The sequence below is a fragment of the Paenibacillus sp. FSL R7-0204 genome (genome assembly GCF_038002225.1).
GTDB lineage: Bacteria > Bacillota > Bacilli > Paenibacillales > Paenibacillaceae > Paenibacillus_AQ.
Genome location: NZ_JBBOCA010000001.1, coordinates 749,730 through 807,400 on the forward strand (window position 1 = coordinate 749,730; position 57,671 = coordinate 807,400).

52 protein-coding genes and 1 riboswitch (2 of these 53 cut by a window edge) are annotated in these 57,671 nt (G+C 53.5%); of the genes, 50 read left to right on the top strand and 2 right to left on the bottom strand.

Annotated elements, in window-relative coordinates; all coding sequences use genetic code 11:
- Nucleotides 1–638: the 5' portion of a TetR/AcrR family transcriptional regulator gene (locus MKX42_RS03425; RefSeq protein ID WP_340751262.1), read on the bottom strand. Its footprint begins 277 nt before the window's first position; only the first 638 of its 915 coding nucleotides appear in the window; it begins with the start codon at nucleotides 636–638; the stop codon falls past the left edge of the window.
- Between the two features lie 183 nt (nucleotides 639–821).
- Here MKX42_RS03425 and cls point away from each other — a divergent pair, with 183 nt between their 5' ends.
- The gene (gene cls / locus MKX42_RS03430) at nucleotides 822–2,330 is read left to right on the top strand and encodes a cardiolipin synthase (RefSeq protein ID WP_340751264.1); all 1,509 of its coding nucleotides are present in this window, start codon (nucleotides 822–824) and stop codon (nucleotides 2,328–2,330) included.
- A gap of 148 nt (nucleotides 2,331–2,478) precedes the next feature.
- Here cls and MKX42_RS03435 read toward each other — a convergent pair whose 3' ends face one another.
- Nucleotides 2,479–4,020, bottom strand: a complete 1,542-nt coding sequence (locus MKX42_RS03435; RefSeq protein ID WP_340751266.1) for a phospholipase D family protein — start codon at nucleotides 4,018–4,020, stop codon at nucleotides 2,479–2,481.
- A gap of 275 nt (nucleotides 4,021–4,295) precedes the next feature.
- Between MKX42_RS03435 and MKX42_RS03440 the strand changes: the two genes are divergently transcribed.
- From MKX42_RS03440 to MKX42_RS03680, 49 genes are all read left to right on the top strand, one after another.
- Nucleotides 4,296–5,225: a MerR family transcriptional regulator gene (locus tag MKX42_RS03440; RefSeq protein WP_340751268.1), complete on the top strand. Its 930-nt coding sequence runs from the start codon at nucleotides 4,296–4,298 to the stop codon at nucleotides 5,223–5,225.
- Between the two features lie 213 nt (nucleotides 5,226–5,438).
- Nucleotides 5,439–6,995, top strand: a complete 1,557-nt coding sequence (locus tag MKX42_RS03445) for a phytoene desaturase family protein (RefSeq protein ID WP_340751270.1) — start codon at nucleotides 5,439–5,441, stop codon at nucleotides 6,993–6,995.
- Nucleotides 6,992–8,512, top strand: coding sequence for a phytoene desaturase family protein (locus MKX42_RS03450; protein ID WP_340751272.1), 1,521 nt, complete (start codon nucleotides 6,992–6,994; stop codon nucleotides 8,510–8,512). Before MKX42_RS03445 ends, MKX42_RS03450 begins: the two co-directional genes overlap by 4 nt.
- Nucleotides 8,505–9,362 carry a phytoene/squalene synthase family protein gene (locus tag MKX42_RS03455; protein ID WP_340751274.1) on the top strand — a complete coding sequence of 286 codons (858 nt, stop codon included), beginning with the start codon at nucleotides 8,505–8,507 and terminating at the stop codon, nucleotides 9,360–9,362. The genes MKX42_RS03450 and MKX42_RS03455 overlap by 8 nt, the downstream gene beginning before the upstream one ends.
- A 2-nt stretch (nucleotides 9,363–9,364) precedes the next feature.
- Nucleotides 9,365–10,150, top strand: coding sequence for a carotenoid biosynthesis protein (locus MKX42_RS03460; protein WP_340751277.1), 786 nt, complete (start codon nucleotides 9,365–9,367; stop codon nucleotides 10,148–10,150).
- Entirely contained in the window at nucleotides 10,119–10,859 is a 741-nt protein-coding gene (locus MKX42_RS03465; RefSeq protein WP_340751279.1) for a lysophospholipid acyltransferase family protein, read from the top strand. The genes MKX42_RS03460 and MKX42_RS03465 overlap by 32 nt, the downstream gene beginning before the upstream one ends.
- Nucleotides 10,856–12,013 carry a glycosyltransferase gene (locus MKX42_RS03470; RefSeq protein ID WP_340751280.1) on the top strand — a complete coding sequence of 386 codons (1,158 nt, stop codon included), beginning with the start codon at nucleotides 10,856–10,858 and terminating at the stop codon, nucleotides 12,011–12,013. The genes MKX42_RS03465 and MKX42_RS03470 overlap by 4 nt, the downstream gene beginning before the upstream one ends.
- Entirely contained in the window at nucleotides 12,010–13,485 is a 1,476-nt protein-coding gene (locus tag MKX42_RS03475) for a phytoene desaturase family protein (protein WP_340751283.1), read from the top strand. The genes MKX42_RS03470 and MKX42_RS03475 overlap by 4 nt, the downstream gene beginning before the upstream one ends.
- Nucleotides 13,486–13,789: 304 nt before the next feature.
- On the top strand, nucleotides 13,790–14,935 hold the full coding sequence (fni, locus tag MKX42_RS03480; RefSeq protein WP_340751285.1) for a type 2 isopentenyl-diphosphate Delta-isomerase: 1,146 nt from the start codon (nucleotides 13,790–13,792) through the stop codon (nucleotides 14,933–14,935).
- A gap of 44 nt (nucleotides 14,936–14,979) precedes the next feature.
- Nucleotides 14,980–15,453 carry a GNAT family N-acetyltransferase gene (locus MKX42_RS03485; protein WP_340751287.1) on the top strand — a complete coding sequence of 158 codons (474 nt, stop codon included), beginning with the start codon at nucleotides 14,980–14,982 and terminating at the stop codon, nucleotides 15,451–15,453.
- Nucleotides 15,454–15,874: 421 nt separating this feature from the next.
- The gene (ychF, locus tag MKX42_RS03490) at nucleotides 15,875–16,975 is read left to right on the top strand and encodes a redox-regulated ATPase YchF (protein ID WP_340751289.1); all 1,101 of its coding nucleotides are present in this window, start codon (nucleotides 15,875–15,877) and stop codon (nucleotides 16,973–16,975) included.
- Between the two features lie 231 nt (nucleotides 16,976–17,206).
- Complete coding sequence (prfA, locus tag MKX42_RS03495) at nucleotides 17,207–18,274, top strand: peptide chain release factor 1 (protein ID WP_340751291.1); 1,068 nt, start codon at nucleotides 17,207–17,209, stop codon at nucleotides 18,272–18,274.
- A 4-nt stretch (nucleotides 18,275–18,278) separates the two neighbouring features.
- Nucleotides 18,279–19,196 (top strand): peptide chain release factor N(5)-glutamine methyltransferase, encoded by a 918-nt coding sequence (gene prmC / locus MKX42_RS03500; RefSeq protein ID WP_445669294.1) that lies wholly within the window; start codon nucleotides 18,279–18,281, stop codon nucleotides 19,194–19,196.
- A 350-nt stretch (nucleotides 19,197–19,546) separates the two neighbouring features.
- Complete coding sequence (locus MKX42_RS03505) at nucleotides 19,547–20,740, top strand: FtsW/RodA/SpoVE family cell cycle protein (RefSeq protein ID WP_340751293.1); 1,194 nt, start codon at nucleotides 19,547–19,549, stop codon at nucleotides 20,738–20,740.
- A gap of 235 nt (nucleotides 20,741–20,975) precedes the next feature.
- Nucleotides 20,976–22,172 carry an FtsW/RodA/SpoVE family cell cycle protein gene (locus MKX42_RS03510; RefSeq protein WP_340751295.1) on the top strand — a complete coding sequence of 399 codons (1,197 nt, stop codon included), beginning with the start codon at nucleotides 20,976–20,978 and terminating at the stop codon, nucleotides 22,170–22,172.
- A 139-nt stretch (nucleotides 22,173–22,311) separates the two neighbouring features.
- Nucleotides 22,312–23,070 carry a stage II sporulation protein R gene (gene spoIIR, locus MKX42_RS03515; protein ID WP_445669358.1) on the top strand — a complete coding sequence of 253 codons (759 nt, stop codon included), beginning with the start codon at nucleotides 22,312–22,314 and terminating at the stop codon, nucleotides 23,068–23,070.
- Nucleotides 23,071–23,534: 464 nt separating this feature from the next.
- Complete coding sequence (locus MKX42_RS03520) at nucleotides 23,535–24,635, top strand: L-threonylcarbamoyladenylate synthase (protein ID WP_445669295.1); 1,101 nt, start codon at nucleotides 23,535–23,537, stop codon at nucleotides 24,633–24,635.
- Nucleotides 24,636–24,964: 329 nt separating this feature from the next.
- A complete protein-coding gene (locus MKX42_RS03525) occupies nucleotides 24,965–25,561 on the top strand; it encodes a manganese efflux pump MntP (protein ID WP_340751301.1) in 597 nt (198 codons plus the stop codon).
- Nucleotides 25,562–25,635: 74 nt separating this feature from the next.
- Nucleotides 25,636–26,223, top strand: a complete 588-nt coding sequence (locus MKX42_RS03530; RefSeq protein WP_340751303.1) for a low molecular weight protein arginine phosphatase — start codon at nucleotides 25,636–25,638, stop codon at nucleotides 26,221–26,223.
- A 49-nt stretch (nucleotides 26,224–26,272) separates the two neighbouring features.
- Nucleotides 26,273–26,356: riboswitch (ZMP/ZTP riboswitch) on the top strand.
- 137 nt (nucleotides 26,357–26,493) lie between these two features.
- The gene (locus MKX42_RS03535) at nucleotides 26,494–27,099 is read left to right on the top strand and encodes a TIGR01440 family protein (RefSeq protein WP_340757607.1); all 606 of its coding nucleotides are present in this window, start codon (nucleotides 26,494–26,496) and stop codon (nucleotides 27,097–27,099) included.
- A 58-nt stretch (nucleotides 27,100–27,157) separates the two neighbouring features.
- Entirely contained in the window at nucleotides 27,158–28,405 is a 1,248-nt protein-coding gene (glyA, locus tag MKX42_RS03540) for a serine hydroxymethyltransferase (RefSeq protein ID WP_340751305.1), read from the top strand.
- 513 nt (nucleotides 28,406–28,918) lie between these two features.
- A complete protein-coding gene (upp, locus tag MKX42_RS03545) occupies nucleotides 28,919–29,548 on the top strand; it encodes a uracil phosphoribosyltransferase (protein WP_036721735.1) in 630 nt (209 codons plus the stop codon).
- Nucleotides 29,549–29,612: 64 nt separating this feature from the next.
- Nucleotides 29,613–30,788: a non-hydrolyzing UDP-N-acetylglucosamine 2-epimerase gene (wecB, locus tag MKX42_RS03550; protein WP_036699220.1), complete on the top strand. Its 1,176-nt coding sequence runs from the start codon at nucleotides 29,613–29,615 to the stop codon at nucleotides 30,786–30,788.
- A gap of 164 nt (nucleotides 30,789–30,952) precedes the next feature.
- A complete protein-coding gene (locus MKX42_RS03555; RefSeq protein WP_051477752.1) occupies nucleotides 30,953–31,186 on the top strand; it encodes an ATPase F0F1 in 234 nt (77 codons plus the stop codon).
- A complete protein-coding gene (locus tag MKX42_RS03560) occupies nucleotides 31,179–31,556 on the top strand; it encodes an ATP synthase subunit I (RefSeq protein WP_036699219.1) in 378 nt (125 codons plus the stop codon). The genes MKX42_RS03555 and MKX42_RS03560 overlap by 8 nt, the downstream gene beginning before the upstream one ends.
- 29 nt (nucleotides 31,557–31,585) lie before the next feature.
- Complete coding sequence (gene atpB, locus MKX42_RS03565) at nucleotides 31,586–32,353, top strand: F0F1 ATP synthase subunit A (protein WP_036699217.1); 768 nt, start codon at nucleotides 31,586–31,588, stop codon at nucleotides 32,351–32,353.
- A 104-nt stretch (nucleotides 32,354–32,457) separates the two neighbouring features.
- Nucleotides 32,458–32,670 carry a F0F1 ATP synthase subunit C gene (atpE, locus tag MKX42_RS03570; RefSeq protein WP_036699216.1) on the top strand — a complete coding sequence of 71 codons (213 nt, stop codon included), beginning with the start codon at nucleotides 32,458–32,460 and terminating at the stop codon, nucleotides 32,668–32,670.
- Nucleotides 32,671–32,767: 97 nt separating this feature from the next.
- Complete coding sequence (gene atpF, locus MKX42_RS03575; protein WP_340751307.1) at nucleotides 32,768–33,256, top strand: F0F1 ATP synthase subunit B; 489 nt, start codon at nucleotides 32,768–32,770, stop codon at nucleotides 33,254–33,256.
- On the top strand, nucleotides 33,253–33,804 hold the full coding sequence (locus tag MKX42_RS03580; protein ID WP_340751309.1) for a F0F1 ATP synthase subunit delta: 552 nt from the start codon (nucleotides 33,253–33,255) through the stop codon (nucleotides 33,802–33,804). The genes atpF and MKX42_RS03580 overlap by 4 nt, the downstream gene beginning before the upstream one ends.
- An 11-nt stretch (nucleotides 33,805–33,815) precedes the next feature.
- Entirely contained in the window at nucleotides 33,816–35,327 is a 1,512-nt protein-coding gene (gene atpA / locus MKX42_RS03585) for a F0F1 ATP synthase subunit alpha (protein WP_036699211.1), read from the top strand.
- A gap of 71 nt (nucleotides 35,328–35,398) precedes the next feature.
- On the top strand, nucleotides 35,399–36,268 hold the full coding sequence (gene atpG / locus MKX42_RS03590; protein ID WP_340751311.1) for an ATP synthase F1 subunit gamma: 870 nt from the start codon (nucleotides 35,399–35,401) through the stop codon (nucleotides 36,266–36,268).
- A 52-nt stretch (nucleotides 36,269–36,320) separates the two neighbouring features.
- On the top strand, nucleotides 36,321–37,718 hold the full coding sequence (gene atpD, locus MKX42_RS03595) for a F0F1 ATP synthase subunit beta (RefSeq protein ID WP_036699208.1): 1,398 nt from the start codon (nucleotides 36,321–36,323) through the stop codon (nucleotides 37,716–37,718).
- A gap of 63 nt (nucleotides 37,719–37,781) precedes the next feature.
- Nucleotides 37,782–38,198, top strand: coding sequence for a F0F1 ATP synthase subunit epsilon (locus tag MKX42_RS03600; RefSeq protein WP_036699230.1), 417 nt, complete (start codon nucleotides 37,782–37,784; stop codon nucleotides 38,196–38,198).
- Nucleotides 38,199–38,489: 291 nt separating this feature from the next.
- Nucleotides 38,490–38,747 (top strand): DUF1146 family protein, encoded by a 258-nt coding sequence (locus MKX42_RS03605; RefSeq protein WP_340751313.1) that lies wholly within the window; start codon nucleotides 38,490–38,492, stop codon nucleotides 38,745–38,747.
- 197 nt (nucleotides 38,748–38,944) lie between these two features.
- On the top strand, nucleotides 38,945–40,321 hold the full coding sequence (gene murA / locus MKX42_RS03610) for a UDP-N-acetylglucosamine 1-carboxyvinyltransferase (RefSeq protein WP_340751315.1): 1,377 nt from the start codon (nucleotides 38,945–38,947) through the stop codon (nucleotides 40,319–40,321).
- Nucleotides 40,322–40,497: 176 nt separating this feature from the next.
- Nucleotides 40,498–41,664: a stage II sporulation protein D gene (spoIID, locus tag MKX42_RS03615; RefSeq protein ID WP_340751317.1), complete on the top strand. Its 1,167-nt coding sequence runs from the start codon at nucleotides 40,498–40,500 to the stop codon at nucleotides 41,662–41,664.
- Nucleotides 41,665–41,725: 61 nt separating this feature from the next.
- On the top strand, nucleotides 41,726–42,463 hold the full coding sequence (locus MKX42_RS03620) for a M23 family metallopeptidase (RefSeq protein WP_339251872.1): 738 nt from the start codon (nucleotides 41,726–41,728) through the stop codon (nucleotides 42,461–42,463).
- 221 nt (nucleotides 42,464–42,684) lie between these two features.
- Complete coding sequence (gene spoIIID / locus MKX42_RS03625; protein WP_019915029.1) at nucleotides 42,685–42,972, top strand: sporulation transcriptional regulator SpoIIID; 288 nt, start codon at nucleotides 42,685–42,687, stop codon at nucleotides 42,970–42,972.
- A gap of 127 nt (nucleotides 42,973–43,099) precedes the next feature.
- Entirely contained in the window at nucleotides 43,100–44,098 is a 999-nt protein-coding gene (gene mreB, locus MKX42_RS03630) for a rod shape-determining protein MreB (protein ID WP_036699265.1), read from the top strand.
- Nucleotides 44,099–44,146: 48 nt separating this feature from the next.
- Nucleotides 44,147–45,025 carry a flagellar hook-basal body protein gene (locus MKX42_RS03635; protein ID WP_340751319.1) on the top strand — a complete coding sequence of 293 codons (879 nt, stop codon included), beginning with the start codon at nucleotides 44,147–44,149 and terminating at the stop codon, nucleotides 45,023–45,025.
- Between the two features lie 73 nt (nucleotides 45,026–45,098).
- Nucleotides 45,099–45,920 (top strand): flagellar hook-basal body protein, encoded by an 822-nt coding sequence (locus MKX42_RS03640; RefSeq protein ID WP_340751321.1) that lies wholly within the window; start codon nucleotides 45,099–45,101, stop codon nucleotides 45,918–45,920.
- A gap of 9 nt (nucleotides 45,921–45,929) precedes the next feature.
- A complete protein-coding gene (locus MKX42_RS03645; RefSeq protein WP_340751324.1) occupies nucleotides 45,930–46,169 on the top strand; it encodes a DNA-directed RNA polymerase subunit beta in 240 nt (79 codons plus the stop codon).
- A 304-nt stretch (nucleotides 46,170–46,473) separates the two neighbouring features.
- Nucleotides 46,474–46,896: a 3-hydroxyacyl-ACP dehydratase FabZ gene (gene fabZ / locus MKX42_RS03650; RefSeq protein WP_036721704.1), complete on the top strand. Its 423-nt coding sequence runs from the start codon at nucleotides 46,474–46,476 to the stop codon at nucleotides 46,894–46,896.
- A 47-nt stretch (nucleotides 46,897–46,943) separates the two neighbouring features.
- On the top strand, nucleotides 46,944–48,662 hold the full coding sequence (locus tag MKX42_RS03655) for a phospho-sugar mutase (protein ID WP_340751325.1): 1,719 nt from the start codon (nucleotides 46,944–46,946) through the stop codon (nucleotides 48,660–48,662).
- A 147-nt stretch (nucleotides 48,663–48,809) separates the two neighbouring features.
- The gene (locus MKX42_RS03660) at nucleotides 48,810–50,849 is read left to right on the top strand and encodes a DUF5693 family protein (RefSeq protein WP_340751327.1); all 2,040 of its coding nucleotides are present in this window, start codon (nucleotides 48,810–48,812) and stop codon (nucleotides 50,847–50,849) included.
- Nucleotides 50,822–51,988: a polysaccharide pyruvyl transferase CsaB gene (gene csaB / locus MKX42_RS03665; protein WP_340751330.1), complete on the top strand. Its 1,167-nt coding sequence runs from the start codon at nucleotides 50,822–50,824 to the stop codon at nucleotides 51,986–51,988. The genes MKX42_RS03660 and csaB overlap by 28 nt, the downstream gene beginning before the upstream one ends.
- Before the next feature lie 7 nt (nucleotides 51,989–51,995).
- Nucleotides 51,996–52,754 (top strand): WecB/TagA/CpsF family glycosyltransferase, encoded by a 759-nt coding sequence (locus MKX42_RS03670; protein ID WP_340751332.1) that lies wholly within the window; start codon nucleotides 51,996–51,998, stop codon nucleotides 52,752–52,754.
- Between the two features lie 113 nt (nucleotides 52,755–52,867).
- A complete protein-coding gene (locus MKX42_RS03675) occupies nucleotides 52,868–53,995 on the top strand; it encodes a glycosyltransferase family 4 protein (protein WP_340751334.1) in 1,128 nt (375 codons plus the stop codon).
- A gap of 188 nt (nucleotides 53,996–54,183) precedes the next feature.
- Nucleotides 54,184–57,671: the 5' portion of an S-layer homology domain-containing protein gene (locus tag MKX42_RS03680; RefSeq protein WP_340751336.1), read on the top strand. 157 nt of this gene lie beyond the right edge of the window; 3,488 of the gene's 3,645 nt are visible here — the first part of the coding sequence; the start codon lies at nucleotides 54,184–54,186; its stop codon lies off the right edge, out of view.

Here is a 57,671-nt window from a genome sequence, read left to right on the forward strand (position 1 = left end):
TCGGCCCATACGGCCAGGACTGCGGAAGAGATCAGAGGGGAGGGCTGCCCAGCAAGCAGGCCGGCGACCATAATGTCCAGCCAGTCCACCAGCCGGTCAGCCAGTTCAGGGATGGAGACAACAGTCTCGCGCCCGAACAGCAGCTTGATGCTGGAGCTGATCATGCCGTGGCTGAGCACGCACAGCTCGCCTGCATAGGGCAGAATCTCAGGCCCGTACATGAGCTCCAGCTTCTGCTGGAACCATCGCAGCAGGGCGGCGTTGTTCTGCTTCACCCAATCGGGAATCTCGGCCACACCCCGGCCGGCTACCTCCTGGAATTGGCGCTGCAGGAATTCGCGCAGCTCGTACACATGACTGAGCAGTATTTCGAGCTGGTTGCGCAGCTTCTCCCGGGGCTCTCTGCCTGCTGCCTGCTCCTCCTGCTGCAGCGGATCATGGATCATCTGGAAGCAGTAGATGTATATACTGCGCTCCAGCTCCTCTTTGGATTTGAAGATCAGATATAGACTTCCTTTGGAGATCCCGCATAATTCGGCAATCTCCTGCATGGAGGTGGAGGAGGAGCCTTTTACAGCGAACAGCTGCATGGCGGTCTTGATGATTTGTTCTTTTTTGGTGATACTTTTAGCGGTCAAGGCTATATAGGCCCCCGTTCTGACTCGATAGTTCTGTATTTGACTGATTGGTCAGGGAAATTATATTATATATCCTGCAGCAACACAAATTTGCAGGTTTCAGTAGGAAGAAACGGATTCTTAATGTAAGATATACATGTGTCATTTTGGTGATAATCGGCGGAATGAGAAGGTAGGGTATCTATGAGAAGAGGTCTGCAGGCCATAGTCATTATAGCGGCTTTTGTGGCTTTCTATTATTTTGGATTTGGGATTTTCGGCAGCACCGCCGGAACCATTATCAGTATTTTTTCCACATTGACGGTCATCTCCATCGGACTCGGTATCTTCATGGAGAACCGCAATCCCTCTACCACCGTATCCTGGATTCTGCTGCTTGCGCTGATTCCGGTGCTGGGGCTGGTGTTCTACTTCCTGTTCGGACAGAATGTGTTCAAACGGCGCAAGTATGACAAAAAAGCCCAGCGCGATCTCATGGCCTATGAACGGATTGAGAATGACGCGCTGCGGATGCACCAGGATTGGTCAGTGTTCAGCCCTGCGCGGCAGAAGCTGCTGGGTCTGTCGCAGAGACTGGGCCGGACGCCGATTTCGTTCAGCTCGGAGACGCGCATCTTGACCAACGGTGAAGAGACCTTCGGTACGCTGCTGCTTGAGCTGCGGCAGGCGCAGCATCATATCCATATGGAATATTATATTTTCCGGGCGGACCATATCGGCACGCGCATTCAGCAGATTCTGATTGAGAAAGCCCGTGCGGGCGTGGCGGTCCGGTTCATGTATGATGCGGTCGGGAGCATCCAGCTCTCCAGAGCCTTCCTTAAGGAGCTTAGCGATGCGGGTGTGCAGGTGGCTGCTTACGGCAACTCCACCTCCTTTTTCTCCAGCCGGGTGAATTACCGCAATCACCGCAAAATCGTGGTCATCGACGGCGATGTCGGCTTCATGGGCGGGCTGAATGTCGGGGACGAGTACTTGAGCCGCAGCAAGACCTACGGGTTCTGGCGGGATACACATATGCTGCTGAGAGGCGAAGCGGTGCGGACGATGCAGATTATTTTTCTGCAGGACTGGATGCACACGACCGGCGAGAAAATCCTGGAACAGGATTACCTCTCCCCCCAGCTTCGCTTCACTACCGGAGACGGGGCGGTGCAGATTATTGCCAGCGGCCCGGATAATGAGCGGCGTGCGCTCAAGAACATTTTCTTCTCCATGATTACTACCGCGGAAAAATCGGTCTGGATCGCCAGTCCCTACTTCATCCCCGATGAGGATATACTGACTGCGCTGCGTGTGGCGGCGATGTCGGGGCTGGATGTCCGCCTGCTGTTCCCGGCCAAGCCGGATAAATGGATTCCGTTCCTGGCGTCCCATTCCTACTTCCCGGCGCTGCTGGAGTCGGGCGTGAAGATCTATGAATATGAGAAGGGCTTCATCCACTCCAAGCTGCTGATTGCAGACGGGGAGATTGCTACGATTGGAACAGCCAATATGGATATGCGCAGCTTCCATCTGAATTTTGAGGTGAACGCGCTGCTGCTGCAGACCGAGAGTGTCTCGCGCATTGTTGCAGACTTCGAGCGTGACTTGCAGTCCACCCGGCAGATTGTCCATGAGACCTTCATGGAGAAAAGACTGCTGGAGCGGCTGCTGGAATCCGCAGCCCGGCTGATGTCTCCGCTGCTGTAAGCGGACAAGCAGAATAAAAAACGGTACCGTCCTTTGGGACACGGTACCGTTTTTTTGTTGTTGTTTAGGAAATTATGATTTTCTTCTGTTGTGGATAAGTGGCGCGCAGGTAATCTCATTCACCCGTAAGGTTGATTTTGTTGTTCCATCAGAAGGTAGTGAATCCAAGCCGGGTCTGTATCCGGTAGAGGAGATACTTAAGCCATGTAGTCTCACTCTGATATTCTCCCAGCGGCAGGCTGTATTCAGCGCCCTCGTTGTTCCATAGCCGGTTGAAGTAGCCCTCCACCTCCGCATACAACGGCTGTTCCCGTGGAACGGACACCCAAAGGTCATTCTCCAGGTTATAGTCGTCCAGATTCCGGGCTGTGAAGTTCGTCGATCCGCCCAAGACAATAGAGTCGCCTGATGCCTTGGCGATGAACAGCAGCTTGCTGTGATACTGCTCCTCGCCTGTGTTGTACCAGCGGATCAGGATATTTCCTTCCGAGCGGCGGTCCAAGTCCATCGCAACCGGGCGGTTCGGGATGCCGATTTTGTCCCGTCCGAAGGCATTCTGGTTAGGATCAAGCAGCAATCTGACCTGGGCACCGCGAGCATCTGCGGCAAGCAGGGCATCAATAATTTTGTCGTCCGCCAGATAGAACATACCCATCCAGATGCCATCTCCGGGTCCCGCAGCAGCAATCCCTTCCAGCGCATATTTGTACACCTTGCCTTCGGTCAGATAGCGGACTCCAAGCGGAGCTTCACCGGCGGCAGGCTGCTTGAACTCAGGGGGCTTGCTTAGCAGGGGGCCGGCTCCCGAGAGATTAGCCGCTGCCTGCTCGCTCCGGAGAATATCCTCCTGAATAGGACCTTGCACCTCCAGGGCGATGTTGGAATGATATGCGCTGGCGTCATGCACATTGCCGGAGGAGATCAGAGCGGTGTTCTCGCTCAGCACGACCTTGCGGTGGTTGGCCTTGACATTCAGCAGCTTCAGATAGGAACGGGCGGTAATGTCCGGTCCTCCGCTGGCCATCAGATTCGGAATCCAGCCGGTGCCGGATTGCCCGAACCACTGGATGAAGGTACGCCAGACCGCCGAATAAGCCGGTGTAGAATCACGCAGATCGTCCACATCCGTAAAGATGACCTTAATCCCGGCCGCGCTCAGCTCATCCAGGAGGGCGTTCGGCGCAGAGCCGTAATTCGTATTCACCTCATCGGTGATGAAGACGATCTCCATGGCGGGATAGGCGGCCTTCTGGGCTAGCAGCTTATCGGTAAGCTGTCTGCTGACAGCGGGGAATTGCTGGTCTGTATGGGTATAGTTATTGAACAGGAACAGATCGATCACCAGGAATTGTCTGGACTCTTCAATAATCTTCAGGATTCTGGGCAGAATCTGTTCCTCCCTTGCCTGCTTCCCGCTGTTGTCCTGATAGGTCAGATCATGCCAGAAGGCGACCGTATTGACCTTATAAGCAGGGCTCTCCGTAGAAAGTCCGGGCGGCAGCGGCTTGTGGGTCTGGTAGAGCATCACTCCGGCCAGCCACAGGAGAAGAAGGATCAGGGAAATCAGGAGCCTCGGGCGTCGGCGCAGGAAGAAGTGCGTCTGGCGCTTGCGGCGGGATGCCGTAATGGCACCTGAAGCCAGCGTGAGCTGTAACTGTTCGGGTGTGACGGGATGGCGGCCTTGATTCATAGTTATCCTCCTGGGTCTGCTGCCGGGTCAGAGCTTTACATGGTGGCCCGGTATAGTAAGTACCTATAACGCCGGCTAAGGAGAAGTGAAGCAGCTGACGGCAAAATCCCTGAATATTCTAGTGTTACAATAAGCGCTGCTTTTCATCCCTACCCTATCTGCAGGCGGCGAAATACATGTTCTGGTGACATAATACAGATGCAATTGTATAATGAGTGTAAATAATTTGTATAAGGTTTGAATCTTCAAAAGTATTCAGTGTAAACAGGAAGCGAGTGAGAACCATCGTGTATTCCATCAAACAGGTCGTCGAAATGCTCGATATTCCCTCTGTCACTCTGCGGGCGTGGGAGAACCGGTATCAGGCTGTCGTCCCGGAACGTACCGAGTCCGGCTATAGACTGTACAACCAACAGAATATTGAGGACCTTCGCTGGTTGAAGGAACAAACCGATAAACCGGGCATCAGTATCTCACATGCTGTGCGGATGCTGAAGCAGCATAAGCAGAAGGACCTGGATGAACGTCTGTCCGTTGCGGGCGGTGACCCCAAGGATGCCTTGGACAAAATGCGGCAGCAGATCTATGCAGCGCTGCTCGACATCCAGGGTGAGCGGGCCGACGCCCTGATCGATTTCGGGTTCTCCCTCTATGGCTATGAGGCGATGGTCCACCAGGTGCTGGTGCCCGTTCTGGTGAAGGTTGGTGATGCCTGGGAGCAAGGGACGGCAACGGTGGCCCAGGAGCATTACATGACGCATATGATAACGAACCGGCTATCCCAGTTCTTTCACGTGTTCCCGGTGTATGCCCATCTGCACAAGGTGCTTGCCTTCTGCCCGGCGGGAGAGCATCACCAGGTCGGCCTGCTGCTGTTCTCGCTGTTCCTGCGCAGGAACGGGGTTGAAGTTATCTATTTGGGGTCCAATACGCCTGAGGACGGTGTGATGGAGCTGCTGGCGAAGCAAGAGCGGATCGGAGCCGTCTGCTTGTCCGTTACGAATGGCACGCTGGTCCCTTATACGGAGGAGCTGCTTGAACGGCTGGGCAGCCTGTACCCGGAGATGCAGCTCATTGCGGGCGGCAAAGCTTATGAGGGAATCGGCCTCAAGGATACCAACGCCACTTATGTGATGACGGAGCCGCCGGAGCAGTGGCAAGCCTGGTTCGATCAGGAATTTGCCGTAATTCGGCATAGGGCGTAGCAAATATAGCGGAGTTTAATAGGCAGTAGATAGCAAAAGAACCGGTCAGAACCCTTGTACAGGGCTGACCGGTTCTTTTGCTATGGACAAGTCTAGCAACCAAATTGCTGGAAGTGCGGCGGATGATATTTACATGGCCCGGCAAAGTATGTATGATAATTGTATCACTATTGTATAGGTTTTGTATAATGTTTGAACGAAGGAGGATGTCGCTTGATCCGAACCACAGATACCGCAAAAGTCGCAGTAATCGGCGCAGGGCCAGGCGGGTTAGCCGCCGCCATGCTGCTTGCCGCCGAAGGATATGAAGTAGATCTCTATGAACAGCAAGCGGCGGTTGGCGGAAGATCAGGAGAATTGAAGCTGGGAGACTACCGTTTCGACCGGGGAGCTACCTTTTTGATGATGCCTCATTTGCTGGAGGAGCTGTTCACTCTGGCAGGGCGTTCTGTGCATGATTATGTTGCGCTTACGCCGCTTGATCCGCTGTACTCCCTGCATTTTGAAGATACCGTATTTACGCCTTCTACGAACCAGGATCAGACGGCCGAGGAGATTGAGCGGCTGTTCCCAGGCAACGGCAGCGGCTACCGCCGGTTCATGGCAGATGAAGCCGACAAGCTGGAGCGGGTGATTCCGCTGCTGCAGCGTCCGTTCCAATCGTTAGGGGATTATGTCAAAAGAGATGTGTTCCACGCGCTGCCCAAGCTGAACGCTACAGACACCGTCTACAACCGGCTGTCCCGTTATTTCGATGACGAGCGGCTGCGGTTCTCGTTCACATTCCAGGCCAAGTATCTGGGGATGTCGCCTTGGGAATGTCCGGGTACCTTCACGATTCTGTCTTACATGGAGCACCGTTACGGCCTGTACCATCCGACCGGCGGAATTAACCGAGTGCTCCAGGCTATGGCTGGGGTCATACAGGAGCATGGCGGGCGGGTCCATACCGCAAGCGGAGTGAAACGCATTATCGTCAAGGACGGGCAGGCCGCGGGCTTGCTGCTGGAGAACGGGGAGAAGGTGGATGCGGATTATATTGTGATTGGTGCAGATTTTGGTTCTGCAATGACACAATTGTTCGAGCCTGGACTTCTGAAGAAATATGCCCCTGCCAAGATTGCCCGCAAAAGATATTCCTGCTCCACCGCCATGCTCTACCTCGGTGTGGATGGAGAGGTGGACCTGGGGCATCATTCGGTTCATTTCGCAGACGATTACCGGCGTAATGTCAGAGAGATCACAGAGCTGGGCGTTCTGTCGGAGGATGCTTCTATCTATATTCATAATCCGTCAGTTATCGATAAGACACTGGCGCCTCCCGGTAAGTCCTCGCTCTATGTGTTGATGCCAGTACCTAATCTGAGTGCGGACATCAACTGGGAGCAAGAGCGTGCGGAGGTAGAGGACTGGATGATGGAGCGGCTGCAGCAGATCCCGCAGCTCGCGGGAATTGCAGGACGAGTGGAAGAGAGCCTGTTCTTCTCCCCGCTCGACTGGAAAAACCAGCAGAATGTATATAACGGGGCCACCTTCAATCTGGCTCATAATCTCGGGCAGATGATGCATCTGCGGCCGCATAATACCTTCGAGGAGGTACGCGGCATCTGGCTGGTCGGCGGGGGAACCCATCCGGGCAGCGGCCTGCCTACAATCTTTGAGTCGGCCAAGATCAGCGCACGGCTGCTGCGGGAGCATGACCAGGCTGTGCGGGGGCGGTTCACGGTACAGGCAGGCGCGCCAGGCGCAGGTGCGGGGGTTCCGCTATGAGCCGCATTGCCATCGTAGGCAGCGGAATCGGCGGTCTGACGGCGGCACTGCTGCTTACCCGCCAGGGCCATGAGGTGGTTATCTATGAACGGGCAGCCCAAGCGGGCGGGCGTGTGGCCTTTGAAGAGCAGGACGGCTACCGGATTGACCGCGGGCCTACCATCGTGCTGCTGCCGGAGATGCTTCTGGGTATTCTGGAAGAAGGCGGCCTTCCGCGATCCAGCTTGGAGCTGCTGCACTGTGATCCGCTCTACCGGGTTCACTTCAGAAGCGGGCGGGTGCTGACCAAATTCGCGGATGCTTCAGCGCAGGCGGAGGAGATTGACCGGCTCTATCCCGGAGAGGGCAAGGGCTTCACCCGGTTCATGAAGGACATGTCGGTGCTGTATCCGCAGGGGCGGACCTCGTTCCTGGAGCGGGGGTATGCAAGCGGGCGGGAATTCTTTAGTCCGGCTAACCTGTCGCTGATGATCCGCCTGCGCGCCTACCGGAATCTGCGCTCTGCTATCGGCCAGTATTTTCGGAATGAGGAGCTTAAGGATGCGTTCTCCCTGCAGAGCCTCTATATTGGAGGAGCGCCCTTCCGCACACCGGGCATCTACACCATGCTTCCTTACGCCGAGCATGCCTTTGGCATCTGGATGCTGAAGGGCGGATACGGGATGCTGCCGCAGATCATGGCCCGGGAGCTGGAAGACCGCGGGGTACAGATTCATACGGGCAACGAGGTGGAGTCCTTGCTTGTTGAAGGAAGCCGCTGCTGCGGAGTTGTTGTTCAGGGACAGTCGATTCCCTATGATGCTGTTCTGTACAATGGAGATTTCCCGAATGTAGAGCAATTGCTGCCTCCAGGTGTGTTCAAGCAGGAACAGGCACCGGTTGTGATGGCGAATCAGGGCAGAGCCGTATCGGCTAAGGCCATAAAACGCGGAACCTGGAAGCCCTCCTCGGGCTGTCTGCTGATCTATGCAGCCACGGATAAGCGCTGGCCGGATTCGCTGGTGCACCAGTTTTTCCTGCCGGACAGTCTGAATAGCAGTCTTCACGAGCTGTTTGACCGGGGACAAATTCCCCAGGATTCATCTTATTATGTATTTAATCCGGTAGCGCTGGACGATAGTGCGGCTCCTCCCGGACAAAGCGTGCTGTATTTCCTTGTTCCCGTCCCGGCGGTGCCGGATAAGAACTGGGAGGAAATAGCCGGAGCACTAGCCGATAAAGTCATGGCGGATGCCGAGAAGCGGGGCTTCCCCGGGCTTGCCGCGAGTGTGATCTGGCGCAGATTGAGAACGCCTGCCGATGCGGAGCAGGAAGGAATGTACGGCGGGGGCAGCTTCGGTATTGCACCGCTGCTGAGCCAGTCGGGGGTATTCCGGCCCCAGCCGAAGCCATATCCGCTTAAGGGATTGTATGCCGCAGGTGCTTCCGTGCATCCGGGCGGCGGTGTGCCAATCGTGATGCAGGGAGCGAAGCTTGCTGTTCAGGAAATGATAAAGGAGATGAGCGTACATGGATGAAAGGATACTGCAGCAATGTGAGGAACTGATGAAGAAAGGGTCCACTTCGTTCCATAAGGCGTTTGATGTTCTGCCAAGTCCCAGGCGTGAAGCGGTGCATGTTATTTATGCCTTCTGCCGGATTATAGACGATAGTGTGGATGAGCCGGAAGGCGCGCCGTACAGCATTCATGAGCTGCGGGAGCATTTCATGAATCTGGAGCAGGCGGACGGGCATTTCATCTGGCCGGCGCTGCGCTGGCTGTTCAGCAGCTTCCCGCAGCTTCAGCTTGAGCCGTTTCTTTTGCAAATGGAGGGACAGCTTAGAGATCTTACCTTCACAGCCTATGACACGATGGAGCAGCTTAAGGATTACTGTTATCTTGTAGCGGGAACGGTAGGGGAGATGCTGCTGCCTGTTCTGCGGGATGATCAGAGTGAAGCAGCACGGACATCGGGAATTGCGCTGGGGATAGGAATGCAACTGGTGAATATCATCCGCGATGTGGGTGAGGATCTCAGAAGAGGACGCAGATACGTGCCGCTTGAGGTGATGGACAGACATGGCTACAGCCAGCAGGAGCTTGAGGACGGAGAGGTCAATCACCGTTTCACCGCTGTTATTCAGGAGTTGCGGACAGAAGCGCTGAACTGGTTCCGGCAAGGACTTACGCATGTGCATACGTATCCTTTGGAGAGCGGTCTTGCCATTGAACTTGCCGCATCCTTCTATGCTGCTATTCTGGATGCTGTGGAGGCAGACGGGTATGATGTTTTCCGCAAAAGATCCTATGTCAGCGATGAAGCCAAGCTTCAGATGTTCCAGCGTACGGTCGTGCGTTATGCCGGTGTAAGAACTGCGGTGGTCTAACGATGGTCCGAACCCTTTTTTGGATCTGGTATATCATCGGTGCGCTGCTCTTAATCGTGTTCGGAATTCCGGATAGTCTGAAGTTCTCTAACGGATTATTTCTCGTATTCTATGGTGCCTACGGGTTGGACTTAGTAATCAAGGGGCAATTCAAACCCTTCATGTCTGACTGGTCAGTCAATTCTTCAGGAGGCCAGATGACCAAGCGATTCTGGTATGCTGCGGCTCTTATCTGGTTAGGCGGAATGGCCGTCGAATGGGTAGGTGTGCATTCCGGCCGGTTGTTTGGGGATTATAATTATTCTACGATTCTCGGGCCTTTATTGTTTGGTGTGCCGGTTACACTGGGCTTCGCCTGGATTGCCGTTGTGTGCAATGCTGTGCTGATCAGCCATGATTTCGGACAGCGCGGCCTCCGGCTCCTGCTGCTGCGGGCGGTGCAGGTTGGCTTCTGGACGGTCCTGATGGATCTGGTGCTTGACCCTGTTGCCCATGCCAGGAACTTCTGGCATTGGGAGGGCGGCGGGGGCTTCTATCAGGTGCCCTGGAGCAATTTTGGCGGCTGGCTGATTGCAGGCGCTGCGTTGTCCATGCTGCTCCCGGCTGTGCCGCTCACCCGCCTGGCTGCCCGCCGGGGCACCCGCCTGTATCAGGCGATATTGATTCTGTTCGGCCTAATCAGCCTGACAGAGGGGCTGCCTGCCTGCGCGGTGATCGCCGGGGCAGGCGCCTTCTTAGCCGAAGGGAGTCTGCGCTATGCTGGAAGCCATTCCATCGGGAAGGTTTGACTGGTTATTCTATCGTTATAATTCCATGTACCTGCTGCGCAGACATTTCCACTTCATCGGACTCAGCGGAGAGCTTCAGCCCGCTGCCGCTGCCGGGCGGGGGATTCTCTACCTCATGAATCACAGCTCGTGGTGGGACGGCCTGCTGGCCTATCACGCCGCAGGGAAGCTGCCGGGGAAGCGTCACTATTTCATGATGGAAGAGGAGCAGCTCCGCAAGTATGCTTTCTTCAGGAAGCTTGGCGCGTATTCCATCAACCCCGGAAGTCCAGGGGATGCGCGGGCTTCCCTGCGCTATACAGCCGGGCTGCTGGAGGCGGGTGAGAGTGTCTGGATGTACCCTGAAGGAGAAATCCTGCCGCTGGAGCACCGGCCGCTGAGTCTGAAGGAAGGGGCTTCCTTGGCGCTGCGGCTCAGTCCGCAGACGGCCGTAGTCCCAGTGACGCTATACCACGGCCTGTTCCGGCATACCAAGCCGGAAGCTACGCTGCTGGCCGGTGCGCCGCTGCTGCTCCCTTGGGCGGAGATGGACCGCTCGGCGATAGCCCGGCTGCTGGAGACTGTTCTTGGCGGACAACTGGAGTCACACCGCTGCAGAGTTCTTAACCATCAAGGCTATATGCCGGATGAATTCCAGCCGCTCCTCAGCCGGGGGAGATCAACCAATGAATGGCTTGACCTGCTGCGGCCGGGCGGAGGGAGAGGATGAATATGTTCTTTCAGGCTGTAACCGGTATTCTGCTGCTCCAGCTTTTGTTCGCAATGTGGAATGCAGCGCAGCTCCCTAAGCTGGGGGCAGCACCGGGAGCAAGAGCGGCGCAGGCACTGTCAGCACTGGCGTCCTCCCGGACCTTGCGCTTGTCGGTGCTGATCCCCGCCCGGAATGAAGCGGATAATATTGGGGATTGCCTCTCCTCCGTACTGGCCTCAAGCACCGGTAGTACCGGGGCGGAGATTATTGTGCTGGATGATTCATCGACTGACGGAACGGGTGCTATTGCCGAAGCGGCTGGCAGCGGCAGAGTAAGCGTTCTGAAAGGAAAAGAGCTGCCGGAGGGCTGGCTGGGCAAGTCCCATGCCTGCGCTCAGCTTGCAGAAGCGGCAAGCGGGGACTGGCTGCTGTTCCTGGACGCAGATGTCCGTCTTCAGCAGGGGGCGCTTCAGGCGGCACTCTCTGCTGCTGAAGCAGCGGGCGGCGGCATGATTACAGGCTTCCCCCGGCAGATGACCGGAACCTGGCTGGAGCGGCTGGTTGTTCCCCTGATGGTCTTCACCATCATCTGCCACCTGCCCATTCCGCTGGTCCGCGGCTCCAGAGATCCGCGCTTTGTTGCGGCTCATGGAGGCTTCATCCTGATTCACCGGGACAGTTACGACAGCTGCGGCGGGCATGAGGCCATCCGCAGCGAGCTGGTGGATGACATGGCGCTGGCCCGCGCTGTGAAACGTTCAGGCGGGACAGTGACGCTCATGGATGTTACGGAGCAGGTGTTCATGCGGATGTACCACAATGCCCGGCAAGTATGGAACGGCTACCGGAAAAATATCTATGCCGGTATCGGCCGCAGTCCGGTGCTGCTGCTGGGTGTGCTTATTGCGTATCTGTCCCTGTATGCGGTGCCCGCCGCCGCCGTTCTGTACTATGGCCTAAGCGGACAGCCAGGCGCGGCGCTCTGGCCTGCTGCTGCGCTGCTTGCAGGTCTGGCCGTGAAACGGACCAGTGATGCTGCCGGACGGCAGCCGTTCTGGTTCTGTCTCTTACTCCCGGCGAGTATACTCTGCCTGTCGCTGATTGCTGTGGCGTCCTGGCGCGGAAGCCGCACGCGCGCAGGCTATGAATGGAAAGGAAGGCGTTATGGATGAAACCGAAGGCAGTAATCATAGGCGCCGGATTTGGGGGGCTGTCCTGTGCGGTCACCCTTGCCGCAGAGGGCTGGGAAGTCACTGTGCTGGAACGCCAGCAGCAGCCCGGCGGCAAGCTGCAGCGTGTGCAGGCGGGGGGCTACACCTTCGACCGCGGCCCAAGTACGATTACGATGCCCCATGTCTTCCGCTCGCTCTATGAGCTTGCGGGAGCCCGCATGGAGGATTATGTCCGGCTCTATGAGCTGGAGCCGCGCACCCGCAATGTCTTTGCAGACGGCAAGGTGGTCGATTTCTCAAGGAATACCGGGCGAATGCGTGAGCAAATAGCCTCCTATAGCCCGGCAGATGCTGCGAAATTCCCGGAGTTTCTGGAGGAAGCTTCGCGGCTGTATCAGCTCAGCGAGAAGCAGTTCTTGAACAGGCTGCTGCTGTCCTGGAGGGATAAGCTCTCCCCTTCCCTTGTGCGGGATCTGGTGCGGGTCCGGCCTTTTCTCAGCCTGCATGACCTGCTGCTCCGCTACTTCAGCCATCCTAATACGCTGGCTATGCTGGGCCGCTATGCCACCTATGTCGGATCATCGCCGTATCGTTCCCCCTCCATCTTCGCCATGCTTGGTCATCTGGAGATTCAGGAAGGCGTTTACGGGGTGAAGGGCGGCACCTATGAATTAATCAGCGGTCTGTCTGCACTCGCCCGGAAGCTGGATGTGCAGCTGATTACTGGCACGGAGGTAACAGGGATTTCCGTAGTCTCCGGTGCGGTAGAAGGTGTGGATACGGCGCAGGGCTTCTACCCGGCCAAGACTGTGATTGCCGGTGGCGATGTCCTGAGCATCAACAAGATGCTGCTGCCTGAAACGGCTCGTCCGGGAATGACGGACCGCAAGATTGAAGCCTACGAACCCTCCCTGTCCGGGCTGGTAACGCTGGCGGGCTTGCAGCGTACGTATGATAAGCTGCTGCATCATACGGTGTTTTTCCCGGAGAACTATGAGCAGGAATTCAAGGATATCTTCGAGCATAAACGTCCGCCGCAGCAGCCGACTGTGTATGTATGCCACTCCGGTTATTCCGAGCCTGAGATGGCGCCTGCGGGCGGCAGTAACCTGTTCATTCTGGCTAATGCACCTTATCTAAGCCCGGCCTGTGATTGGAGTGAGGAGAGGGGGGCGTACGGGGAGCGGGTAATGTCTGTGCTGGAGAGCCACGGTGTGAGCGGGCTGGCTTCAGCAGATGTGCTGGAGCGATACACCCCGCAGGATATCGCCCGCGATACGCTGGCGCATCAGGGGGCCATTTACGGAATATCCTCCAATACGGTGAAGCAGACCTTCTCCCGCCCGGGCAACCGTTCCAGCGATGTTAAGGGACTGTGGTATGTGGGCGGCACCACGCATCCAGGCGGGGGAACCCCTGTGGTGTCCTTGTCCGGCAGACTGGTGGGCGAATATATTGCAAGCCATGTATGAAGAGTGAGCACCCCGCCAGCGTTCAACGGCCGAGCAGGGTTGTGCTATAGTTGTGCTATAATGGAAGGTAATTATGGAGCGGGATATATTGCAAGTGGAGACGGTTTCGCCGCCTTTTAGGGGCGGCACCGGTCTTTGAATAACTCGTAGAGTGACTTTGTTGCTGAATGTATGCTAATAACCGAATACAATCGGCTGGTACAACGGCGCATGGGCCGAATGTATGTGAAAAACAGCATACATTCTCCGTAGGGTGATGTTGTTATAGTAAGAGAATAGTGCAGCAGAAACGGAGGAAGACAGCATGAATGATATGCCGCGAAACGGTGTGCCGCAGAGCGCTGTGGAGCCGTCAGTAACAGAGCCCCCGCCAGGGCAGGAGGCAGCAGGCCCAGGCCTTGCCGGACATAAATCTCTGCTGCCCGACTCCAGAACAGGGGAACGGAAGATTGAGCATGTACGGCTCTGCCTGAATGAAGATGTGGCCGGCAGCGGAATTACAACCGGGTTCGAGCAGTACCGGTTTCGCCATAACGCGCTGCCTGAGCTGGATTACGATACCATCTCACTGGGCACTGAATTCTTAGGCCGTGCGCTGCGTACCCCGCTGCTGATCAGCTCCATGACGGGGGGAAGCGCGGCTACAGGGAAGATTAATGAGCGGCTGGCCGAAGCGGCGGAGCGCCGGGGCTGGGCGCTGGGAGTCGGCTCAGTGCGCGCGGCTGTAGAACGCGCGGAGCTGGCGGCTACCTTCCATGTGCGGGCCAAGGCACCCACGATTCCGGTCATTGCCAATGTCGGAGCCGTGCAGCTCGCCTACGGCTTCGGGGTAGAAGAATGCCGCCGGGCGGTTGAGATTGCCGGAGCGGACTGGCTGGTTCTCCATCTGAACGGGCTGCAGGAGGTATTCCAGCCCGAGGGTGACACCGGCTTCGGTTCTCTGCTGAAGCGGATAGAGGCATTATGCCGGACCCTTGAGATTCCAGTGGGGATCAAGGAGGTCGGCTGGGGGATTGACGGCGATACCGCCGCCCGGCTGTATCAGGCGGGCGCTGCCTTCATTGATGTAGCCGGAGCTGGCGGCACTTCCTGGAGCCAGGTAGAGAAGTTCCGCAGCATCGACCCGGTACGGCGTGCGGCAGCTGAGGCCTTCGCCGACTGGGGCATTCCCACAGCGGAGTGCATTGCCGAGGTCCGCGCGGTCTCCCCGCACGGGGCATTGATCGGCAGCGGCGGGCTGAAGCACGGCGTCGATGCCGCCAAGGCGCTGGCCCTTGGCGCTGATCTGGCGGGCTTCGGACGGGGGCTGCTGGGTCCGGCCGTCAGCTCCGAGGAGGCGCTGGACCAGGCGCTGGCCCAGGTAGAGCTGGAGCTGCGGACGGTGATGTTCGGCATCGGCGCGCCGGACCTTGCCGCACTGCGCGGAACGCCCCGTCTGGTCCGGCGCTGACGCCAGGCTTGCTTTTATAATCAGAACTGAAGGAAGGTATCCAAATGACGATTACATTGGTCCCGATGGACGAAACTGCGTTTCAGTCGTTCTTGAAGCAATCTACCCGCGACTACGCAGAAGAGAAAGTACAAGCCGGTGCCTGGGATGCAGATACAGCGTTAGCGCAGGCCCAAGAATCGATGAATCGCTACCTGCCGCAAGGCCTCAATACGGCGGGAGCTTATTTCTATTCGGTAGTAGAGGACGCTTCGGGAACTCAAGCAGGTTATCTCTGGTTCAACGTGACCGAGAACCGCGGGGTGCGGGAGGCGTTCATTTATGACATCTATATCTTTGAGCCGTTCCAGGGCCGGGGCTATGGTAAGCAGACACTGCTCCTGCTGGATGAAGAAGCTAAGAAGCTGAAGGCGGCCAAGATCGGCCTGCATGTCTTCGGGCATAACGAACGCGCCTTCGGGCTATACAAGAAAATGGGCTTCCAGGTTACAGACATCACAATGTCCAAGACGCTGTAGCCCGCAGGCGGAAGGTAGCACCAGGCAGGCATAAGGTTCTGCACAGCACCAGCCGAAGTAACTGGACTCCTCAAGGAGTCTTTTTGCATAAGGGGCAGTGTTCGGGAGTAAGTGCGGCCGTGTGTGAGCCAACGATTCACGGAAAAACGAACAAAATGGGACTGGCGCAACGTGTAGTCGAAATGTAGTCGAAAAACCGATTGCAATTGGAGCGGACGTGCCATGTAGGCTGGATGTAGTCGAAAAACCGCTTACAACGGGCAGCGCCAAGTAAATATTTTTTACCCGGTAAGATGAGTTTGGCTCCCCGCCCTTGACATCCGCTGTTGCTGGAGAATTTGTTCTAATATATAATGGTTTGAGATCAGTTCGGTATTTCATGCGGTGATCAAACCAACCGAAAATAGGAGTTGTCATATAAATGGCTTTGAAAGCAGGTATCGTTGGACTTCCCAACGTAGGCAAATCGACATTATTCAATGCAATTACACAAGCGGGCGCAGAATCCGCCAACTATCCGTTCTGCACCATCGACCCGAACGTCGGGGTTGTAGAAGTACCGGACGAACGTCTGGATAAGCTGGTGGAGCTGGTACAGCCGAACAAGACGGTTCCGACCGCTTTTGAATTCGTCGATATTGCCGGACTGGTGCGCGGTGCGAGCAAGGGCGAAGGCCTGGGCAACAAGTTCCTGGCCCATATCCGCGAGGTGGATGCCATTGTTCATGTGGTTCGCTGCTTCGTCGATGAGAACGTGACCCATGTAGACGGCAAGGTGAATCCGATCAGCGATATCCAGACGATTAACCTGGAGCTGATTCTGGCTGACCTGGAGAGCGTGGAGAAGCGGATTGAGCGTTCCCGCAAAAACATCAAGGGCGGCGACAAAAAATACGCCCAGGAAGTAGAAGTACTGGAGCGCGTCAAGGAAGCCCTGTATCAGGACCAGCCTGCACGCAGTCTGGAGTTGTCTGACGATGAGCGCCTGATCGTGCGTGATCTTCACCTGCTCACCCTGAAGCCGGTACTGTACGCGGCGAATGTGGGCGAGGATGAAGTGGCGACTGCCGAGGAGAATCCTTATGTACAGCAGGTCCGTGAATTCGCAGCGGCCGAGAATGCTGAAGTCGTGCCGATCAGCGCGAAGGTGGAAGCAGAGATTGCAGAGCTGGAAGGCGAAGACAAGGAGATGTTCCTGGAGGAGCTGGGGCTGCAGGAATCCGGGCTCAACCGTCTGATCAAAGCGGCTTACAAGCTGCTGGGTCTGTACACTTATTTCACTGCGGGCGTTCAAGAGGTTCGTGCCTGGACCATCCGCAAGGGCACGAAGGCCCCTGGAGCAGCGGGCGTGATTCATACGGACTTCGAGCGCGGTTTTATCCGGGCGGAGGTTGTAGCTTACACCGATTTGGTGGCGGCAGGCTCAATGAACGGTGCAAAGGAACGCGGGCAGCTGCGTCTGGAAGGTAAGGAATATCTGGTGCAGGACGGCGACGTTATGCATTTCCGGTTCAACGTATAGATACTTTTCGCTTGTTATAGAGAGGCCATTCAGGAGTAGAGGTTTGCTTGCTGGATGGTTTCTTTGTGTCATCTGAATCTTTTTTCAAAAGATATCCCCATTCCCGCCGCTGGCAGTGTAGCCAATTGAGGCTTGTGGTGGTATAATATAAAGTCGTATATCTACTTCAGTTGTAGCAACAATTTAAAGTAATATGGAACGAAGAATTTGAATCAGGAGAGGTGAATTCCCTTGTTGGACCGATTGCAATCCCTGGCGGACCGCTATGAGAAACTCAGTGAACTGCTATGTGACCCGGATGTTGCAAGCGACAGTAAGAAACTGAGGGACTATTCCAAAGAACAATCCGACTTGCAGCCCGCCTTCGAGGCGTATAGCGAATATAAGAACGTAATGGAAGAGCTCGAAGCTGCGAAGATGATGCAGGCCGAGAAGCTTGATGATGAAATGAAAGAAATGGTCAAGATGGAGATCGATGAGCTGTCCGGGCGTCAGGCCATTCTTGAGGAGAAGATTCGTCTGCTCCTGCTGCCTAAGGACCCTAACGACGACAAGAACGTAATCGTGGAAATCCGCGGCGCAGCCGGCGGGGACGAAGCGGCCTTGTTCGCCTCTGATCTCTACCGGATGTATACCCGTTATGCCGATACCCAGGGCTGGCGCGTAGAGCTGATGGATGTGAACACGAATGATCTCGGCGGCTTCAAGGAAGTGATCTTCCTGATTAACGGGCGCGGCGCTTACAGCAAAATGAAATTCGAAAGCGGCGCACACCGTGTGCAGCGCATACCTACCACAGAATCCGGCGGACGTATCCATACGTCTACCTCTACGGTTGCGGTAATGCCGGAAGCGGAAGATTTCGAAATCGAGATTCATGACAAGGATATCCGTGTCGATACCTTCTGTTCGAGCGGCGCGGGCGGACAATCCGTTAACACGACCAAATCAGCAGTACGTGTAACCCATGTACCTACGGGGATCGTGGCTACCTGCCAGGACGGCAAGTCCCAGAACTCGAACAAGGATAAGGCGCTGAAGGTGCTGCGTACCCGGATCTCGGATCTGAAGCGTCAGGAAGAGGAAGCGAAGTATTCCGGAGAACGTAAAAGCAAGGTGGGAACCGGTGACCGCAGTGAGCGTATCCGTACCTACAACTTCCCGCAGAGCCGTGTGACGGATCACCGGATTGGCTTAACCCTCCACCGTCTGGATCAGGTGATGAACGGGGATATTACCGAGATTATCTCGGCACTGTCAATTGCGGAACAAGCAGAATTGATGGAAAAAGGAGAATAATGCTTTGAAACACGACTCTTATGTCATGCCTGACGTGCAAAGCATCCGGGAAGCCTTTGCGGAGGCTTCTTCTTTTTTGGCCGGACACGGCCTTACGGAGCCGCAGCGCAGCAGCCAGCTCCTGCTGGAGCATGTGCTGGGCTTGTCCGGGGCGGCTTATTATATGGCGCTGGCTGATCCGTTCCCGCTGGCGCGCAAGGCCGATTGGGAAGCGCTGGTGACCCGCCGGGCGGCGGGAGAACCGGTGCAATACATCACCCGCGAACAGGAATTCTACGGCCGGGCCTTCGAGGTCACGCCCGATGTGCTGATCCCCCGCCCGGAGACGGAGCTGCTCGTCGAGGCGATCCTGAAGTACGGCGCGGAGCTATGGCCGGACGGGCTGGCGGGGGGGCGGGGCGAAGCCGCACACCCGCTGACCGCCGTCGATATCGGCGCCGGCAGCGGGGCAATCTCCGTCACGCTAGCGGCGGAAGCGCCGGCGTGGCGGGTCTGCGCCGGCGATATCTCGCCCGGCGCGCTGGCCGTGGCCCGGCGCAATGCGCAGCGGCACGGCACGGCGGTGGACCTGCGGCTCGGCGATCTGCTCGAGCCGTTCGCGGGGGTGGAGACGGATATCCTCGTCTCCAACCCGCCGTACATCCCCGGCGGCGACATCGCCGGGCTGCAGCGCGAGGTGCGCGATCATGAGCCGCGCACGGCACTGGACGGCGGCGGTGACGGGCTGGACCCGTACCGCCGCATGATGGAGCAGCTGCCGCTGCTCCCGGCTCCGCCGCGCCTGGTCGGCTTTGAGCTCGGCCAGGGGCAGGCCGGGCAGGTGGCCGGACTGCTGCGGGCCGCTGGACATTGGGACGAGATCATCACCATCGATGATCTCGCCGGGATTCCCCGGCATGTGCTCGGGATTGCACGCCGGTGACGGGGAACGGACTGAGAAGACGCTATTTGCTCAAATAACGCGAAATGACCAACTCTTGTGGACTGAGAAGACCTTATTACCTGTAAACAAGCCTGTTTGAGCAACCAACTGAACGAATAGCGTCCTCTCTGTCCGCATAACTTCCGGGAAGGTACTTTTGCAGCGAATAAGGTCCACTCAGTCCGCTGCAGGGGAGGCGGCCCGGCTATTCGCCTGACAGAGTACCCCCAAACGATGGAAATTGTATTTAGGCGGCTCCTTCCTTTACAATAGACATGACGGAACTTCTGCCTGGGCTGCTGCCGGGAGACAAGAACGGGAAGAACCAGTACTGAGTAAGGAGACAGAATATGCTTCAGAAGATTAAGAAGATTGACGGCGTCATCCTGGTGATACTTGTGCTGCTGATGGTAGTCAGCATTTTCTCCATATACAGTGTGACCCACGGGCGTGAGAGGCTGGACGGGTCGCATATTAAGATGATCAAATTCTATATCGTGGGCTTTGTTGCCTTTATCGGGTTGACGTTCGTGGATTATCGCCTGCTTGTAAAATATGCGTTATATGTGTACATCACGGGGATTGGCATTCTGATTCTGGTCAGCTTCGTCGGCACAGAGCAGAACGGTGCACAAGGATGGATTAAGTTCGGCAACAGCTTCAGTCTTCAGCCGGCGGAGCTGTTCAAGCTGATTCTGATTCTGTTCCTGGCAGCTGTGCTTGTACGCAAAAATAAAAATAAGCTGCTGTTCTGGCGTGATGTGGTCCCGCTGGGATTATTCAGTCTCATGCCGTTTGTCATCGTAATCAGCCAGAATGACCTGGGGAATGCGCTCTCGTACATCGTTATTCTGATTGGTCTCCTGTGGATCGGCAATATTAAGTTCACCCATGCGCTGATCGGGCTGCTGGTTATAGGCGGCTCTGCGGCTGCCGGAATTATGAGCTATATTCATTATCACGATGAAATTAAGGATTTCCTGACAGATATCAAACGCTCACACTGGATTGAGCGCTTCGACCCGTGGCTAGTGCCGGATAAGGCAACGGCCAAGGCAATTTATCATACGAAGAACGCCAAAATGGCGATCGCCTCCGGCGGAATGAGCGGAGAAGGCTATATGACGGGCAGCTCGGTGCAGACCGACCGTGTCCCGTACACCTATTCGGACTCCATTTTTGTCCAGATTGCGGAGGAATACGGCTTTGTCGGGTCGGCGCTGGTGCTGCTGCTGTACTTTATCCTCATTCACCGGATGATATTAATTGCTCTGGAGTGCAAGGATAGAGGCGGGCCGTTCCTGATCGTCGGGGTGGTGGCGATGCTGCTGTACCAGATTTTTGAGAATATCGGGGCCTTCCTGGGCCTGATGCCGCTGACCGGGATTACGCTGCCGTTCATCAGCTTCGGGGGAACCTCACTGCTGATCAATATGGCGAGCATAGGGCTTGTCATGAGCGTGCGTCTGCATGGGCAAGAGGTGGAGGAGGATCTGCCAAGTCCTGCGCTGTATTCTTCCCCGGCTCCTGCCAAAAGAAGCTGACCTATTGAGAATAGCTGAGCGATACCTGAATACCGGAATTCTTCGTTAACGAAGGGTTCCGGTATTTTTTTGCAGCTGCCGTTCTTAGAAGCAGGATGAAGTGGATCAGCTATGCAGAAATAGAAAAATTGAATAGATGCTCCCAATTGAATTACAATGGAAATTAGTGGGTTGAAGCCTGGGCTGGGTGCAGCGGGCGGATTCCTAATCCGGAGAGGTTGAGGGGTATATCCTTATGTTGCAGAGAATCAAAAGAATAGACGGCAGCATTGTGCTTATTTTGATTGTGCTGATGGGGATCTGTATCTTCTCCATTTACAGCGTGACTCACGGAAGAGACGGCCTGGATGGTATGCATCTCACCATGCTGCAGTATTATGCGCTGGGTTTTATCGCTTTTATCCTGATCTCCTTGTTCGATTACCGTTTGCTGGTGCGGTATGGACTCTATATTTATATCGCCGGGATCGGGATTCTGCTGTCGGTCAGCTTTTTCGGCAAGGTGAAGAACGGTGCCCAGGGCTGGATCGGTATCGGAGATTTAAGCATTCAGCCGGCGGAGCTGTTCAAGCTGATTCTGATTATTTTTCTGACCACCATGCTTGTCCGCAAAAATAAAACCCGGCTCCAGTTCTGGCGCGATGTCGTGCCGCTGGGTCTGATTGCATTCATGCCGTGCGCGCTGGTCATCGTCCAGAATGATTTGGGCAATGCGCTCAGCTATATCGTAATCCTGCTTGGCCTGCTATGGATCGGACATATCAAATTCTCCCATGCGCTGATCGGGCTGATTATCGCGGGCGGGGCAATTCTGGGCTTCATCCTGTGCTACATCAACTATCACGAACAGACGGTTGATTTCATTGAAAAAACGCTGGGCCGGGACCATTTCGTCAGCCGGTTTGACCCTTGGCTGGTGCCTGAGCTGGCCAGCAGCACTGCGAGCTATCAGACGAAAAATGCCCAGACGGCGATCGGCTCCGGGGGTCTGAAGGGAGAAGGCTATCTGCAGGGCAGCTCCGTACAGAGCAACCGTGTGCCGTATCTGTATTCGGAATCGATTTTTGTGCAGATTGGGGAAGAATTCGGCTTCCTGGGCGCAGCGGCGCTGCTGATGCTCTTTTTTATCCTGATCCACAGATTAATATTGATTGCCTTGGAATGCAGGGACCGCGGCGGGCCGCTGCTAATTGTCGGGATCGTGGCAATGCTGCTGTATCAGATTCTGGAGAATATCGGTGCGATGACCGGACTGATGCCGTTGACCGGCATTACCCTGCCGTTCATCAGCTACGGCGGAACCTCGCTGCTGATTAATATGGCCTGTATGGGGATAGCGATGAGCGTAAGGCTCTACGGGCAGGATGTGGAGGACGATCTTCCGCTGCCGCAGCCGCACGCGAAGGGCAAATCCCTTTTGTCCAAAATCTAGCCGCTAGGGTTCCTACTTCATAAATAATAGATTACTAGGTTTGCAGTCTCTCATTCCTGGACATACTGGGAACATAAGAGGTTCAGAGGGAGAGGGGCTGCGGAAGATGGAGGATTATAAGCTGGAGCGAGGGGATTCCCTGCGGATTACCTTTAAGTATACTGCCATTTTAATTTGTTTTTTTATGATTCTGATGATGGCCTGGGAAGGGCAAAAAAGTGATGCTGCCGTAGCGGAGGTATCGATCCCGCAGGAGTCTATCCGCTTGCGTATTCTGGCGAATTCGGACGGCACCGGGGATCAGCTGGTCAAGCGCCAGATTCGTGACCGGATCGTGGAGCAGATTAATGAGTGGGTGGCCGGGCTGGAAGATCCTCAAAGTCTGGAGCAGGCCCGTGCCCTGATCCGTAATCATCTGCCTGAGCTGAATGAGCTGGTGGGCAGAGAGCTGGCGCAGCGCGGGATTGAATACGGCTATCAGGTGGAGCTGGGGACGGTTCCTTTTCCGACCAAAATGTATGGCGGCCGGGTCTACCCTGCCGGAGAATACGAGGCCGTCCGGGTCACACTTGGAGCAGGCAAAGGGCAGAACTGGTGGTGTGTGCTGTTTCCGCCGCTCTGCTTCATCGATGCGGGAACCGGGGATGCTGCGGCTGCGGAACCGGCTGCTGCGAAGGCAGGGGCGAAGGATGTTACTAAGGTCTCAGCTAAGGCTTCGGGAGACAGCGCGAAGGTGAAGGCTGCGGACGGAACAGCGAAAGGGGCAGTATCCAGTCTCTCAGATTCAGCTAACAAGCAAGAAAATTCAGGTGATACTGCTGAGGCACCGAAGGTAAAGTTCTTCGTGTGGGAGCTGCTGAAGAATATCTGGAGCTGGATCTGCGGGCTGTTCGCCTGAATGTCTGAGAAGCATGGCGTAAACATATATTGAATTCTACAGTTTTTGTGCCGGATATGGTACGATGATTGCAGCACTTGAGCAGAAGCGGCTCCACCTGAGGGGGCCGTTTTTGGTTGTAGAGGAAACCATAGTTTCCTGCTGTTGTGGACAAGGTGCCTATAACCTAATGCAATCAGCTGGTACAGGGCCATATGGGCCAAATGTATATGGAAAACAGCATACATTGTGTTGGCGCGAAGGTAATCCTTTTCATCCGGTAGGATGATTCTGTATCGTAATAATTCAATTTAGAAAGCTAGTGATGATAGATGACAGAAGATAAACATTCACCGTTCGCGGCCCAGCGCCGCAGCGGTCATATAGAGTCCACTCTGTACTGGGGTCTTACTTCCGGCAAGGAGAGAACGGATGGCGGAACAGGGAGTTCTGCCGGGTTGCCGGTGAGCGGGAGTGACTTGGGCATGATCTCGGAAGCGGCAGCGCTGCTGCGGAGCGGGGAGACGGTGGCCTTTCCGACGGAAACAGTGTACGGATTGGGCGCAGATGCGCGGAATACCACAGCGGTCGAAGCGGTATTCGCAGCCAAAGGCCGTCCCTCCGATAACCCGCTGATCGTGCATATTGCCCGGCGGGAGGATCTCGAACGTCTGGTGACGGAGGTGCATCCGGTGGCCTCGGCGCTGATCGATGCGTTCTGGCCCGGCCCGCTGACGCTGGTGCTGCCGGTGCGTCCCGGCGTCCTCTCGCCGCTTGTAACTGCGGGCCTGGATACGGTTGGCGTGCGCATGCCGGATCATCCGGTGGCGCTGGCGCTGCTGCGCGCGGCGGATTGTCCGGTTGCTGCGCCCAGTGCCAACCGCTCCGGGCGGCCGAGTCCGACGCTGGCCTCCCATGTGCTGGAGGACCTCGCCGGATATATCGGCGGGGTTCTGGACGGCGGCGCGGCCGGGGTCGGCCTGGAGTCGACCGTGGTGCAGGTGCAGCCGGACGGGACGGCAGCCGTGCTCCGTCCCGGGGGCATCACCGCCGAGCAGCTCGCGGCGGTGACTGGCACTGAGGCGGCCGCAGCGAAGCCGGCCGCCGGGGCGAACACGCCTGCCGGTGCATCCGGCGGCGGGTCCGTGCCTGTGCCGCCGGCAGCGGAGCCCGGCGTCGGCGAAGCCGGCAGCAGCCCGGCGCCGCGCGCGCCGGGCATGAAGTACACGCACTATGCCCCGCGCGGCGCGCTTGGCATCGTACGCGGCTCCTCCGCGCAGCGCGTGGCGGAGACCGCCGCAGGGCTGCTGCAGGCGGCGCAGCGGGCGGGCGAGATCACGGGCATGCTCCTCTTCGAGGAGCATAGGGCCCTGTATCCCGCCGACCCGGCCGCCTGCACGGTGTCTCTCGGCTCGCTGTCCTCGCCGGAGGAGGCTGCCCGCTTCCTGTATGCCGCTTTGCGGCGTTTTGATGAAGCGGGGGCCACGTACATTCTGGCCGAGGCCTGCCCGGTCACGGGCCTCGGCGCAGCCATTATGAACCGGCTGATGAAAGCCGCCGGTGGTTCGGTGATCGACACAGACTAACGCCGAATTATTATCCCCCCGTTCATTCCGGATGGCCTTGCGGACCCTAATGCCGTTATGTTTGCCTATTTGTTCATTTTTCCAGGCCTAACGGACTGTATTGCGCTTATTTCCTATCCGTCAGCTCATTTAGGCGTGGAAGTCAGCGGATAAGCGCTAGGGAGTCCGTTAGCCCGCGCAAAAGTGATTTTTCTCAAAAATAACGGTTTCTCAGTCCGTGATAAGCCAGAATATCCATCTACTTCCATCCACCCCGCAGTCATGAATACCATCTTGTCCGCATATCGTTGTTGTACAAGAACTTACGGACTCAGGGTGGAGGGTTATTCATGGGCTGGGACGGAATATATGGGGGTTGGGGCGGATTACATGGGGGCTGGGGCCAGTTAGTAACAATAGCTATTATGGCAGTTGCGCTGGGGATGGATGCGTTCTCACTGGGCGTGGGCATCGGGATGAGGGGCATCCGTCTGTTGCATGTGCTGCAGCTTAGCCTGCTAATTGGTTTTTTTCATGTGCTGATGCCGCTGCTGGGCTTGTTCACGGGCAGCTATGTCGGCCATTTGCTGGGACAGGTTACCACCTATGCTGCCGGAGGCCTGCTAGTTCTGCTGGGCGGACATATGGTGTTCAATTCCTTCCGCCAGGACAATGGCGGCAGCAGCCGGCAGATGGATCACCGGACGATCTGGGGGATGCTCCTGATCTCTCTCAGCGTAAGCGTAGATTCGTTCTCAGTGGGGGTTTCACTCGGGATGTTTGTGAATAGTATTATTCTAACCGTGCTGGCCTTCGGTGCCTGCGGCGGCGTCATGTCCATTACAGGGCTGCTGCTGGGCAGGAGGGTGAGCCGCGGGCTTGGAGAGTACGGGGAAGCGCTGGGCGGAGCCATTCTCCTTGCGTTTGGCTTGATGTTCATCTTTTGATACAATAACGGCAATACCCATAATTTTTAGGCTGTACTGAGCCGAAATTATAATGTTTACCGGAGGTGGAAAGGTTGCTGCATATTTTATTTGTCTGCACAGGTAATACCTGCCGTAGTCCCATGGCCGAAGGGCTTCTGCGGAAGCTTGCGAAGGAGCGGGGCATTCATGTGGAGGTGCGGTCTGCCGGAGTTTCTGCTGTCCCGGGTACTTCCATATCCAGACATGCTGCGGGCATTCTGCAAGATGAAGGGATTCAGGACCGCATCGTATCCTCACAGCTGGACGGGGAGGCGGTGGCCTGGGCCGATCTGATTCTTACCCTGACAGGAGCGCATAAGCGGCACTTGCTTCAGTATTTTCCTGATGCTGTTACCAAGACCCATACCCTTAAGGAGTATGTCCAGACGCAGGAATCCGTGAACGCTGATATCCGGGAGCTGGACAGTTTGTATGCGGAGGCGGAGCTGAATCTGGCCCTGGGCACCGAGCCGGATGCAGCGGCTATGCAGCGGATGATTGAGATCCGCCAACGTATCCCCAGCTTCGATATCAGTGATCCGTTCGGCGGCTCGCGTGAAGATTACGAGCTGACGGCGGCCGAGATCCGCACGGCGCTGTACGGTCTGCTTGATAAGCTTGAATCGCTAAGACGGCTTTGAAGTGGTTGATTTTTTGAGGGCTATCCCTTAAGATGTAATAAATATGATCCGGTTCCGGTGTAACTGGCGACAAGTGTGGATGAAACCACGATGGAGCACCTGGAATAAACGGCCGGTCGCCTGGGCAAAAGAGCACATCCGCAGTTCAACCTGCGGACTGCTCTTTTTTGTTTAAAAGTTGCATCTCCATGGAAATCAGAAACGGTTGAAGGGGGCGGTAAGATGGAAGAAGTCCTGAAGCAGAAGTCAGGGGATGACCGCTTATCCGGTATGGCGGCTGCAGAGCAGCAGCTGACGGGCGGCGGGGAACTCTCTTTGGCTGCAGCCACTGCTGCGGTAACGCGTGAACTTGCGGTAGCGGGCAAGCTCGGTCCGGGGAAGATCCTGGTCGTCGGAGCCAGCACCAGCGAAGTGGCGGGGAAGCGGATTGGAACAGGCGGTGCGCTGGAGGTTGCGCGGCAGCTGCTGGAGGGGATTAGGCAGATTGCGGATGAATTTGGTTTTCACCCGGTCTACCAGTGCTGCGAGCATCTGAACCGTTCGCTGGTGATGGAACGCGCTCTGCTGGAATCGCTCGGCCTTAGAGAGGTGTCGGCTGTGCCCATTCCGGGAGCAGGAGGCTCCATGGCTGCTGCGGCCTACCAGTCCATGACAGATCCGGTGCTGGCAGAGACCATTGAAGCTCATGGCGGTATAGATATCGGGGAGACCCTGATCGGCATGCATCTGCGCCGGATTGCCGTACCTTACCGGCCAAGCCTGCGGGTTATCGGGGCTGCCCGGGTTAATGCCGCGTGGAGCAGACCGCCGCTGATCGGCGGGGAACGGGCTGTGTACCGCATGCCTGAGACTAGCGGTTCCGCGAATTGTGACTGAAGTGAGAGGTTTTAACTAACACCACATAAATCAGAATTACAGGGAGGAAATTAGAAACATGGAACAATTGCGTAAAAGTGACCCGGCAGTACTGGAAGCGATGGGCCTCGAACTGAGCCGCCAGCGTGCGAACATTGAACTTATTGCCTCAGAGAATATTGTAAGTGAAGCCGTCATGGAGGCCATGGGCTCCGTACTTACGAACAAATATGCTGAGGGTTATCCCGGCAAGCGTTATTATGGCGGCTGTGAGGATGTGGATATTGTTGAGAACCTGGCCCGCGACCGTGCGAAGGAACTATTCGGTGCCGAGCATGCCAACGTGCAGCCGCATTCCGGCGCACAGGCCAATATGGCTGTATACCTGGCTGCGCTCAAGCCCGGCGATACCGTTCTCGGTATGAATCTGGCGCATGGCGGCCATTTGACCCACGGCAGCCCGGTGAATGCTTCCGGCATTCTGTATAACTTCGTGGCTTATGGCGTACAGGAGGATTCCTTCCTGATCGATTATGATGAAGTGCGCAAAGCGGCCTTCAAGCATCGTCCCAAAATGATCGTTGCCGGTGCGAGCGCATACCCGCGTACGATTGATTTTGCCGCACTCGGTTCGATTGCGAATGATGTGGGTGCTCTGTTCATGGTCGATATGGCCCATATTGCCGGTCTGGTGGCTGCCGGTCTTCACCCGAGCCCGGTTCCTCATGCCCACTTCGTCACTACAACTACGCACAAAACCCTGCGCGGTCCGCGCGGCGGGATGATTCTATGCAGACAGCCATGGGCTGCCGCTATTGATAAAGCAGTCTTCCCTGGTTCCCAGGGCGGACCTCTGATGCATGTGATTGCGTCTAAGGCTGTATCGTTCGGTGAGGCGCTGCAGCCTTCATTCAAGACTTACGCCGAGAACGTAGTTAAGAATGCCAAGGTGCTGGCGGAGACCCTGGTCGGCGAAGGCATTAATATTGTATCCGGCGGAACCGATAACCATCTGATACTGCTGGATACCCGCAACCTGAACATTACCGGCAAGGTCGCTGAGAAGGTGCTGGATTCCATCGGAATTACAGTCAATAAGAATGCAATTCCGTTCGATCCTACCAGCCCATTCGTAACCAGCGGTATCCGCATCGGTACACCGGCTGTTACTTCACGCGGTATGGATGAGCAGGCTATGGTTACAATCGGCCGGATTATTGCTAATGTCCTGAAGAATCCGCAGGATGAAGCTAACTTGGCCCAAGCGGCCCGTGAGGTAGCCAAGCTGACTGAACAATATCCGATTTACCCTGGATTGCAGTATTAATCTGTGTCCCTCTAAACATCGCCTTTGCGTATCCGGTTTCTGCCGGATTTACGCAAGGGCTTTTTTAAATATAAGTATGTATATGTTTCACGCTATACATTATCCTTCTATTTCTCGCCGAAACGGTACCGTCCATTAAAAGGACGGAAAAGTCGTTTCCACTTGTTTGCTGTTACATAATGTTCACAAATGGCTGCGAAGAAAACGTATGAATTATGCTGAAAGTTGCATGAAAGTTCATGGAATTTTCAATAAAAGTAGTGAAAGAACTGTGAATAGTATTAAAAGTGCTTAATCGTACAAACTAAGCTTTGTTTTATATCCAGAGAGGTGGCTATATTGCCTTAAGCTTCCATGGGCTGGTAATCTCCAGTAAGCGGGGGGCCTGCAGATTTGTCTATCTGTAGGTGAAAAGCAGTCTTGGTGATGATATAATAGATAGGATTTAGCCACCTGAGAAGCCTAGTGCTTACTTTGGCTATAAATAAGACTTACAATTACCGGAGGGACAACATGGGAAAATTGGTGATTTGCGATCATCCATTGATTCAGCACAAATTGACATTCATTCGCGATGTGCGGACCAACACAAAAGACTTTAGGGAGCATGTCGATGAAGTAGCAACACTTATGGCTTATGAGATTACACGTGATATCCCGCTGGAGACCATTACGGTGCAGACGCCAGTGCAGGAAACGCAGAGCAAGGTGATATCGGGAAGAATGCTGGGACTGATTCCGATTCTGCGCGCCGGTCTTGGCATGCTGGAAGGTGTTCTTAAGCTGCTTCCTGCGGCGAAGGTAGGTCATGTAGGCCTGTTCCGTGATCCGGACACCCTGCAGCCGGTGGAGTACTACATTAAGCTTCCTACGGATGTCCAGGAACGTGAGCTGATCGTAATCGATCCTATGCTGGCTACAGGCGGCTCTGCCATTGCAGCGATTACCTCGCTCAAGAACCGCGGCTGCACCCAGATCAAGATGATGAACCTGATTGCTGCTCCGGAAGGCGTTGCGGCTGTACAAGCTGCTCATCCGGATGTGGATATCTATGTTGCCGCACTTGACGATCATTTGAATGATCACGGATATATCGTTCCGGGTCTTGGGGATGCCGGGGACAGACTGTACGGAACCAAGTAAAGGGCACAGATAATGATAGAACCAACACAATAGACCACGGTTTTCAGAAGAGAGGGAAGGGCTTATGTCCAAAATTAAAGTAATGACGATTTTCGGAGTGCGCCCCGAGGCAATCAAGATGGCGCCACTGGTTCTGGAGCTGAACAGACATCCTGAGCAGATTGAGTCCATTGTCTGTGTAACTGCGCAGCACCGGGAGCTGCTGGATCAGGTGCTTGAGGTGTTCAAGATTACCCCGGACTATGATCTGGACGTAATGAAGGACCGCCAGACGCTTAACGAAATCACAATCCGGGTGCTCGAAGGCCTGGAGCCCGTGCTCCGCGAAGTGAAGCCGGACCTCGTGCTTGTACATGGCGATACCCTGACCACCTTCCTGGCCAGCTATGCGTCTTTCCTGCAGCAGATTCAGGTTGGGCATGTAGAAGCAGGTCTTCGGACATGGAACAAGCTTTCGCCTTATCCGGAAGAAATGAACCGTCAGCTGACAGGCGTGCTTGCTGATCTGCATTTTGCTCCGACTCATTGGTCAGCGGGTAACCTGAGACACGAGAACAAAAAAGAATCAAGTATTTATATCACAGGCAATACCGTAACCGATGTGTTTCAATATACCGTACAGCCGGACTACCGGCATCCGGTCCTTGATTTTGCTTCAGGAAAAAGACTTATTTTGATGACGGCGCACCGCAGAGAATCCCAAGGCGAACCGCACCGTCATATTTTCCGTGCAGTCAAAAGAATCGCTGATGAATTTGAAGATGTAGCCATTGTGTATCCCGTGCACCCGAGTCCGGCAGTGAAGGAACCGGCACATGAGATCCTCGGCGGACACCCTAGAATCAAGCTGATTGATCCGCTGGATGTCGTTGACCTGCATAACTTTTATCCGCATACCCACCTGATATTGACCGATTCCGGCGGCCTGCAGGAGGAAGCTCCCTCCTTTGGAGTTCCTGTGCTTGTGCTGCGTGATACAACCGAGCGCCCGGAAGGGATCGAGGCCGGAACACTGGAGCTTGTGGGGACGGACGAGGAGAAGGTGTATCAACGGACACATGCTCTTTTGACCGATCAGAATCTGTATCAGTCGATGAGCCGGGCCGCCAACCCGTATGGAGACGGCAAAGCCTCCGAGAGAATTGTCAATGCGATTTTGCACCATTTCGGAGCTGTTCCAGAGCGTCCGGAAGAATTTCACACAATGTTCACAAATGATAAAACAGGGCAAGACAACTAATATACTAACGTTAATAAAAGCAGCATACAGTTAAACTGTACGGTTTATATGGTTTTGGTGTTTTTTGCTGTGATTATTTTCATATTTTCATGCGATTTTGGGCAATTTTCTGTGAATTGACAAAGAGTCTGGATATTCAGTAAAATTAGTTGGGATTGTAGCCTATGAAGGAACCAAAGAATGAGCCTGGGCTGGGGCGTACAGCTCTAGTACTCGGGGGTGCGGGCAGCTTGCTCGCCGCTTACATTGTAATAGGCTTTTTTGTGGCAAAGTGGCTGCGCAATCTGATGGACGGACCTGCCTTTTGGCTGGCTATCGGAACAATTGCCGGGTTGATTCTCGGAGTTGTGAATGTTGCTTTGCTAATCAAAAATTTTTTGGGGGAGCAAAATGGATAATATGACTCCCGTAATCAATATCGTCACCAGGGTGACAGTAATCATTATGGCAGGATTGGTAATGGGGTGGGCTCTCCATCATGAGACCCGTGCAGTTACTCTGGGAATGACACTCGGCTTGCTGGCAGGACTGGTTAATTTCCGTTATCTGGCCCTTAAGGTCAGAAGAGTGACAGCAGCGGTGGCGAAGCAAGGGAAAAGCTCCTTCAGCCTTGGTTTTGCTACAAGAATCAGTTTTGGAATTCTGGTTACCATGTTTTCAGTCAAATATGAGCATTTCTCGCTGGAGGCAACGATTATCGGCCTGTTCATCCCCCAGCTTCTGGCTATTCCCGTGGGGATATATCTAGGAATCAAGAATAAGCTGTAGCCATATTAAAGAGAAAGGGGGATGATACTATGCACGAAATGCCTTTAATCTATGTTGGCGGAATACCGATTGACCTGTCTGCTGTGCTGATGCTGGTAATCAGCTCGGTGATAGTATTCGTACTGGTTATGCTCTCCGTCCGCAACCTGTCGGTTGAGAATCCGTCCAAACTCCAGAATTTCATGGAATGGGTGGTTGAATTTGTACAGGGACTGATCAGCAGCGCCATGGATCTGAAGAAGGGAAAGCCTTACATATCACTGGGATTGACGCTGATACTGTTTATCTTCGTCTCCAATCTCCTTGGTCTGCCGTTTTCCGTTATTACAGAGGCCGATGGTCCAGTTACAGTCTTCGGACATGTTATCGAAGCAACTAAGAACCTGGCCGATGGCGCGCATGCTGAGATTCTGTGGTACAAATCGCCGACTGCAGACATCAACGTAACCGCAGGACTTGCGATCGTTGTGTTTGTACTCATGAACTACTTAGGCATCAAGCTGAACGGCAAGCATTATTTCAAACATTATATTGAGCCGTTTCCAATTTTCTTGCCGCTGAACATCATTGAGAACCTGGCGAAGCCAGTGGCGCTTGCCATTCGTCTATTCGCTAACATTTTTGCCGGCGAGGTTCTGATTACCGTCATTCTGAAGCTGGGACTGTTCAGTATTCCGTTTCTGGCCATCTGGCAAGGTTTCAGTATCTTTGTCGGGGCGCTTCAGGCCTTTATCTTTACGATTCTGACGATGGTCTACATCGCACAGATGACGATCCACGAGGAAGAAGCGCATTAATAAGCTGCCGTGAGGATAGCGGCAGGTGCCGGAAACCTTCGCGGGAGATTTTATATTATTAAGACATTACACAAAGAACCGAAATTAAAGGAGGATATTTACAAATGGAATTTTTAGCAGCAGCAATCGCGGTTGGTTTGGGCGCACTCGGCGCAGGTCTGGGTAACGGTATGATCGTCAGCAAGACGGTGGAATCTATCGCCCGTCAGCCGGAAGCACGTAACGCACTGCAGACAACAATGTTTATCGGTGTAGGTATCGTGGAAGTTATTCCTTTGGCCGCTACAGTTATCGCGTTCCTGATCATGTTTACTTAATAAACCGTTTTTACGGTTTGGCGGGGAGGGCAAGTGCCATCCGCGCCTTACTTTTGTATATGTCCGCAAGCCGCGGTAACGGAAGGGAGTGACCTCAGTGAATATCGTTTGGACCAATATAGTATTTTCCATTGTCGCATTTGGAGTTCTGTACTTCCTGCTTAGCAAGTTTGCCTTCAGCAAGCTGTTCGGAATTATGGAGAAACGGCGCGAAATGGTGATGCAGCAAATGGATGAAGCAGCCAAGACCAGAGAGCAGGCGGTCGCTTATGTAGAAGAGCAGAAGCAGGCCCTGCAGCAGGCGCGCCAAGAGGCACAGGCTATCATTCAGCAGTCCCAGGCTACCAGCAATAACCAGGTTGACAAGATTCTCGAGCAGGCTCATGTGGAAGCAAGCCGTCTGAAAGATGAAGCGGTACGCGACATTGAGAACGAGAAGAACAAAGCGGTTGAAGCGCTGCGCAGCGAGCTGGGTACAGCCTCAGTCCGCATTGCCTCGAAGCTGCTTGAGAAGGAAGTTGCAGCTGACGGCGAGCAGGAACAGCTTGTTGATCAATACCTCAAAGAGGTAGGAGGCCGATCATGAGCCGCGATACGGTAGTTGCCGGGCGCTATGCCAAAGCCTTGTACAGTGCAGCAGTCGATGAAGGCATTACGCTTCAAGTGGAAGAACAGCTCAAATTAGTCGTCGAAGTGCTTCATAATGATGCAGAGGTGAAACGGTTTATCCTGGCACCCCGCATCTCGCAATCCGACAAGCTGAATGTGCTGCGCGGGACACTTCAAGGTAAAGTCTCGGAAGCGGTCATGAACACGGTACAATTATTGGTAGAGCGGGGCAGAACCGATATTTTCGAAGAGTTGCTTGCCAAGTATATCAAGATTGAAGGGGATGCTCTTGGCATTGGCTACGCTACTGTCTATTCCGCTTATTCCCTGAATCAAGCTGAACAGGATAGTGTTGCGGTTGAATTCAGCCAGCTTACCGGCCGTAAGATTCGTGTAACCAATGTTGTCGATACAAGCCTGCTCGGCGGACTGAAGGTCCTAATCGGCGATACGCTGTATGATGGAAGCCTGGCTGGTAAGCTTACGCGTCTTGAGAAATCCTTTAATGATAAGCAAAGAAGATAGGGGTGAGGATATTGGGCATCAGACCTGAAGAGATCAGCACTTTGATCAAAAGTCAAATTGAGCAATATAAAGCCGATATCGAAGTGGCCGAAATCGGCACCGTCATTCAAGTCGGCGACGGTATCGCCCGTGTCTACGGTCTGGAAAACGCAATGGCAGGGGAACTGCTGGAGTTCTCCAACGGGGTAGTGGGCATGGCGCTTAACCTGGAAGAAAGCAACGTCGGTGTTGTTATTCTGGGTGAATACAAAGAGATCCGCGAAGGTGATCAGGTTAAACGTACCGGACAGATCATGCAGGTTCCGGTTGGCGAAGCCATGCTGGGCCGCGTAGTCAATGCACTGGGCCAGCCGCTTGACGGCAAGGGACCGATCGCTACTACAGAATTCCGTCCGGTTGAACATAATGCACCGGGGGTTATCGACCGTAAGTCGGTACACGAACCGATGCAGACGGGTCTTAAGGCTATCGATGCTATGGTGCCAATCGGCCGCGGACAACGCGAGCTCATCATTGGTGACCGTCAGACAGGTAAGACAGCAATCGCAATTGATGCGATTATCAACCAGAAGGGCAACGGGATGAAGTGTATCTATGTTGCTATCGGACAAAAACAATCTACTGTAGCACAGGTAGTAGAAACCCTCCGCCGTCATGGCGCGCTGGATTACACTATCGTTGTAACCGCGTCGGCTTCCGAGCCTTCTCCGCTGCTCTACATTGCTCCGTACGCAGGCTGCGCTATGGGCGAATACTTCATGTACAAGGGCGAGCATGTGCTTGTCATTTATGATGACCTGTCCAAGCAGGCTTCGGCTTACCGCGAATTGTCCCTGCTGCTCCGCCGTCCACCGGGCCGTGAAGCCTTCCCAGGTGACGTATTCTATCTGCACTCCCGTCTGCTGGAACGTGCGGCTAAGCTTAGTGATGCGCTTGGTGGTGGTTCATTAACCGCGCTGCCATTCATCGAAACACAGGCTTCTGACGTATCGGCTTACATTCCAACGAACGTAATTTCGATCACAGACGGCCAAATCTTCCTGGAATCTGACCTGTTCAACTCCGGTCAGCGTCCGGCGATCAACGTTGGTATCTCCGTATCCCGTGTAGGGGGCTCCGCACAGATCAAAGCCATGAAGAAGGTCGCCGGTTCCCTGCGTCTGGATCTGGCTCAATACCGTGAGCTTCAAGCCTTCTCCCAGTTCGGCTCCGATCTGGACAAATCAACACAGGCCCGTCTGAACCGCGGTGCACGTATGATGGAGATCCTGAAACAGGGCGTGAACCAGCCGCTTGGCGTTGAACATCAAGTGGTTAGTCTGTACACCGCTGTCAAAGGACATCTGGATGATATTCCTGTCAAGGACGTTAAGCGTTTCGAGAAGGAATTCCTGGCCTTTATCGACAGCAGTGGAGCTGCCATCCTGAAATCCATCACGGATACCAAGGATCTGACAGCAGACAACGAAGCTGCTCTTAAGGAAGCCATCGACAAATTCAAAAGAGGCTTTGCTACAAGCTAATATATAGAGATTACCGTTTATGCTTACGAAGTTAGCTTTGACATACGTCAAAGCTCAGAGGTGGTGAAATCATGGCAAGAAGCATGCGTGATATTAAACGTCAAATTAAGAGCGTTCAGAACACCAGACAGATCACCAAAGCGATGGAGATGGTCGCTGCGTCCAAGCTGCGCAAAGCGCAGGAGAAGGCAGAAGCAGCCCGTCCGTATTCAGAGAAGCTGAAAGAGGTCGTCTCGAGTATTGCTGCCGGTACGCAGGATCTCCAGCACCCGATGCTGGTCAGCCGGCCTGTCAAAAAAACAGGTTATTTGATCATCACCTCGGACAGAGGTCTTGCGGGCGGCTACAATGCGAACATTCTGCGTAAAGTAACGATGCTGATCGCAGAACGCCATAAGTCCAAGGATGAGTATGCGCTGTTTGTGATCGGGCGCAAAGGCCGTGACTTTTTGCGGCGCCGTGAATATCCCATTGTAGAAGAAATCACCGAGCTGTCTGATACCCCGAAATTTGCCGACATCAAGTCGATTGCCTATTCGGCGGTGAACCAGTTCGAGACCGGCGTCTATGATGAGATCTACATTTGCTACAACCGGTTCGTTAATGCGATCAGCCAGATTCCGACTGTAGACAGACTTCTGCCTATGGAAGGCGTTGGGGAAGGCGGGCATCACGGAGCATCTGCTGCTTATGAATACGAGCCTTCACCTGCAGGCGTACTGGAGGTTCTGCTTCCGAAATATGCCGAGACTTTAATCTATGGTGCTCTTCTGAACGGCAAGGCCAGTGAGCTGGGAGCCAAAATGACAGCCATGGGCAGTGCAACGAAGAACGCGTCAAAAATGATCGGAGAACTTAGGCTTACGTACAACCGTGCCCGTCAGGCGGCCATTACGCAAGAAATTACCGAGATCGTGGCTGGTGCGAACGCGCAGTCTTAATATGAGTGGGCTTAAGGTCCATATGTAACAGCTTTCGAGGAGGGAAATGAAGATGAACAAAGGACGCGTTGTGAGCATTATGGGTCCGGTTGTCGATATTGAATTTGAACGCGGCCAGTTGCCGCAGATATTCAACGCCATCAAAATTGTTGCGAGCCTCAGCGATGGCCGCAACATGGATCTGACTCTTGAAGTTTCCAATCATCTTGGAGATAACCTGGTGCGCTGTATCGCCATGTCGTCTACAGATGGACTGGTGCGCGGTATTGATGCGATTGACCAGGGAGCGCCGATCTCGGTTCCTGTGGGTGAAGCAACACTGGGCCGCGTATTTAACGTACTTGGTAATCCAATTGATAACGGAGCTGAAGTGGTAGCTGCAAGAAACCCGATTCACCGTCTGGCTCCTACCTTTGATGAGTTGTCAACTCAGGCAGAGGTTCTGGAGACCGGGATTAAAGTTATCGACTTGCTGGCCCCTTATGCCAAGGGCGGTAAAATCGGCCTGTTCGGCGGTGCCGGCGTTGGTAAAACAGTAACCATCCAGGAATTGATCAACAACATCGCACAGGAGCACGGCGGGATCTCCGTATTCGCCGGCGTTGGCGAGCGGACACGTGAGGGGAATGACCTCTATCACGAAATGACCGATTCCGGCGTTATCAAAAAAACGGCGATGGTCTTCGGACAAATGAATGAGCCTCCGGGCGCGCGTCTGCGCGTAGCACTGACCGGTCTGACCATGGCGGAATATTTCCGTGATGTGGAAGGCCGTGATACGCTGCTCTTTATCGATAACATCTTCCGCTTCACCCAGGCGGGTTCCGAAGTATCGGCCCTGCTAGGCCGGATGCCTTCTGCGGTAGGTTACCAGCCTACACTGGCTACAGAAATGGGCCAATTGCAGGAGCGGATTACGTCCACGAAGAAAGGCTCTGTTACATCTATCCAGGCGATCTATGTACCTGCGGATGACTATACTGACCCTGCACCGGCTACGGCGTTTGCCCACTTGGATGCAACGACCAACCTGGAACGTAAAATTTCCGAAAAAGGGATCTTCCCTGCGGTTGACCCGCTCGCTTCCAGCTCGCGGATGCTGGCACCGGAAATTGTCGGCGAAGAGCACTATAACGTGGCACAAGGCGTTAAGCAGCTGCTGCAGCGTTATACCGAGCTTCAGGATATCATTGCCATCCTGGGTATGGATGAGCTGAGTGAAGAGGATAAGGTGATTGTATCCCGCGCCCGTAAGGTTGAGCGCTTCCTGTCCCAGCCGTTCCACGTAGCAGAGCAGTTCACTGGCTTCAAAGGCAAATACGTGCCGATCAAAGAAACCGTACGCAGCTTCAAGGAAATCCTGGAAGGTAAGCATGATGATCTTCCGGAAGTAGCGTTCCTGTTCGTAGGCACGATTGAAGAAGCCGTGGAAAAAGCGAAAACATTGTAACCCTAAGCATGCTTATGCTGGGGGATCGGGCTTTATTCTGTAAAGCTTTGAGGAGGAATGGAAGTGAATACCTTTTTGCTCGAAATAGTTACACCGGAGCATCTGGTCTACTCCAAGCAAGTGAACAGTCTGACGGTACGCGGCGTGAATGGTGAGCTGGGGATTCTCCCGGGACATATTCCGCTCGTCACCCCGCTTCAGGTTGCTCCGCTTAGCGTTAAGGCGGACGGCGTTACAGTCTCCATCGCTGTGCATGGCGGTTTCGTTGAAGTGCACAAAGATAAGGTAACAGTGCTGGCTGAAAGTGCTGAGCTGCCCCGGGATATTGATGTGGAACGCGCTGAAGCGGCTAAGGAACGGGCTGAGCGCCGCCTTAAGCTGCAAAGCAAGCAGGATGAGATCGATCACCGCCGTGCGGAGCTGGCATTACAGCGTGCTGTAACGCGCATCAAAGTTTCGACCGGTAAAGGACAACAGTAACAGATAAGCGGTCAAGCCCTGGGCTTGACTGTTTTTTTTGAAAGATAAGAATGTATATGCTTCGCGCTATAATAATCCTTATCTTTCTCGCTGAAACGGTACCGTCCTTTTAAAGGACGGCAAAGCCGTTTCTACTTGCTTGCGAGAATCTAGCAGATTATGAACATATCGTCATCAGATCTGCATATAAAGACCCATTTGTTTAAAATTTCGTAAAAGTACTGGATTCTTTTCCCCTGCACAAGTATGATATAAGAGTCGATTTCCGAGTACCTAACACAGGGGGCTAATATGAACACACGCTTATCCGCTGAGTTGTCGGGTGCGATCGGCACCAGCAATATGATATCGATGATTATCTCTTTGATCTGCGTTGCATTATCCTGGTGGGCACTTCAGAACCTTAAGCTGGATTTGGTCATAAGATATCCCAAGAGCCCTCAGGGCAGACTGCTGCACCTGCTCTTGGCGATTGTCCTGGGTCATTTCGTGTCCGGATTTCTGCTTGATTATCTGGGCTGGAGCGGACTTACCCTACGGATGTTTTAACGGCAGCAGCTTTGGTTATATCTGTATAGGCTGATGCAGTGAAAAAAGTGTCGAATAATAAGGTTTTATTATGTCAACACTGAAGTTAAGCAAGGAATCTGCACCTAAGACGCAATGACGGAATATTCAATATCTTAACAGACGAATTTTAACCTCAAAATTAATTTCAGAAATAATGGACGCGGAGGGAAACCGAAATGAGCAAATTTATCGTCCGCGGTGGCAACAGATTGACCGGGAGCGTGAAAGTTAGCGGCGCAAAAAATTCCGTACTACCGATCATAGCCGCCTCTCTATTGGCAGAAGAAGGAGTTAGCGTCATTGTGGACGCACCTCCGTTAGACGATGTAATGACGATTAACAAGGTATTGGAATCTCTGGGTGCAGGTATTACATACCAGAACGATGTGATTGAAGTAGATGCCACTAATATTACTTCCTGTGAAGCACCATATGAATGGGTACGCAAAATGAGGGCTTCTTTCCTGGTTATGGGCCCACTCCTGTCCCGTATGGGGCATACTCGTATTTCTCTGCCTGGCGGTTGTGCCATTGGAACTAGGCCAATTGACCAGCACTTGAAGGGTTTTGAAGCGCTTGGAGCCGAGATCAGTCTGGGCCAGGGCTACATCGATGCGAAAAGTAACGGAAGACTGCGCGGAGCCAAGATCTATCTGGATGTGGCCAGCGTAGGTGCGACCGAAAATATAATGATGGCTGCCGCGCTTGCCGAAGGCACCACAGTGATTGAGAATGCGGCTAAAGAGCCGGAGATTGTTGACCTTGCCAATTACCTGAACGGCATGGGCGGCATTGTACGCGGAGCCGGAACCGGAGTCATCCGGATTGAAGGCGTAGAGCGTATGCACGGCGTCAGACATCATGTCATTCCTGACCGGATCGAAGCTGGTACTTATATGGCAGCAGCGGCGATCACAGGCGGCGATGTGTATGTTGAGGGAGCTATTGCCGACCATCTGGGTCCGGTGATTGCCAAGATGGAGGAAATGGGCGTTACGATTATCCCGGATGAGAACGGAGTCCGTGTCATCAGCGACAAGCCGCTGAAGGCTGTCGATCTCAAGACATTACCTTACCCGGGATTCCCGACAGATATGCAGTCACAGATGATGGCGCTGCTGCTCCGCTCAGAAGGAACCAGCGTAGTGACAGAGACCGTCTTCGAGAACCGGTTCATGCATGTGGATGAATTCCACAACATGAACGCGGAGATCAAGATTGAGGGCCGCTCTGCGATCGTGACCGGCAATGCCAGTCTGGTCGGCGCTAAGGTATGTGCTACGGACCTGCGTGCAGGTGCTGCGCTTATTTTGGCAGGACTTGTGGCGGAAGGCACTACAGAAGTTAGCGGAACGCATCACATTGACCGCGGGTATGTGCACCTGGCTGAGAAGCTGTCAGGACTTGGTGCGGACATATGGCGTATTTCCATGGAAGAGTCGGCTGTTCCTGCTGCGAAGGAAGAAGCGCTTAAGCCTGAACCGGCCAGAAGCGAACCCTCCAAAGCCGAAGAGATCAGACCCCGTTTCCAGATTCAGCCGTCTTGGGTATAATAGTTTTTCTTAAAAATATTGGGACCAGCTGCTATGCGGCTGGTCCTTTTTTGGGGAATTCACCTTATATAATCCGGGGGATTCCGCAACTCTCTTTCTCTTAAAATCCCGTTCTAGCAGGTGCCGCAAATTCATATCTATAAGAATCACCGGTGCTTACGGAAGGAGCCATAGAGATGAAAGAGTTAATCAACCTGCGGCGCATCCTGAAGCGTCCGCGCAGCGTAGCGCGCGTGCGGCGGCGCGGCGCACACCCGCTGCGGCGGCTGGCCCCCGCCGCCTGGCTGGCAGCGCCCCTGCTGGCGGCGCTGCTGCTACCGCTGGCTGTTGTCCCGCAGCGCGGGGGACAACAGCCGCCGTCGCCCCCGGCCGTGCCCCAGGCCACGGCCGCTCCGGCGCCGCCGGCACTGGCTGCCGCAGAGGCGCCGCAGCCGGAGGTCTCCGTCTATTTGTCGCGAAGCGGACAAATCGAGACCCTGCCGCTGGAGGAATACGTCAGCGGCGTACTGGCGGCCGAGATGCCGGTCGAATTTGAGCTCGAAGCGCTCAAGGCGCAGGCCGTAGCGGCCCGCACGTTCATTGCCCGCCGTCTGGCCGCCGGCGACCACAGCGGGGTACCCGTTCCCGAAGCGGATGTGAGCGATACGGTAAGCCATCAGGCTTACGTATCGAAGGCCGTGCTGGAACGGGACTGGGCGTCCGGCAGCAAGCGCGCCGGCCTGGCGAAGATCCGCCGCGCGGTCTTGGAGACGCGCGGGACCATTATGACCTATCAGGGGCAGCCGATCACGGCTTCCTTCTTCGCCTCCAGCGGAGGATATACCGAGAACTCCGAGGAGTACTGGAATGCTGCGGTCCCCTACCTGCGCAGTGTAGCCAGCCCCTGGGAGCTGCAGATCACCCCGAACCTGGCGGTAAGCTACACCTTCAGCAATTCGGAGCTGCGCAGCAAGCTGGGCCTTGGAACCAAGGAGCTTCCGGTGTCAGCCAGTCTGGGAGCTTCGGGCAAGGCAACGCCAGTCTCCTCTCAGTCCTCTACCAGCTTGCCAGCGGAGGTATTGTCACTTACAGCCGGCCACCGGATCAAACAGATCTCTATCGGAGGGAAGGTGTTTACCGGGCGGGAAGTGAGAGAGAAGCTGGGGCTGCGCTCGAGCCAGTTCACCTGGAAGCGTCAAGCGGGGAAGGTGCAGATTACCACGTATGGTAACGGCCACGGTGTCGGCATGAGCCAGTGGGGGGCGAACGGAATGGCGAAGCAGGGGAAGACGGCCACACAGATTCTCAAACACTACTACAGCGGGGTCTCTTTTACCGGAATCTCAACTCTCCTGAAAAAATAATCTGCAAGATACGTATAAAAGCGAAGCGCCCGGTAACACTGGTTACTGAGGTGATAACCATATGAATGAACAAGACAAAATCAAATCAACCCATGATGAATCTCTCAAAAACAAGCAGGGAGATTCAGGCGCCAAGCCTTCTTCATGGAGCAGACTGTTATCCAAACGGTGGGTATTCCCGGCAGTCTACACGGCGGCAGCGGCACTTATACTAACCTTGGTGTGGGTCTATCAGGATGCCGGCCAGAAGCCGCTGAATCCCGACAACGCCGCGGTAGTATCCCAAGGTGAGGCCGGCAGCAAAACCGGAGCCGCAAACGGTGATCCCGAAGCCCTGGAAGTTGTCGCATCAGCCGAAAGCCTGGTCTGGCCTGTAGCTAGCCCGAGTGAAGTGGAAGTGGTCAAACCGTACTACGATGAGAACGGCACGGAAGAGAATCATATTGCGGCGATGGTGCAGTACAACAATACCTTTGTCACCAACACCGGAATTGATATTGCCCGTGAGGACAACAAGACGTTTGATGTGAAGGCGGCGCTCAGCGGTGAAGTTACCAGAGTGGAAGATGTTGCTGTACTGGGTAAGGTAATTGAGATTACCTCCCCCGGCGATCTGAAGACGGTCTATCAGAGCCTGGGTGAAACCAAAGTGAAGCAGGGCGACGAAGTGAAGCAGGGCGATACACTGGCTACAGCGGGACGCAATGAGATGGAGAAGGGTCTTGGCAACCATGTGCACTTTGAAGTGCATGAGGACGGCAAGATTGTGAATCCTTCGGATCTGCTTCCGCAGCGCTAAGCCGAATGATCAGCAGGGGGCGGAAGCCTCCTGTTTTTTTTCTACCTGAAATGGACAGTCCGGCAGGTTCTATTCTGGAAATGGGGCAGTGAAATGCAGTGAATTGGGTTGTCCGACAAATAAAATGAGCCTTCCTGGGCTTGTCATGTCCTGAAAGCGCGAATATATAGGCCCGCCCCTCATATAATGTACCAAACTATTCACAGTTGGGAGGCGGGAGCGTGCACGATTACATCAAGGAACGTACCATTAAAATCGGACGCTGCATCGTGGAAACCAGGCACACGGTCCGGACCATAGCCAAGGAATTTGGCGTTTCAAAAAGCACGGTGCATAAAGATTTAACCGAACGGCTGCCGGAAATTAATCCGGATCTGGCTGATCAGGTGAAGCACATTCTCGAATATCACAAGTCCATCCGTCATCTTCGGGGGGGAGAAGCCACAAAAATTAAATATAAGAAAACCACAGGTAAGAAGCGTGAGGTTGCCGTAGCCTCAAAGCCATAAGATTTTCGGATTTTAGCGCCATAATTCAGGATTAGTCCATTGTACTCACCCCCTAAAGTATGGTATTTTTAAATTTGGTACAATCTTCTTTTCTCATTTAAAATAACACTTTGGGGGCTCTTTCATTATGCTTAGCAAGGATATCGGAATCGATCTCGGCACAGCCAACGTGCTCATTCATGTCAAGGGAAGGGGAGTCGTTCTGGATGAACCTTCCGTGGTCACACTTGAAAGTGATACGAAGCGGGTCCTTGCGGTTGGTGAACAGGCACGCCGGATGGTCGGGCGGACACCTGGAAATATAACGACGATTCGTCCGCTCCGTGACGGTGTAATCGCCGACTTTGCCATTACGGAAATGATGCTCAAATACTTTATTGACAGCGTTGGCGGCCGGACCTGGTATTCGCGGCCCCGTATTTTGATTTGTGCTCCCACCAATATTACTTCTGTGGAAACGAAGTCCATCCGTGAGGCGGCAGAGCGAAGCGGGGCCAAAGAGGTTTTCATGGAGGAAGAGCCCAAAGCTGCAGCCATAGGCGCAGGAATGGACATTTATCAGCCTAGCGGAAATATGGTCGTCGATATTGGCGGCGGAACGACGGATGTAGCCGTATTGTCCATGGGCGACGTCGTTACCGCCTCTTCCATTAAGATCGCGGGGGACAAGTTCGACGATGCCATTTTAAGATATATTAAACAGAAATATAAGCTCCTGATCGGTGAACGTACAGCGGAGGATATCAAAGTGACCATCGGCTCGGTACGTCCGGGCGGTATGAAGGCAGAGATGGATATCCGCGGGCGTGATATGGTGAGCGGACTGCCCCAGACCCTTACTATTTCATCCGGCGAGGTGAAGGAAGCGCTGTGGGACCCGGTTTCTTCGATTGTGGCTGCGGCCAAGTCGGTGCTGGAGCGTACACCTCCTGAACTGTCGGCAGATATTATTGACCGTGGAGTTGTGCTGACCGGCGGAGGCGCCCTGCTTAACGGACTGGACGAGCTGCTCTCCGAACAACTGCATGTTCCGGTCTGGGTGGCTGAAGACCCGATGCACTGCGTAGTCAAGGGCACGGGAATTATGCTGGATCATTTGGACAAAGTGGTTAAGAAAAAGTTCTAGCCTGCCGATAATAAGGGAAACAGCAGATTCCAGGAAGGGACTGACCTCATGCTCAGAGGATTATATACAGCCGCAGCAGGAATGGTGACGCAGCAGCGCAGACATGATACGGCGACGCAGAACTTGGTCAATTTAAATACTACGGGGTACAAGCAGGTCGACAGTGTCAGCCACGCTTTTCCCGAGGTGCTGGTCACCGCGATGAACGGGGGCGCTGCTAAGACTGTCGGACGGATCAATACCGGGGTTTTTGCCGAGCAGTCCGTCTCCCAATACCTGCAGGGCGACCTCATTGAGAGCGGCAAAAGCGTAGACTTTGCGCTGTCTACCGATCTGCAGGTCCCAGACCCGGAGAATCCGGGTACCAATCTTGCTTTTGACGGCTCGGGAAAATATATCAGTCCGGATGGCGAGGTTATTTACCGGCCCCAGGCGTTCTTTACGGTTCAAGATAATGAAGGCAATAATTTATATACACGTAACGGAAGCTTTACAGTTGCTCCTACAGGGGAAGTGCTTAGTTCTGGCGGATTCAAGGTGCTCGACAGTAACGGCAATCCACTGCGATTGACAGGGCCCCAGGATAACCTTAAAGTGGACGGGCAGGGGAATCTGATTAACAATGCAACCGGGCAGCCTTCAGGCACCCGGATCGGAATCAGCGTCATCACAAGACCGCAGGAGCTGGTGCGCGACGGTAATGGTGTTTTCCATGCTGCTGATGCTGAGGCTGCAGACATCCGCTTTTCTAATGGAACGGATATTCTGCAGGTCCGGCAGGGCTACCTTGAGAACTCTAATGTGGATGCCACTCAGGTCACTGTGGATATGAACGCCGCTTACCGCGCTTATGAAGCGAATCAGAAAGTGATCCAGTTCTACGACAGCAGCCTGCAGAAGGCCGTGAATGAAGTCGGCCGGGTATAGCCGGGCTGCATGGATCATTACACTGAGAGTGTAAGCCAGTTTCTTCTTATTAAGCTTGTGGGAGGTTAGACCTGTGAACAACTCGACAATCGGTGCCGCTGTCTCTATGGCCAGTCTGCAGCAGCGGCTGGATATTATAGCGGATAACATTGCCAATATGAATACCAATGGTTATAAGAGTAAACAAGGCTCGTTCGAGGATGTGCTTACCCGTGTACAGCAGCAATCCAAGGATTATAACCAGCCTGGACGCAGTATGCCGCTGGGCTTCAATATCGGCTTTGGTGTGCGTGTGCCTACAGTGTCAAGTAATTGGGAGGAAGGCACGCTACAGGAGACAGGGAAGCCTACGGACTTGGCGCTTCAAGGCAACGGATTGTTCGGCGTTCTGGTGAATGGTGAAACGGCATATACCCGCCAGGGGAATTTCCACTTCACCCCGGATACCGCCAATAAGGACAAGATGATTCTTGTGGACAATACCGGCAATCCTGTGCTGGGTGCTAACGGCACCCCGCTCAGCGTAGGAGCTAATGTAAGTGCTGCTATTGATGAGCGCGGGCAGGTGTGGACCAAGACGGATGAGAAACAGCCGCCGGTCCTGGCAGGCAGCTTAATGATTGTTGAGCCGCTTAGCAAGAATGCTTTGCAAGCTGTAGATGGTAATTTCTATGTGTTGGCTGAAGGCATGACAACACAGCAGGCATTCGTGCAAAGAGCAGCGGGCGAAGCGAAGGATGTAGGCGTTCGCTCAGGCTATCTGGAATCCTCTAACGTGGATCTGAGCCGGGAAATGACGGAGATGATGCAGATTCAGCGTACGTATCAGCTTGCTGCCCGGGCGCTGTCCTCCAGTGACCAGATGCTGGGCCTGGCTAATAACATGCGCGCGTGAGGTGAAGGAATGAGTCGTGAGAAGGTTAAGACTGCACAGAATGCAGAAGAGGAACAACAGCAGCCGGTGAAGCGGCGCAGGATTAGGGCCTGGACCATTATTCAGTGGTTCCTGATTCCAATGCTGCTGGTTGCCGCACTTGGAGGCGGGCTGGTCGTAGGGTATGTGATCCTCGGCAAAAAGGAACTGAGCGATGTGCTCCTGTGGAGTACCTGGAAGCATGTATATGATCTGGTGTTCGCACCTTGAAGCGTTATGGCATACCGATAGTTAAGGCTCCCTTGTTGTGCAGGGGAGTTTTCTTTTTTATACTGGAAAATGTATAATGATGGCGTGCCCTAAGAGCGCCAAAAAGGGCTCTCTCCGCCATGCTGCCGCGTGCGGTGGAGAAAGCCCCTTATCTTAACCTCCACTGCTGCAGGTGGTGAAGGATAATTATAGTTTTTGCCTAAGCTGTCCATATTTATGCAGAGACGGCGGAGAATAAAACAAAAGTGCTGCTGTAGGCGGAGGTTCATAGACGCGGTTACAACCGAAGGGAGCTTTAATAATTATGATGAATACCAATCAAATTCAAGAAATAATCCCCCACCGGCCCCCATTTCTGCTGGTGGACAAAATTACAGAAATAGAAATGGGCAAACGGGCAGTCGGCATCAAGAATGTAACGGTAAACGAGCCGTTTTTTGCCGGACACTTCCCTGGCTTCCCGGTGATGCCGGGTGTGCTGATTACAGAAGCCTTGGCTCAGGTGGGGGCTGTGGCTATTCTTGGAGTAGAAGCTAACCGGGGCAAAATCGGTTTTCTGGCCGGGCTTGACGGCTTCCGCTTCCGTGGACAGGTTGTCCCTGGTGATACCCTTGTGCTTGAGGTAGAGATTACCCGGCTGAAAGGCAGCATCGGCAAAGGACAAGCCACGGCCAAGGTGGACGGCAAGACGGTAGCGTCCGGCGAGATTATGTTCGCACTCAGCTAGTTCCTGTTATAAACTTATATATTATAGATGGAGAAGGAGAGATTGACATGACTGGATTAAGCCCGAAGGCGCAGGAGACCCTGACACGCTGGCTGCAGGACCCTTCTGTCGATGAGAACACCAAAGAAGAGCTGAAGGCTCTTGCCGGTGAACCGAAGGAACTGGAAGAACGATTCTATAGAGATCTTGAATTTGGTACAGGCGGCTTGCGCGGAGTCATCGGAGCAGGCAGTAACCGGATGAACCGTTATACAGTCGGCCGGGCTACTCAGGGCTTCGCTGATTACATTCTGGGACAGCATACGGGAGATGGCAGACCCTCGGTGGTTATTGCCCACGATTCCCGGCGATTCTCGCCCGAATTCACGCTGGAGGCTGCGCTTGTGCTCGCCGGTAACGGAATTGAGACCCACTTGTTCCCGTCCCTGCGCTCCACGCCGCAGCTGTCCTTTACCGTCCGTCATTTGAAGGCGTCTGGAGGCATTGTAATCACTGCCAGCCACAATCCGCCTGAATATAACGGGTACAAGGTCTACAATGCCCAGGGCGGACAGCTGGTGCCGCATGAAGCAGAGAAGGTTATTGCTAACATTTTGAATGTGGACTCCTTCAATGGGGTAAGGCGCATGTCTCAGGAGGCTGCAGAAAGCGCAGGCCTGCTCCACTGGCTGGGGGCCGAAGAGGACGAGGCGTTTACGGATACGGTTGCTGCGGTAAGTGTCAGCCGTGAAGAGATTGCCTCTTCGCTGGGCCGTGATTTCTCCATTGTCTATACGCCGCTGCATGGGACAGGCAATCTTCCGGTCCGCCGTGTACTGGAGAAGATCGGCTTCACTCAGGTACATGTAGTTCCTGAGCAGGAGCTGCCGGATTCCGAATTCTCTACCGTGAAATCTCCGAATCCGGAGGAACGTGAAGCCTTCACCCTGGCGATGAAGCTGGGCGAAGAACTGAATGCGGATCTGCTGATCGGTACAGACCCGGATGCTGACCGTATGGGCGCCGTGGTTCGTGACAACGAAGGCAAATTTGTAGTGCTGTCCGGGAATCAGTCAGGCGCGCTCATGATTCATTATTTCCTGAGCCGTTTACAGGAACAAGGGAAGCTGCCGGCTAACGGCGCTGTAGTCAAGACCATTGTGACCAGTGAGATGGGCGCTGCTGTAGCCAGCCATTATGGCGCTACGGTGTTCAACACTCTGACCGGATTCAAATATATCGGGGAGAAGATGAACCAGTTCGAGCAGTCCGGCGAGTATACGTATCTGTTCGGATATGAAGAAAGCTACGGCTACCTGGCCGGCAACTACGCCCGAGACAAGGATGCAGTCCTTGCTGCGATGCTCATCGCTGAAGCGGGTGCCTATTACAAAGCCCAGGGCAAGACCCTGTACGATGTACTGCAAGAGCTGTATGCACAGTTCGGATACTTCCTGGAGAGCCTGGAATCCCGCACGCTGAAGGGCAAGGATGGAGTGGCTCAGATTCAGGGGATTATGAATGACTGGCGGACCAGTCCGCCGCACGAAATCGCCGGTGCTTCCGTGACGCAGGTGCTGGACTATTCCCTGGGGCTTGACGGTCTGCCTAAAGAGAACGTGCTGAAATATCTGCTGTCGGACGGCTCCTGGTTCTGCCTGCGCCCTTCCGGCACAGAACCGAAGATCAAAGTGTATTTTGCCGTGGTAGGTGAATCTCTGGACAACGCCAAGCACAAGGTTGCGGAATTGACCAGTCAGGTTATGGCACGGGTAGACGGGAAATAATAAGCAATATATAACTTCCCTGCGGAAACGGAGCTGCTCCAGATGGACAGACCTCCGTTTCCGCTTAAATTTGCCGCTGGCAAGAGGGTCGGGGCGGCAGATGTGACGTACGGCAATCAGCTTTAAAGTGAAAGAGGAGGTACTTTGGTGCAGCAGAAATGGCAACGCTGGAATATAGCATCACGCAAGTGGTTATGGATCATTATGGTGATAGGGCTTATAGGTGCGCTTCCGGTCGTATACGACCGTCTACAGACTGAGAAGTCTTCCAAATCGGTTGAGTTTGTCTTTGATTACCGTGATCTGGTTGAGGTTGCGAGCTACCGGCAGAATCCGCAGGATTATATCAACGAGCAGCTGGACCGGCTGAAGGCAGCCGGTGTTCAGAGTATGGCTATCTATGAAAATACATTGGAGGATTTCCGCAAGGCGCGCCGCCTGATGATCTGGGGAGCGTCTGATATCGCCAATCTTACCGATACTGTGATTCCGGAGAATGAGAACTATACATATGTCCTCTTTACCAGTGCGAAGAACAGTGAAATGCTCTCACCGGTTATCCGCGATGCCTTCAGCAGACTGGACATCCGGACGGAAGAATGGAACTACCGCGGCCAGCAGGGGCTGATCATCCAGACGCCGCTGGAGGATGCAACGCTCAAGCCGCTGCAGCCGGACCCGATTACACTGGAAATGCTGCACGAGAAGGGCTTCAGCATTGTGCCCCGGCTTGTAGACTCGCTGGCATACAATCAGGATGCCGTGAAGAAGCTGCTGGACCGTTACGCCGAGCTTGGCGTCAAGCGGATTCTTTTTGAAGGAGAATCGGTTAAGGGGTACTCCGATGATGCGGATACGGGCAGTCTAACCACCTTCGCTGACCTCCTGAAGCAACACGGGATGGGAATTGCGGCAATCGAGAATATTAAGGTTCAACAGAAGGGCTTCTCCAAGCTGGCTTATATGCTGGATTACAACGTGACGCGCCTGTATTCCCTCAGCGAGGCGGATTCCAGCCTGAAGACTGAAGTGATTGCTGACCGGTTCGCACTGGGTACAAAAGACCGCAATATCCGCATGATTTATCTGAATACGATTCCCTCGAGAGATACCAAGAAGGCTGCCATCACAGATACGATGGATAACCTGATTGAGAGTCTTAGCGGACCTGAGGGTGCGGTGGCCAAAATTGAGGCGAACGGCTTCAACATTGGACAGGCTACAGCCTTTGATGTGAGCGATTCCTCCTTCCAGCGTTACTTCAAGCTGATTGCGGTAATCGGAGCGGTGGCTATGGTTGCGCTGCTGTTCTCCTACTTCATTCCTTGGCTTACTCTGCCTGTATGGGTGCTTGGACTGGTTGGAAGTGCAGGACTGCTGATTCTGAAGCCGACATTATTTGAACAGGCGCTTGCGCTCGCCGTAGCTATAAGTGCGCCAACCCTGGCCATAGTGCTGGCTATCCGCAAAATTAATGAGATGGGCCCGCCTTTACGCGCCAATCCGTTAACCTTTGCCGTGATGAGCCCGCGCCGCCGTCTGACGCATAGTCTCGTTCTGTATGTCAAAACTGCGTTAATCACATTCAGTGCGGTGCCTTTCGTCATTGCGCTGCTGAATAATATTACCTACGCCCTGGTACTGGAACAGTTCCGCGGTGTAAGTCTGCTGCATTTGGCCCCGATCGGGCTTACCGCAATCTATGTGCTTCTGTACCGTGGTGAGTTTGCCTTTAACAAGACAGGTAAGCTGCTGCGGACGCCGATTACACTCGCAATGGTCATTGCCGCCGGTGTGATCGGTATCGTGGGGATGTATTATTTAAGCCGGACCGGGAATGCCGGAAGTGTAAGTGCACCGGAGAAAATCCTTCGTGTCTTCCTGGAGAATACCGTCGGGGTCAGACCCCGTAACAAGGAATTCCTGCTGGCGCATCCGCTCTTCATCCTCGGCGCATTCTTGGCCTATAAATACCGGAGTGCGGCCTTCATCATGATTATTGCAGTCATTGGGCAGTTGTCTATGGTGGATACCTTTGCCCATATTCATTCGCCTGTGCTGATCTCGCTGGTTCGCGGACTCCTGGGTCTTGGACTCGGCCTGATTATCGGTATTATCGCTGTAGGGGTATGGCAGATTGCGGAAGGATGTTGGAAACGATGGTCACCTCTGCTCAAAAAATTGTAATCTCCGGCTTTTACGGCTTCCACAACAGTGGAGACGAAGCTGTTCTGCAGTCGATTCTGAATGCTCTGCGCAAGCAGTCCCAGGCCGCCGGAGTAACGCTTGCGCCTGTGGTCTTATCCATTGATCCGGAGTGGACGGCTGCTACGTATGGGGTGGAATCTGTACACCGGATGAAGCTGGGAGAGGTGCGGAGAGCCATATCGGAAAGTGCAGGTCTGATCAGCGGCGGCGGCAGCCTGCTTCAGGATGTTACAAGCAGCAAGACCATTCCGTATTACCTGGGCATCATCAAGCTGGCCCAGTGGATGGGGAAGCCGACATTTATTTATTCCCAGGGAATCGGCCCGGTGAACCGCAAGCTGTTTCATCCGCTGATCAAATCGATTTTCCGGAAATGTGCTTACATCTCCGTGCGGGATGAACAGTCCCGCCTGCTGCTTCAGTCTATGGGGCTTAACATTGACGGGATAGACGTTGTACCCGACCCGGTTATGGGGCTGGAGTTGCCTAAGGATATGCAGCCAGAACAACATACAGAAGCAGATCCGGCAGCTGGAACACCCAACTCCGGTATGCAAGGTTCGCCCGCTACTGTAGGTGTCTCCGTACGCTTCTGGGAGCAATCCCGTCAAGAGCTGGACGCGTTGGCTGAAGGACTGGTGAAGGCTTCTGCGGTGCAGCCGCTAGATGTACGCTTTCTGCCCTTCCATCATCCTGCCGACAATGAGGCTTCCCGTTATGTCATGCAGAAGCTGGGCGCGGGGATAGAGAACAATGGTGGGACGGTAAGTATCCGGGAGGATACGCTTCATCCCTTGCAGATGCTGCGCGAGGTAGTTCAGTGCCAGGCACTTATAGGCATGAGGCTGCACAGCCTTATCTATGCTGCGGGACAGCGTGTTCCGCTGATGGGCGTCTCTTATGATCCGAAGATTGATCATTTTCTTAAGCGGGTGGATTGTCAGCCGGTGGGTAAGACGGATACACTGGAGGCAGACAAGGTGGCTGCCGGGCTCCTGGAGCTGCTGAACTCAGGGGATCGCTGGAAGCAGGAGCGGGAGCCGCTGATTGCCGCGCTCACCCAAGAGGCTGAGGCTCCGGCCCGGCGAATTGCCCAATATTTCGGCCATAAAGGATGAGTGACAAGTGAAAGCAGATAGCGTATTACCGACAGTGCCCATTTTTGGCATACGAGTATCCAAGGCGGATATGAAAACCACCGTTTCCTATTTAACGGAGGCGGTTCATAAGCGTGAACCTCATCAGGTAATTACTGCCAATCCGATCATGGTTATGGCGGCGCTGGAGAATCCGGCTTATATGGAGATTATGAAATCAGCAGAGCTGGTTGTCCCCGACGGGACTGGAGTGGTATGGGCAGCGGAGTATTGTCAGGAGCCTGTAGCTGAGCGTGTAGCCGGTTTTGATCTTTTACATGAATTATTGCAGCAAGGCGAAAGCTATAACTGGAGAGTATATTTGCTCGGTTCTACCCCTGAGGTGATTCGCGAGACGGCTTCCCGGTTACAAACAAGATATCCCGGTATTGTCATCGCAGGATATCATGACGGGTATTTTGGTCCGGCAGAAGACGAACAGATTGTGGGCGGAATCCTTGAAGCGAAGCCTGACTTGCTGTTTGTTGCCAGAGGGGCGGACAGTCAGGAGCCATGGATCGCCAAATACAAATCCCGGCTGCAGATCCCGGTGATGATGGGTGTCGGCGGGAGCTTTGATGTGATCTCCGGCAAGAGCCGCCGAGCCCCTGTTGCCTTCCAGAAATTAAGGGCAGAATGGTTATACCGGCTGCTCAAGGAACCTACACGTTACAAAAGAATGCTTGCGCTGCCGAAATTCGCAGTAAAAGTGGTACGAGAGAAAGATAAAGTAACAAAAGAACAGTAAAATGAGGGAATTCACCGAAAAAATCCGTGGTATCGCCTAAAAACAGTATTGGAATTTGTTTTTGGTTCAGCGTATAATTCAATGCGGTAGAGAAATGGAGGTCGACTTTTCACATGTTAATCATATACATCGCCGGATTCATTGTGTGCATGGGGCTTGCACTGCTTTTGACGCCGTTCGTGAAGAAATTCGCTATTAAGATCGGTGCGACAGATGTGCCAAATGCCCGGAAAGTGCATACGAAGATCATGCCCCGCCTCGGCGGACTCGGCATATTTCTGGCGTTTGTGTTAGGCCTGCTTGCCGTATTACCGTTTATTCCGTACGACTTCACTCCCCGGGAGACTAATTTCATTAAGGCGCTGCTATGCGGCGGAGGTCTGATTGTGTTGATCGGCGGATTGGATGACCGTTTTGAGCTGTCAGCCAAAGTGAAGCTGCTGGGCCAAATTGCCGCTGCCTGTATCGTAGTTTTCGGGTTTGGCATCACGGTTGATTTCGTAAATATTCCTTTTCATAATAGCTATTCTTCCTTAGAGAGCTGGATTGCCATCCCTCTGACGATCTTCTGGATTGTTGGTGTCACGAACGCCGTGAACCTGATCGACGGGCTGGACGGGCTTGCAGCAGGCGTATCCGGTATCGCAATTGCAACGATTGCCGTCATGGCCTTCCTGATGGGGAACACCATGGTTGCCCTGCTCTGTCTGCTGCTTCTGGGCAGCATTCTGGGATTCCTGTTCTTCAACTTCCATCCCGCCAAAATCTTCATGGGCGATACGGGCTCGCTGTTCCTGGGCTTCTGCCTGGCGCTGCTCGCACTGCTCGGCTTCAAACAGATTGCGGTGGTTTCATTCATCACACCACTCCTGATCATCGGAGTTCCGTTATCGGATACGTTCTTCGCCATCGTCCGGCGCAAGCTGCAGAAGAAGCCGATCTTCGCTCCGGATAAAGGCCATCTCCATCACTGTCTGCGCGAACTTGGCTTTAGCCACCGCCAGACGGTACTAATTATCTACGGCATTGCCGCATTCTTCGGTATCCTGGCGGTGATCCAGACCTCAGCTTCGCTCTACGAAGCCAACTGGGTTACCTTTGTAGTCATCTGCGTCATGCTCTTCTTCCTGCAGATCGGCGCAGAGATCACCGGCGTCATCAGCAAGACCAAGCGTCCGGTAATCGACTTGTTCTTGAGAATGCGGATGAAGGTTGACCCTGAACGCAGCTCCAAATCTTAGATACATCATTGGCAATTTATAAAATTCAAATTACAGTGTTGCACCTAACCTTACTCCAGTGGAGTAAGGTTTTTTATTTTTTTGCTAATTATTAGTCTATAGCTGTCCGATAAAAATATAGAGTTGGTTAAGACGCGGAATGCTGCACAGGCCGACAACAAACCAAAAAGCAGTAGGAGGTTTCTTACGTGAAAAAAAGTTTGAAGGCGATAGGCGGTATGTTTTTAGCGATAGTGATGCTGCTATCCACACTTTCCTCAGCAGGTGCTGTTTATGCAGCGGACCCTGCAACAGGACAATACTTTCAGTTCACCAAGTTCAGTACAGATAAGGGTGCTCCAACTTCAGTCAATACAAGTACCGTTGACGTAGAAGGTACGTTCAATGGAGTGTCTGCTGACAGCATCTATTATCAGGTAGACGGCATTGTCAACGGGAATGTAGTCCCGGGAGCAAGTGGCGCGGACGTCAAGCCAATCATTGAGAACGAGAAAAACTTCCGTTTTCCAAGTGTCAAGCTAAGTCAGGGCCTTAACCGGATTACAGTCTTTGGTACAACAGCTACTGGAAGCCTGGCCAGCGGAGAAGCCTATGTTAATTTTTCCAACGTTCCTGCCATTTATAATATATCTCTACCGGATGGTACCTTGCTAAGTGAGAATACACCTACAATGGTTAATACAGCGGCACTAACGTTAACTCTGGAAGCTCCGAATGCCACAGAGGTTATGGTCAATAACTCCAAGATGTTTAACGGCGGCAGCAGTACCTTCGTCATTGCTGACATACCTTTAACTGCGGGTCTTAATAAGCTGACTTTTGTTGCAACTACGGATTCAGGTACGCGTACTTATGCGGTTACGCGTGAAGTGGTATATTCGCCTATTGATAAGGGGACTCCTAACAAGACAAAGATTGGTGCTTATGCTTTGGATAACGGGAATCTGGTGTCTCCTATTGGCTCAGATGACAAAGTCAGCGGCAAACTCTCCGGCTCAATTACTTTTAGAGTAGCAGAGGATACTACTAAGGCGCCACTTGCTGATATGACCTTTACTGTACGTAATACAACTACAGGTAGCGATGTACTGGCGGATGGAGAAACTACCATTGATGCTACTCAGGTTAAGTCTGGGGAATTTATAACTTTTAATTATACAAGTAAAAATGATGTCACAATTTCCAGCAATGGTTTATATACCATTACCTTTACTACTAAAAATGGAACCTATAATGGCAAGAGCATCAACCCGCTGGGATTCACCTACCGCAATGCGGGTGACCCTTCCATTACAGGGGTCGAGCAGCTTTATAGTCCATCAGGGGACACTACGATTACGTACTCTTCATCCGGGGTGTTTACTGGTAACTCCAATCTGTTTGAGCTTCCCCTGTGGCTGATGGTGAAGACCAGCGAGACCGCAACAGCTCCGGATAAGCTGGAGATCAGTTCTTACCAAAATGGAACCAAGGTTTCCTCCGACCGTTTTGTTGTGGCAGGAACCACTGCAATGAAGACCTCGCAAGGGTATAGAGTCTTTAAGATTACTGGTATGCCTTCAGGCGAACAGACCATTCATATTGATTTGGAAAAAAATGGGGTAGTTATTGATACAAAGGTACTTTCAGTCAATTATGTTGCTGCTCCATTTATTGATGTTACAAATATTTATAATAACCAGGTGTTCAAATACAATGGAGAGTTCACTACTATTAAAGGGCGGTTGGTGAATTTCCCTGCCAGAGATCAATCATCCATTAAAATTACCATTAACGGAACGACCGTTGCTCCGGACTTTCATGATGATGATTTCAATTATACAAGCACAAATACTTCTGGTATTCCTTTGGTTTCAGGGCCCAACAAAATCGTCATAGCGGGTGTAGCGAATGGCGTTCCTGTCTCAACGAATCTTACCGTATATCTGTTCCCGGATAATGCTCCCAACATTGTTGGCGTTGCCCCTTACCCGGTAGGTCAAACAACAGATCCAGACAAGTTATTTATCAAAAATTCAAATCTTAATTATACAACTAATCAATCCAATGCGGATATCCGTTTTGTGGCAAGCAATACGACCCAGGTAGTCATTATGAAAGACGGTAAACAATACGCTGTAGCTGACTATAAGAAAGTTGGAAATGATGAGAAGTGGACTACAGAGTCCTCTTTTCTTAACATGCCTTCTAGTAAAGACGGTGAATTTGTAATAAAAAATCAAGAGCTGCCGACAACCGGTTTGCAGACCTTTGTGATATCGGCGAGATTGGGAACTGCGGCTATTACGCAGACACTGCAGATCACCCGTGAGGTTCCTCCGTACAGTATTTTGTCGCCAAAGCTTCCGAATGAGAGCATCATTAAACAGAACTTCCTTGATGTGAGTATTCAGGCTGAAGGGGCTACAAGCATTGTAATTGGTAAAGAACCAATGATTAAAGGGGCGAAGGACATATTCCGTCTCGAATTAAAGGGTCTGAAAAAAGGGAAGAATACAGTTAAATTCACCGTCACGACAGGCACGACGAAATCCAATGGAACGTTTGATGTGACCTACTCAGATGAGATCCTGCAAGGAGCACAGCTGAAAACGACTCTTAACTCATCTGGCAAGCTGACAGCCTTCCAGAATGCAGTTAGTCTCGTTTTCCCAAAAGGAACAATGCTGCGGGATGCAACGCCGACACCAGGGTCAAGTAATACCCGGCAAATCAATCTGTTCAATGAACAATATATCCTGCTTGGTATTGCTGATAAGCAAGATGGACGTACCGTGAAGCAGTATAACCCGGTAGGTGAATTTGATGGAACGAGTTATCAGGACGGCAAGCTGGTTGAAGTTCCTGCCAGCGGCTTGGCTAGTGCTTATATGACCCCAAAACTTCATTACGGATATGCTTCGAATTTGTATTGGATTGATCCGGGTTACTTTGTTTCGGCAACTTCCATTAATGATTATTCAACTGTGGTTGCTTCCCATCCATATAAGAAGGGGAATGAATCCTTCCTCGGTCATATGGGCAGATGGATGGAGCCTACACAACAAGGAAAGATTACATTGAAATATGATCCGACAATCGTTAATGCAGCAACCTCTAACATCTCTGTTTGGAAGAATGTTGACGGTACCTGGTATAACATGGGCGGTGTAGTCAATACAGGCAGTAAGACGATTACGGCCACATTTGACGGTTTTGGTTATTACACAGTAATGAGCTTACGGTACAGTTACGATGATATTGTCTCCCACACCTACGCACGCAGCGAGTTGGAGACTATTTTATCCCGAGGGATTATGAATGCGAAGGATGCTAATGAGTTTGGCGTATATGAGAATGTTACCCGTGGAGAGTTTGCTACTATGCTAGTCAAAATTATGGGTATACAGCTTGATTACGAACCAAACAATCTGACATTCTCAGATGTGGTTAAGTATAGTGATTATCACTGGGATTACCGTTATATAGAAACAGCGGTCCGCAAAGGGATTATCCGCGGAACGGCACCAAGAATTTTCTCTCCTAACCGTACCTTATCCAGAGAGGATGCAGCGGTCATGATCGCCCGTGCAATGAGCTTGAAGCTTGGAAACAATGCCACCGATTTGGCGGCCCTGCAGAAGCTGTTTACGGATACGGGATCTATTGTGTCAGTTTACTCAGCACCTTCTATCCT

Coding starts and splice junctions, on each gene's coding strand:
- mreB (WP_036699265.1), top strand. CDS start 43,100: ATGCTTAGCAAGGATATCGGAATCGATCTCGGCACAGCCAACGTGCTC.
- csaB (WP_340751330.1), top strand. CDS start 50,822: ATGGTCACCTCTGCTCAAAAAATTGTAATCTCCGGCTTTTACGGCTTC.
- atpE (WP_036699216.1), top strand. CDS start 32,458: ATGGAATTTTTAGCAGCAGCAATCGCGGTTGGTTTGGGCGCACTCGGC.
- glyA (WP_340751305.1), top strand. CDS start 27,158: ATGGAACAATTGCGTAAAAGTGACCCGGCAGTACTGGAAGCGATGGGC.
- MKX42_RS03635 (WP_340751319.1), top strand. CDS start 44,147: ATGCTCAGAGGATTATATACAGCCGCAGCAGGAATGGTGACGCAGCAG.
- MKX42_RS03605 (WP_340751313.1), top strand. CDS start 38,490: ATGAACACACGCTTATCCGCTGAGTTGTCGGGTGCGATCGGCACCAGC.
- MKX42_RS03470 (WP_340751280.1), top strand. CDS start 10,856: ATGAATATGTTCTTTCAGGCTGTAACCGGTATTCTGCTGCTCCAGCTT.
- MKX42_RS03535 (WP_340757607.1), top strand. CDS start 26,494: ATGGCGGCTGCAGAGCAGCAGCTGACGGGCGGCGGGGAACTCTCTTTG.
- cls (WP_340751264.1), top strand. CDS start 822: ATGAGAAGAGGTCTGCAGGCCATAGTCATTATAGCGGCTTTTGTGGCT.
- MKX42_RS03520 (WP_445669295.1), top strand. CDS start 23,535: ATGATCTCGGAAGCGGCAGCGCTGCTGCGGAGCGGGGAGACGGTGGCC.
- MKX42_RS03475 (WP_340751283.1), top strand. CDS start 12,010: ATGAAACCGAAGGCAGTAATCATAGGCGCCGGATTTGGGGGGCTGTCC.
- wecB (WP_036699220.1), top strand. CDS start 29,613: ATGTCCAAAATTAAAGTAATGACGATTTTCGGAGTGCGCCCCGAGGCA.
- murA (WP_340751315.1), top strand. CDS start 38,945: ATGAGCAAATTTATCGTCCGCGGTGGCAACAGATTGACCGGGAGCGTG.
- MKX42_RS03560 (WP_036699219.1), top strand. CDS start 31,179: ATGGATAATATGACTCCCGTAATCAATATCGTCACCAGGGTGACAGTA.
- MKX42_RS03645 (WP_340751324.1), top strand. CDS start 45,930: ATGAGTCGTGAGAAGGTTAAGACTGCACAGAATGCAGAAGAGGAACAA.
- MKX42_RS03455 (WP_340751274.1), top strand. CDS start 8,505: ATGGATGAAAGGATACTGCAGCAATGTGAGGAACTGATGAAGAAAGGG.
- fabZ (WP_036721704.1), top strand. CDS start 46,474: ATGATGAATACCAATCAAATTCAAGAAATAATCCCCCACCGGCCCCCA.
- MKX42_RS03505 (WP_340751293.1), top strand. CDS start 19,547: ATGCTTCAGAAGATTAAGAAGATTGACGGCGTCATCCTGGTGATACTT.
- MKX42_RS03450 (WP_340751272.1), top strand. CDS start 6,992: ATGAGCCGCATTGCCATCGTAGGCAGCGGAATCGGCGGTCTGACGGCG.
- MKX42_RS03555 (WP_051477752.1), top strand. CDS start 30,953: ATGAAGGAACCAAAGAATGAGCCTGGGCTGGGGCGTACAGCTCTAGTA.
- spoIID (WP_340751317.1), top strand. CDS start 40,498: ATGAAAGAGTTAATCAACCTGCGGCGCATCCTGAAGCGTCCGCGCAGC.
- upp (WP_036721735.1), top strand. CDS start 28,919: ATGGGAAAATTGGTGATTTGCGATCATCCATTGATTCAGCACAAATTG.
- MKX42_RS03465 (WP_340751279.1), top strand. CDS start 10,119: ATGCTGGAAGCCATTCCATCGGGAAGGTTTGACTGGTTATTCTATCGT.
- ychF (WP_340751289.1), top strand. CDS start 15,875: ATGGCTTTGAAAGCAGGTATCGTTGGACTTCCCAACGTAGGCAAATCG.
- fni (WP_340751285.1), top strand. CDS start 13,790: ATGAATGATATGCCGCGAAACGGTGTGCCGCAGAGCGCTGTGGAGCCG.
- MKX42_RS03435 (WP_340751266.1), bottom strand. CDS start 4,020: ATGAATCAAGGCCGCCATCCCGTCACACCCGAACAGTTACAGCTCACG.
- MKX42_RS03510 (WP_340751295.1), top strand. CDS start 20,976: ATGTTGCAGAGAATCAAAAGAATAGACGGCAGCATTGTGCTTATTTTG.
- MKX42_RS03525 (WP_340751301.1), top strand. CDS start 24,965: ATGGGCTGGGACGGAATATATGGGGGTTGGGGCGGATTACATGGGGGC.
- atpG (WP_340751311.1), top strand. CDS start 35,399: ATGGCAAGAAGCATGCGTGATATTAAACGTCAAATTAAGAGCGTTCAG.
- MKX42_RS03485 (WP_340751287.1), top strand. CDS start 14,980: ATGACGATTACATTGGTCCCGATGGACGAAACTGCGTTTCAGTCGTTC.
- MKX42_RS03580 (WP_340751309.1), top strand. CDS start 33,253: ATGAGCCGCGATACGGTAGTTGCCGGGCGCTATGCCAAAGCCTTGTAC.
- MKX42_RS03620 (WP_339251872.1), top strand. CDS start 41,726: ATGAATGAACAAGACAAAATCAAATCAACCCATGATGAATCTCTCAAA.
- MKX42_RS03655 (WP_340751325.1), top strand. CDS start 46,944: ATGACTGGATTAAGCCCGAAGGCGCAGGAGACCCTGACACGCTGGCTG.
- atpB (WP_036699217.1), top strand. CDS start 31,586: ATGCACGAAATGCCTTTAATCTATGTTGGCGGAATACCGATTGACCTG.
- atpD (WP_036699208.1), top strand. CDS start 36,321: ATGAACAAAGGACGCGTTGTGAGCATTATGGGTCCGGTTGTCGATATT.
- MKX42_RS03675 (WP_340751334.1), top strand. CDS start 52,868: ATGTTAATCATATACATCGCCGGATTCATTGTGTGCATGGGGCTTGCA.
- MKX42_RS03460 (WP_340751277.1), top strand. CDS start 9,365: ATGGTCCGAACCCTTTTTTGGATCTGGTATATCATCGGTGCGCTGCTC.